Below are 56,988 nucleotides of genomic sequence, written 5' to 3'. Positions count from 1 at the left end.
GACGGGCGCGTCGAGGTCCGCGGCCTCCGGGTCGTCCGCGGCGGCATCGGCCGTGCCGGGCGCGAGCGCGGCGCGTAGCGCGTCGACCCGCGCCGCCGGGGCCAGCACCGCGACCCGGCCCTCCCCCACGGCCGCCCGCTCCTGCGCGACGAGCTCGGCCAGCACACCGTCGGCGCCGTCGAGCGACCCCGCGGCCACGGGGACGGCCCGCGGCGGGACGCCCGTGCTGCGCACCGACCGCGGCGGGGCCAGCGACGGCTCGATCTCGGCCAGCACGTCGTCGGCGATGTCGGCGATCTCGGCGGGCGTGCGGTAGTTGACGGTCAGCTGCTCGAGCCGCCACCGGTCGGCGACGAACGGGCGCAGCACCTCGCTCCACGACCGCGCACCGGACCGGTCGCCGGTCTGGGCGATGTCACCGACGATCGTCATCGACCGGCTCGGGACGCGGCGCATGATCAACCGCCACGCCATCGCCGACAGCTCCTGCGCCTCGTCGATGATCACGTGACCGTAGGTCCACTCGCGGTCGGCCTCGGCCCGGTCGGCCGTCGTGTCGTAACGCCGGACCTGCTGGCGCTCGGCGAGCCGGTCGGCGTCGACGATGTCGGTGGCGCGCAGCAGCTCCGGGTCGAGGTCCTCCTCCAGGTCGAGGACGTCCAGCACCCCCTGCGCGTACTCGACCTCCTCGCGCAACGCCGCGGCAGCGGCGGCCGCCGCCGCCGACCCGTCGTCACCGAGCAGCTCCGCGGCCTCGTCGAGCAGCGGCACGTCGGCGGGCGTCCAGCACTCGTCGGCCGGCAGGTCGTCGGGCGGGGCGGGGCGGTGGAGCAGGTCGCGGTCGGCCGGGGCCAACCGCCGCGCGACGGAGTTGAGCCGGCGCCGGTCGGCGAACAGGTCGGTCAGTAGCTGCTCGGCCGACAGCGTCGGCCACAGGGCGTCGAGCTCGCGCAGCAGCTCCGGGCTCTCCCCGAGCTCCTCGCGGATGTCCTCGAGGTCGGCCTTCCCGAGCAGGCCGCGGCCGCCGAGGGTCTGCATGACCTGCTGGGCCAGCAGCCGGATCGCCTCCGTCCGGAAGATCCGCTTGGCCTCGTTGTGCGGCTTGCGGGACCGGCGGGCGCGGGTGCGGGCCTGGTTGGCGATGTCACGGTCGAGCCGCACCGGCTGCTGCTCGACGACCAGGTCGATCGGCCTGCGCGGGACCTGCTGCCGGTCGCGCACCGCGGCGGCGACCACGGCCGCCATCTCGACGCTGCCCTTCAGCTCCGCGACCTCCGGCGCCTCCACCCGGCGCGCGTGCAGCCCCGGGTAGAGCCGGGCGACCGTCGCGAGCACCACGCTCGTCTCGCCCAGCGACGGCAGCACCTGCCCGATGTAGCGCAGGAACGTCGGGTTGGGCCCGACGACGAGCACGCCACGGCGGGCCAGCCGGTCGCGATGGGTGTAGAGCAGGTAGGCCGCCCGGTGCAGCGCGACGGCCGTCTTGCCCGTGCCGGGCCCGCCCTGCACCACCAGCACACCCGACGGCTTGGACCGGATGATGCGGTCCTGCTCGGCCTGGATCGTCGCGACGATGTCGCCCATCCGCCCGGTGCGCGCCTGCGACACCGCCGCCATCAACGCGGCCTCGCTCGTCAGCCCGGACTGGCCGGCGCCCACCGCGGCGTCGTTGAGGTCGAGGACCTCGTCGTCGATGGCGACGACGGTCCGCTTGCGCGTGCGCAGGTGCCGCCGCCTGCGCATACCTTCGGGCGACGCGGCCGTGGCGGTGTAGAACGGCTGGGCGGCCGGGGCCCGCCAGTCCATCAGCAGCGGCTCGTACTCGTTGTCCTCGTCGAGCAGCCCGAGCCTGCCGATGTAGCGGACCTCACCGGACTCCGCGTCGAGCCGGCCGAACGCGAGGCCGTGCTCGGCGGCCCGCAGCGCGGCGAGCCGGTCGGTGTACATCGCCGCCGCGGCGTCGCGCTCGGTCAGCGCCTGCGGGGTGCCGACGGTCTCCCCGTGCAGCACGTCCTGCAGGCGTCGGGCGGTGTCGGCGCGGCGGGCGTCGAGCCGCTGGTAGAGCATCTCGACGTAGGCTCGCTCGTGCGCGAGGGCGGCGTCGGGATCGGTGTCGGGGATCGCCGGCCGGTCCGGACCGGGTGCGGTGCTGTGGGGCGACACGCTGTGGGACACCAGGGCGACTACCTTCGCGGCGAGCAACGGGACTCCCTGCCGAACGACACGCTCCGGCCGGGCGACTGTCCAACGTACCAGCGCCCGCGTTTACCGCGGCAGCCGACGAGGGTAGGTCACGGCGTGCGCAGCCAGCCGCCGACAGGCCGTCGTGTCTGACCCTGCCGACCCCGCCGCCGCCGGGGATCCCGAGCCGGCGGGCGTGGCGGCGCCCGGCGGCCCACCGGGCCGCGCGGCGGGCCCCGGTGCCGAGGTGCCCGAGACCGGGAGCTCGACCTACGACCACCTCGCCCCCCTGTTCGACGAGCTCGCCGCCATGACCGCCGACGACCCACGCCGGACGACGCTGCGCGAGCGGCTCGTCACCGGGCACCTGCCCGTCGTCCGGCACATCGCGCGCCGGTTCGCGGGCCGCGGCGAACCCGTGGACGACCTGGAGCAGGCCGGCACCGTCGGGCTGATCAACGCCGTCGACCGCTTCGACCCCGCCCGCGGGGTGGACTTCCTGTCCTATGCCGTCCCGACGATCACCGGTGAGGTCCGCAGGCACTTCCGCGACCGCACCTGGTCGATGCGGGTGCCGCGGCGGCTCAAGGAACTGCAGAGCTCGATCAACTCCGCCGTCGGGGGCCTGGCCCAGGAGCTCGGCCGGGCGCCGCGCCCGTCGGAGATCGCCGACCGCATCGGGCGCGACGTCGACGAGGTGATCGAGGGCCTCGAGGCCCGCCAGGTCTACCGCTCCACCTCGCTCGACGAGCTCGTCGCCGACTCCGACGCCATGCTGTCGGAGACGCTCGGCATCGCCGACGCGGAGCTGGAGAAGGTCGACTACCGGCAGACCCTCGCGCCCCTGCTCGACGAGCTCCCCACCCGCGAACGCACCATCCTCGTCCTGCGGTTCTTCGCGGGCATGACCCAGACCCAGATCGCCGACGAGGTCGGGGTCTCCCAGATGCACGTCTCCCGGTTGCTGGCACGGACGCTGGCCCGGCTGCGCCGCCGGCTGGGCGCCGGCTGACCCGCGCCCCGCGGGTCAGCCGGGGTGCCGGCGCCGGGGGCTGCGGCCGTGGGGCTGCTCCACCGGCTCCGGCATGGGCACCGCCGGCATGTCCCGCACCACCGGCGCGTCGGCCAGCGCGAGCGGCTCGCCGTGGTGCCGCAGCCGCATCGGCGGCCCGCTGACCAGCCGGTACTCGACCTCGTCCGGCGTGATCGTCACCCGCAGCGACCGGCCCTGGTACTTCAGCCCGAACGAGATGCGCGACAGCGCCGACGGCAGCCGGGGCGCGAAGGAGATGCCGTCGCGGTCGGTGCGCATCCCGCCGAACCCGCTGGCCACCGCCGTCCACGTGCCGGCCATCGACGCGATGTGCATGCCGTGGTCGGTGTTGCCGGCCAGGTCGCCCAGGTCGACGAGCGCGGCCTCGGCGAAGTAGTCGAACGCCAGGTCCAGGTGCCCGGTCCAGGCCGCGACGACGGCCTGGGTCGCCGCCGACAGCGACGAGTCCCGGACGGTGATCGCCTCGTAGTACGCGAAGTTGCGAGCCATCTGCTCGGGTGTGAAGGCGTCGGGCTGCAGCTGCATCGCCAGCACGAGATCGGCCTGCTTGATCACCTGCTTGCGGTACAGGTCGAAGTACGGGTAGTGCAGCAGCAGCGGGTACTTCGACGCCGGGGTGCCCTCGAAGTCCCACATCTGGTGGTCGGTGAAACCCTCGGCCTGCGGGTGCACACCGAGGACCTCGTCGAACGGGATGCGCATCGACGACGCCGCGTCGCGCCAGCTCGCCATCTCCTCGGCGTTGACGCCCAGCCGGGCCGCGGGCCGCGGGTGCTTGGCCGCGACCTCCGCCGCGTGGCGCAGGTTCAGCTGCGCCATCAGGTTCGTGTAGACGTTGTTGTCGACGATCGCGGAGTACTCGTCGGGCCCGGTGACCCCGTCGATGCGGAACTCGCCCGCCGCGTCGTGGTGGCCCAGCGAGCGCCACAGCCGGGCCGTCTGCACCAGCAGCTCCAGCCCGACCTCGCGTTCGAACTCGATGTCGCCGGTCGCGGCGACGTGGCGGCGCACGGCGTCGGCGATGTCGGCGTTGATGTGGAACGCCGCCGTGCCCGCCGGCCAGTACCCGGAGCACTCGTGGCCGCGGATGGTCCGCCACGGGAACGCCGCCCCCGCGAGACCGAGCTGCTCGGCGCGCTCCATGGCCTGCGGCAGGATCGACCGCCGCCAGCGCAGCGCGTCGGCCGCGGCGTCCGGCGCCAGGTGCGAGAGCACCGGCAACGCGAACGTCTCCGTGTCCCAGAACGTGTGGCCGTCGTAGCCGTCGCCGGTGAGCCCCTTCGCGCCGATCGCGCGCCGCTCGGCACGGGCGCCTGCCTGCAGGACGTGGAACGTCGCGAGCCGGATCGCCTGCTGCAGCTCGGCGTCACCGTCGATCTCGACGTCGGCGGTGATCCAGAAGTCGTCGAGGTACTGGCGCTGCTCGGCGAGCAGCCCCTCCCAGCCGGTGAACCGGGCCGCGGCCAGCGCGGCGCGCACCTGGTCGTGCACCGCGGGCAACGACCGCCGCGACGACCAGCCGTAGGACAGGTACTTGACGATCCGCAGCGTCTCCCCCGGCACGATCCGGGCGATCACCGTGGTGCGGCCGATGTCCTCTGTCGCCTCCGACGACATCTTCGTCGACCCCGGGCCGTAGACCTCGTGGTCCATCGCCGCGGCCAGCCGCAGTCCGGACTGGCGCGTCTGGTGCACCAGCGTCGCGCCGGCCTCCTCGCTGCGGTGCTGCTCGGCGACGAGCGGCTCCGCGAGCGCGGCCTCCACGCGGGGATCGCCGTTCGCCCGCTGCGGGAGCTGCTCGTTGGCGACGAGCTCGGACTGGACGACGAGCGTCGTCGGTCCGTCGAGCACCTCCACCTCGTAGCAGATCGCGGCGATCGCGCGCTGGGTCAGCGACACCAGGCGCGTGCTGCGCACCCTGATGGCCCGGTCGGCGGGCGAGACCCACTCGACCTCGCGGGTCAGGGTGCCCGCCTGCAGGTCGAGCACCCGTTCGTGACGACGCAGCTGCCCGTAGCGCAGGTCGAACGGTTCGTCGTCGACCAGCAGCCGGATCAGCTTGCCGTTGGTGACGTTGATGATCGTCTGCCCGGACTCCGGGTAGCCGTACCCGCCCTCGGCGTAGGGCAGCGGGCGGCGCTCGTAGAGCGAGTTGAGGTAGGTACCGGGGATGGCGTGCGGCTCCCCCTCGTCGAGGTTGCCACGCATGCCGATGTGCCCGTTGGACAGCGCGAACACCGACTCCGTCTGCCCCATCGCCTCCAGGTGCAGCGCCGGTTCACGCACGCACCAGGGCTCGACGGTGAACGGGCGCCCGTTCTCGGCGGCGGTCATCGGCCGTCCTCGAGCAGCTCGGCCAGGTCGTCGACGACGACCGTGGCGCCGTGCTCGCGCAGGCCGTCGGCCTGGTCGAGCCGGTTCACCCCGACGACGGCGACGAACCCGCCCGCGCGACCGGCCGCCACGCCGGCCAGCGCGTCCTCGAACACGACGGCCTCGTCGACACCGACGCCCAGGTCGGCGGCCGCGGCGAGGAAGGTGTCCGGCTCCGGCTTGCCGGGCAGCGACCGCTCCTTCGCCGTGACGCCGTCGACCCGGTGGTCGATGTAGCGCGCCAGGTCGGCCACCTCGAGCACCTGCTCGGCGTTCGCCGACGACGACACCACCGCCGTCTTCATGCCGGCCGCCCGCACCGCCTCGAGGTAGCGCACCGAGCCGGGGTAGACGTCGACGCCCTGCGTGCGGATCTTCTCCTGCACCATGTCGTTCTTCCGCGACGCCAGCGCGTACACGGTCTCGGCCCCCGGGTCGTCGCCCGGGCCGCCCGCGGGCAGCTCGATGCCGCGCGACCGCAGGAACATCGCGGTGCCCTCCAGCCGGGGCCTGCCGTCGACGTACGGGCCGTAGTCCGCGGTCAGGTCGAACGGGCGGAACGGCTCACCCGTGCGCTGCGCGCGCGCTCGGAGATAGTCGTCGAACATCTGCTTCCACGCGGCGGCATGCACGCTGGCGGTGTCGGTGAGGACACCGTCCAGATCGAACAGGCACGCGCGCGCGGCGTCGGGCAACCCCAGCATGGAGCGCACGGTATCCCCCGATCATCACGGCTGCGCGTCGGCCGGTGAACAGCGGCGCATCACACCTGCGCCGGCGCGACCGGCACCGTCCAGCGCTGTGCCGTGGCCTCCTCGGCGACAGTGACGACGCACGTCGAGCCCTCCATCGCCGCGTGCACGCTGACGGCGCCGCCCCCGGGCCGCGGCTCGACGACCTCCTGCACCACGGACCGCACCCGGACCAGCACCGACAGCGGGACGACCGGCACGTCGTCGAGGCCCTCGTCGGTGGTGACCGAGGCGGTCAGCCGCTTGCCGAACCGGGCTCGCTCGAGCTCGAGGTAGGCGCGGACGGTGTCGAGCTCGTCGCGCAGCCCGATCGTCTCCTCGGCCGGCCGGTCGGCGGCCCGGGTCAGGTCCGCGAAGCCGAGAAGCAGGTCGCGCGCCCGGCCGGGGTCGGTGCGCACGAGCGAGGCGATCGTGTTGAGGGAGTTGTAGACGAAGTGCTGCTCGAGCCTGCGGGCGTGGACCCGGGCCTCCGACGGGAGCGCGGCGGGTGCGGCGCCCGCACCGGGTCCCGGCGGCGCCTGCTCCGCAGCGGTGCCCGCGCCGGTCCGGTCGCCCCTCTCCCGGTCCAGGTTCGCGCCGTCGCCGGTCGCGCCGTCGCCGGTCGCGCCGTCGCCGGTCGCGCCGTCGCCGTTCGCGCGCAGGTCGGTCGCACGGTCGGATTCCGGGCGGCCGCCGTTCGGGCGGTCGACAGGTGTGCGTGCGGTGGCTGCCCGGTCGGTGACTGCGCGGTCGGTGACTGCGCGGTCGCTGACTGCGCGGTCCGCGCCGGGGCCATCGGCGGCGGGGCGGTCGGCATCCGGGCCGTCGGCGGCGGGGCGGCCCGCGGCGGGGCCGTCGAGGTCCGGGCCGTCGTCCCACAGCGCGTCGTCGACCTCCTCCGGCGTGACCAGCCCGCGCCACACCGGCAGCCGCAGCCGGCCGCCCATCGTCCACTCGGTGAACTCGACGAGCCCCACCAGCCGCGGCACCACCCACATCGCGTCGCGGGCCACCGATGCCGGCACCTCCCCGACGAACGGCGACGAGTCGCTGTGCAGGTCCGGCACCAGCGCGGTGACGGCCGCCCGGTCGGTGCCCGCGCCGACCCCGGCCCGGCCGACGTAGCGCAGCCCCTCCGGACCCGGGACCCCGAGCAGCAGCGCGGCCACCGAGTCGGGCCGGTCGGCGCTCGCCGGGGTCCAGCCCCCGACGACGACCTGCCGGCTGCGCCGCAGCGGCACCCGCAGCCAGTTCCGGGAGCGGCGTCCGGGCTGGTAGGCGGAGTCGAGCCGCTTGGCGAACACGCCGTCGAGGCCGTACCGGCGGGCCGTGGCCAGCACGTGCCCCGCGTCGCCCGCGGGCCACGACGGCGACAGCACCACCGGCTGCTCGGCAAGCCCGAGGTCGTCGATCAGCTCGCGACGGCGCCGGTAGGGCAGGCTCGTCGTCGACTCGCCGTCGAGCCAGACGAGGTCGCTGACGAAGAAGCCGACCGGCACCTCCGCGACCAGCGCGGCACCGGGCCGCTGGGTCGCGGTGCGGCGCATGAGCATCCGTCTGCTCGGGATGCCCGCGTCGTCGAGCGCGACGACGGTCCCGTCGAGGATGACCCCCTGGCGCGGAGCCTTGGCGGCCAGCACGTGCAGCTCGGGGAAGGTCGAGCTGACCGACCGGTCGCGGGCCGTGAGCAGCCGGACCCGGCCGGGGCGCGCGTACGCGATGCAGCGCAGCCCGTCCCAGGCGAACTCGACCGCCCACCCGGGGCCCGTCGGCAGGTCACCGCTCGCGGCCAGCATGGGCGGCACCAGTTCGGGCATCCCGCCCGTGCCCGCCCGGACCATCACACTCGGCAGCGTAGTTCGCGCCGCAGCGCTCGCGTCCCGTCCGTCGGCCGTGCGGGCCACGTGGCAGGACGAACGGAGATCATCGGCGACTGCCGCGCGGCGAGCGGTCGGCAGGCCGCCACGTGCGGCCGCGGCGCTCGGCAGAGGGATCGTCGTGACCTGCGACGACGTGCCCAGCCCCGTCCACCGGAGCAGTGGCCGCTCACCCGCCCGGCGCAGCACCGGCCGCCGCCGACCCCGCCGCGACGGCCGGGCCCCCGCCGGGGGACGATCGGAGTCACCATGACCAGCACCCTCGCCGACCGGCTCCCCTCCCCCGACGACCCCGACGCCCTCGTCGAGACCTTCGCCGAGTGGGCGTTCGACGAGCAGGGGCTCTCGCTCTACCCCGCGCAGGAGGAGGCGCTGGTCGAGCTGGTCACGGGCGCCAACGTCATCCTGTCGACGCCGACGGGCTCCGGGAAGTCGCTGGTCGCGATCGCCGCGCACGCCGTGGCGCTGGCCCGCGACGAGCGGACGTTCTACACCGCACCGATCAAGGCGCTGGTCAGCGAGAAGTTCTTCGCGCTGTGCGCGGTGTTCGGGGCCGACAAGGTCGGCATGCTCACCGGCGACGCCGCGGTCAACGAGACCGCGCCCATCATCTGCTGCACGGCGGAGATCCTCGCCAACATCGCGCTGCGCGGCGGCCGGGGTGCGGACGTCGGCTCCGTCGTCATGGACGAGTTCCACTTCTACGCCGACCCCGACCGGGGCTGGGCGTGGCAGGTGCCGTTGATCGAGCTCCCGCAAGCGCAGTTCCTCCTGATGAGCGCCACGCTCGGCGACGTCTCGTTCTTCCGCGACGACCTGACCCGCCGCACAGGCCGGCCCACCGCGGTGATCACGTCGGTCGAGCGGCCGGTGCCGTTGAGCTACCGCTACGTCCTCACCCCGCTGCACGAGACCCTCGACGAGCTGCTGCAGACCCACGAGGCGCCCGTCTACGTCGTGCACTTCACGCAGGCCGCGGCCGTCGAACGGGCGCAGTCGCTGATGAGCGTCAACGTGTCGTCGAAGGAGGACAAGGCCGCGATCGCCGAGACGATCGGCGCGTTCCGGTTCACCGCGGGGTTCGGCCGGACCCTGTCCCGGCTGGTCCGCCACGGCATCGGCGTCCACCACGCCGGGATGCTGCCGCGCTACCGGCGGCTCGTGGAGACCCTGGCGCAGGCGGGCCTGCTCAAGGTCATCTGCGGCACCGACACCCTCGGCGTGGGGATCAACGTCCCGATCCGCACGGTGCTCTTCACCGCCCTCACCAAGTACGACGGCACCCGCGTCCGCGGTCTCAAGGCCCGCGAGTTCCACCAGATCGCGGGCCGCGCGGGCCGGGCCGGGTACGACACGGTCGGCACCGTCGTCGCCGAGGCGCCCGAGCACGAGGTCGAGAACGCTCGCCTGCTCGCCAAGGCGGGCGACGACCCGAAGAAGCGCCGCCGCGTCGTGCGCAAGCAGCCGCCGGACGGCTTCGTCGGCTGGAGCGAGAAGAGCTTCGAACGCCTCCAGGGCGCTCAGCCCGAGGCGCTGACCAGCCACTTCGTGGTCACTCACGCGATGTTGCTCAACGTCATCTCCCGGCCGGGCGACGCTTTCGCCGCCATGCGCCACCTGCTCGAGGACAACCACGAGCCGCGCGACCGCCAGCGCAAGCACATCCTGCGCGCGATCGCGATCTACCGGGCGCTGCGCACGGCAGGCGTCGTCGAGGAGCTGGCCGAGCCCGACGCCGAGGGCCGCCGGGTGCGCGTCGTCGGCGACCTGCAGCTCGACTTCGCGCTCAACCAGCCCCTGTCCCCGTTCGCGCTCGCCGCGATCGAGCTGCTCGACCGGGAGTCCCCGACCTACGCGCTCGACGTGTTGTCGGTCATCGAGGCCACGCTCGACGACCCGCGCCAGATCCTGCACGCGCAGGAGAACAAGGCCCGCGGCGAGGCCGTCGCGGCGATGAAGGCCGACGGCATCGAGTACGAGGAGCGCATGGCGTTGCTCGAGGACGTCAGCTACCCGAAGCCGATGGCGGAGATGCTCGACGCCGCGCTGGAGACCTACCGTCGCGGCCACCCCTGGGTCGCCGACGCCCGGCTCTCCCCGAAGTCCGTCGTGCGGGACATGTCCGAGCGGTCGATGACGTTCGTCGAGTACGTCGGGCACTACCAGCTCGCCCGCTCCGAGGGCCTCGTCCTGCGCTACCTCGCCGACGCCTACCGCGCCCTGCGCCAGACCGTCCCCGACGAGGCCAAGACCGAGGAGCTCACCGACCTCGTCGAGTGGCTGGGCGAGCTGGTCCGGCAGGTCGACTCCAGCCTGCTCGACGAGTGGGAGGCCCTCGCCGCCGGCGCCGGGACCGGCGAGGAGCCCACTCCCCCCTCGCTCGACCAGGGCCCGGCCGGGGTCACCCGCAACACCCGCGCGTTCCGGGTCCTGGTGCGCAACGCCATGTTCCGCCGGGTCGAGCTCGCCGCGTTGCACCGCTGGGACCTGCTCGGCGAGCTGGACAAGGACGCGGGCTGGGACGCCACGGCGTGGCGGGAGGCGTTCGACCCGTACTGGGACCTGCACGACGACATCGGCACCGGCCCGGACGCCCGCGGCCCGCAGCTGGTGACGATCGAGGTCGAGCCGGAACGCTGGCGCGTCCGCCAGGTGCTCGACGACCCCGCGGGCGACCGCGACTGGGCCATCACCGCCGAGATCGACCTCGCTGCCTCCGACGAGGCCGGCGAGGCCGTCGTGTGGATCACGGGCGTGTCGGACCGCCCGTGAGTGGCGGTGGTCGCCATGGCGACCACCGCCACTCACGGCGCTCGCCGTAGCCGTTCTTGTCGGCTGTGACCCCAGCCTGTGAGTTCGTCCTGCGGCGTGGCGTCCTTCGTCGTCCGCGTTGCGTCAATGTATGGTTTACATCGTGAAGTACGACGAGGCCCAGCGCTGGCTGGCCAAGGCAGGACCCTTTCCCGACTCCGGACAGCCGTCCATCGTCGAACAGCTCGACCGGCTCAAGGAGCTCGCGGCCCGCGACGCGTTGCCCCACAGCGGCATCGCGGTCTGGTACGCCCTGGTCCAGGAGATGCGACGGTTGGCCGACTACTACGAGCGCGACCTCATCCGCGGCCTGCGCTCCGAGGGGATGACCTGGGCGCAGGTGGCGCACGCCGTCGAGGCGCAGCTGAGCAGCCGGCAGGCCGCGCACGCGAAGTGGAAGCGACTCATCGACCCGGGGCGGCGGACCACGACCGGCGACATGCGTCGTGGCGGCCGGCCCAAGGACCCGCCCGCCCTCTCCCCCGGCGAGTGATTCGCCTCGCCCGGCCCGCGGCGTCGCCCGACGACCACGCCCGGCGTCGGGCGTGACGGCCGGTCCGGGTTCCGGACCGGCCGTTGCCGCACTCACCCGCGACGCGCGGCTCGGCCGGGGCGCCGGGGCGCCGGGGCGCGGCGCGAACGGCGACGCCGCACACGACGTGCCCCGGCTCCTCGCGCGACACCTCGGCTGACGCCCGGCCGGGGCCTCGACCTGGACCTTCCGGACGATCTCCCGGACGAGGCCGACGTATGAGGTATCGGATGGCAGGCGCGTCGGGCGTCGGGCAGTTGGGCGTCGGGCGGCGGGGAGATCGGCGTCGTGAGTCGGCGACACCGAGCCGGCGCCGTCGCGGTTGTCGGCGCCGGCCTGCTCCTCGGGGCTGCTCCTCGGGGGCGGCTGGTCGTGCGCGCGTTGCGTCAATGAATCGTTTACAAGAGAGACGACCTCAGTCGATGCGGTCGATGCGGCGGAGCCGGGCCGCCACGAACTCCACGACGCGCACGGCAGCGGGGAGATCGGCGTCGATGTCGTCGGGGTGGACCTCGCCACCGAGGTACTCGACCTCGTTGCGACGACGCCGCACCCGGTCGAAGGGGCGCAGCGCCTCGGCCCGCGCGTGCATCGCGACGACGGCGCGCTGCACGGCCAGGTGCCCTCCCCTGCTCGTCGCCCGCAACCCCTGCGCGGCCAGCAGCGCCGCGCACGCCTTGCGCATCGCGTCGTAGAGCGCGGTGTAGGCGAGGTCGGGATCGTCGTCGGCGAGAGTCCGCGCCGACTCGAGATGACGGCGCGCCGCCGCGACCGCCCGCCCCGCGGCCGCCGGATCGGGCGGGACACGTTCGAGCCTGCCCGTCGCGAGCAGCGCGTCCAGCTCACGCCGCCCGGACCGGTCCACCCGCCGAACCTACCGGCGCGACGACGCCGGGCCGGGCCGGACGCGCGGAACCGGCACGCGCGGCGAGGCGCGGACGCGGGTGACGAACCCGTCGGAGCCGGTCTCCCACCGTCCGGGGGCGACGACCGTCGCGTTCACCGGCAGGCCGATCCGCGCCTCGGCACGCGCGGCCGCGTCGTGCACGACGTCGCGGTCCGGGGTGCCGACGACGAGCACGTCGACGTCGGCGGGAGGCCCGCCGCGCTCGCCGCGGTGGCGGGCGGCCCACGAGCCGAACACCTCCACCGCGTCGACGTCCGCCACCTCCGCGAACTCCTCGGCCAGCACCTGCACCGGCCCGAAGCTCAGCGTCACGAGCTCGGTGAGCGGCGCGGTCGCGGGCGAGGCCGGGTCGGCGGAGACGAGGCGCGCGTTGCCTATGCGGCGCGACCGCAGCAGGCCGGCCTCCTCCAGCCTGCTGACCTCGCGCTGGACGGCGGCGAGCGACCCACCGGTGCGTTCGGCGATCGCGGTGAGGGTCAGCTCGGTCCCGGGCACGACGAGGAGGGCGGCCAGCAGGTCGCCCTGGAGCCTGCTGCGGAACACCGGCAGCAGGGGCGGCGCAGGAGCTACCACATCACACAATGTACCTTGCGGAATTCGGGAAGACCAATCTCACGCTCGTGAGTGGCGATGGTCGCTCCAGCGACTCCAGCGACTATCGCCACTCACAGCGGGCGCTCAGCCCAGCTCGCTGCGCGGCAGCAGCCGGTCCGCGATGATCTTGGACTGGATCTCGCTGGTCCCCTCGAAGATCGTCGTGAGGCGGGCGTCGCGCCAGTGGCGTTCGACCTGGTGCTCGGTCGTGTAGCCGTTGCCGCCGTGGAGCTGGATGCCGTCGCCGGTGACCTCCGCCGCCATCTCGGTCGCCAGCAGCTTCACCATCGCCGACTCGCGCTCGCACGGGACGCCGAGGTCGATCTGGTGCGCGACGTGCTGGTAGAACGCCCGCGCCTGGTCGACGCGCGCGGCCATGCGCGCCAGCGTGAACCGGACCGCCTGGAAGTCCCCGATCGGGTGCCCGAACTGGCGGCGCTGCTGCAGGTAGCCGATGCAGTCCTCCACCGCCGCCCGCGCCAGGCCGACGGCACGCGCCGCCGTGTGCACCCGGGCGATGGTCAGCCATCGCTGGGTCTCGGCGAACCCGCCCTCGGTGATCTCGTCCGCCACCGGCACCCGGAGCCCGTCGAACTCCAGCTCCCACGTCACGAAGCCGTGGTAGCCGATCTTGTCGATCGGCGAGCCCGTCAGTCCCTTCGGGAAGGCATCCCGCTCCTTCTCCACGAGCAGCGTCGCCAGCCCGGCCGACCGCTTCTCCCCCGGCCCGGGGTCGGCCGTGCGCACGAGCACCTGGATGAAGTCGGCCGCCTTCGCGTTGCCGATCCAGCGCTTGCGGCCGGTCAGGACGTACTCGTCGCCGTCACGCTCGGCCCGGGTGGAGACGGCCGCGAGGTCGGAACCCGCGTCCGGCTCGGACAGCGCGATCGCGCCGATCCACTCCCCCGACGCGCTGCGCCGCAGCAGCTCGCCCCGGCGCGCCGGGTCCGCGACGCCCGTCCCCGCACCCTGCGCGCGGGCGATGATGCTGCCGACGCTCATCCACGCCCTGGCCAGCTCCTCGGCCACCATGCAGTACTCGTAGGCGCCGAGGCCGAGGCCGCCGTGCTCGGTGTCGACGGTGATCCCGAAGAAGCCCAGCTCCCCCATCTCGGCGAGCAGGGAGCGCGGGATCTCCCCCTTCCTCGGGTCCAGCTCGTTGGCGACGGGCAGTACCCGCTCCATCGCGAACCGCCGTGCCGTCCGTTGCAGGGCGACGCGCTCGTCGGTGCTGTACTGCGGCGGCACCTCCGGCAACGGCGGCGGGAGGGGGTCGTCGTCGACCGGGGGCTGCGCGGGGACGTCCATCGGGTCGTTGTGCCACACCCGCCGCTGCCCCGCACCCCGGAGCGCGCGCGGCGCCCGGCCCTCAGAGGCGGCGCAGGCCGTCGAGGACGCGCGCCATCAGGTCCTGGTCGGGTCGGTCGCGCGCGCCGCCGTGCACGCTGACGAGGTCGAGCGCCGCGAGGTCGCCGATCAGCACGCGGGCCACCCCGAGCGGCACCCGTGTCGTCGCCGCGACCTCGGCCACCGAGCGGGCGACGTCGCAGCAGTCCAGCACGGCGCGGTGCGCGGGCGACGCCGCGGCGGCGGGATCGGTGCCGGGCCGCGTGCTGACGAGCGTCTCCAGCCCGAGCTCGACCGGCGGCCGGGTGCGCCCGCCGGTCAGGACGTAGGGCCGCACCGTGATACCGGCCTCGGCGACACCGAGGTCGAGCACGGCGCCGCGGCCCGCCGCCGCGTCGGCCTCGGCGGAGCCGGCGTCGGCAGGGACGACCGGGACCGGCTCGGTCGGGGCTGCGCCGGACAGGAGGGGGTCGGACATGCCGGGGTCGGGCGGCCCGGAGTCCGGGGGCGCGCCGTCGCGAGGGTGCCGGCGTCGCCGCGACGCTCCACCGAAGCGGGCACCCGTCCTCCCGACGACAGGTCCCCCGTCGTCGGAGTCCTCCGCCGCCACCGCACACCTCCTCGACCCCCGACCGACATCGGACGGGATGCTCGTTACCAACAGATGACCCGCGTGTTCCGCCACGGTGACACCTCGGGCGAGGGGGCCCAGTAGGTCGCGTCGCTCGCCGTCACACCCGTCACCGCCCGTGTTCGACAACGGCGTCCGGCGCACCGGGCCGGGAACTGCGCGCGAGGCCGCCGGGGCAGTAGTTTCGCCCGATGATCCGCATCTCGCCCGTCGGTCGCATCTGGTTCGGCGGCACGGCGGTCGTGGTGGCGGCTGCGGTCGTGCTGCAGGCCGTGCTCTCTGCCGACGGGCAGCCATACTCGGTGTTCGACACCGCCGGCGAGCGGCTGGCCAACCTGCTCGCCTACTTCACGATCCTGTCGAACGTCCTCGTCGGCCTGACCTTCGGCATTCTCGCGGTGCGGGCGGAGGCCTCGTCGCGGCTGCTGCGGGTCCTGCACCTCGACGCCGTGCTGGGCATCACCGTCACCGGGATCGTGTACAACCTCGTGCTGGCCCCGCTCGACGATCCCACCGGCGCGGCCTGGCTGGCCAACCTCCTGCTGCACATGGTCGTCCCCGCCATGGCCGTGCTGGGGTGGCTGCTGTTCGGGCCGCGCGGGGCCGTCGACACCCCGACGGTGCTGCTCTCGACGATCTACCCCCTGGCGTGGCTGGCGTTCACGCTGACCCGTGGCGCCCTCGTCGACTGGAGCCCGTTCCCCGCCTGGTACCCGTACCCGTTCGTCGACGTCGGCGCGCTCGGCTACGCGCGCGTCGCGCTGAACTGCGTCGTCATCGCCGTGCTGTTCCTGGGCCTGGCGTTCGGCGCCCGGGCGCTCGACCGGTTGCTGGTCCGCCGCTTCCATCCCGACGCGGTGGCCGCCGTCCGTCCGCGCGGGCGTGCCGTCGTGACCGCGGCGACCGCACCGGAGGCGGCCACCGCCACGACGGACGGGCGGCCCGCCCTGCGTGTCGGGGTGCAGCTGCAGCCCCAGCACGCCGACTACGGCCGCATCCGCGACGCGGTCGCGGAGGCCGAGGAGGCGGGCGTCGACATCGTCTTCAACTGGGACCATTTCTTCCCCCTGCGCGGTGCCGCCGACGGCAAGCACTTCGAGTGCTGGACCATGCTCGGGGCCTGGGCGGAGGCCACGTCGCGCGTCGAGATCGGCGCCCTGGTGACGTGCAACGGCTACCGCAACCCCGAGCTGCTGGCCGACATGGCCCGCACCGTCGACCACATCAGCGGCGGCCGGCTGATCCTCGGGATCGGTGCCGGCTGGTTCCGCCGCGACTTCGACGAGTACGGCTACGACTTCGGCACCGCGGGCTCGAGGCTGGCCGGGCTGGCCGACGCGCTGCCCCGGATCCGCTCGCGCTGGGAGCGGCTCAACCCGCCGCCGACGCGCGACATCCCGATCCTCGTCGGCGGCGGCGGTGAGAAGAAGACGCTGCGCTGCACGGCCGAGTACGCCGACATCTGGCACGGCTTCGGCGACGCCGAGACGATCGCGCACAAGAGCCGGGTGCTCGACGCCCACTGCACCGACGTCGGCCGCGACCCGCGCTCGATCGTCCGGTCCGCGGGCGTCCAGGCCGCCCCCGACGCCGTCGCCGACGACCTGCTCGCCGCCGGCGTCGGCCTGTTCACCATCGGCGTCGGCGGCCCGAGGTACGACCTCGGGCTGCTGAAGGACTGGATCGCCTGGCGCGACGAGCGCCGCGGCTGAGCCCGGCCGGGCTCAGCCCTTCGCCGCCGCCAGCAGGTCGGCGAGCGCGGCGAGGGCCCGGGCCCCGGCCGCGTCGGCGGACTCGACCAGCCCGATGAACGCCGCGTACCCGTGGATCAGCCCCGGCCCGGGCACGTGCGTCACCGGCACACCCGCGGCCCGCAGCTGCTCGACGTAGGCGTCGCCCTCGTCGCGCAGGGGGTCGAACTCCGCCGTCGCGACGACAGCGGGAGCGACGCCCGCGACGTCGGCGTGCTGCAGGTCGACGACCGGGTCGTCGGTGCCGCCGGGCACGTAGTGGTCGTAGAACCAGCGCATCGCGTCGGCGGTGAGGAAGTAGCCCTCGCCGTTGTCGCGCACCGACTTCGAGCTCTGGGTGGGGTCCGTCGAGGGATACCAGAGCAGCTGCGCGGCGAGCGGCAGCGACTCGTCGCGGGCCCGCAGCGCCGCGCCGGCGGCCAGGCTCGCCCCCGCGCTGTCCCCGGCCACCCCGAGCGGGCGGTCGGGATAGGTCTCGTGGGTCCAGCGCAGGCCCGCCATCGTGTCCTCGATGCCCGCGGGGTGCGGGTGCTCGGGGGCGAGGCGGTAGTCGACGGCGACGACGACCGCTCCGGTCTCTCCCGCGACCTTGCGGCACACCGGGTCGTGCGTGTCGAGGTCACCGACGACCCAGCCGCCGCCGTGCAGGTAGGTCACGACGCCGCCGCGGTCCTCCAGCGGGCGGTACACGCGGATCGGCAGCGGGCCGCCGGGTCCGTCGATCTCGTCGTCGGCCACGTCCGCGACGGGGAACGGCACGTAGTCGGCGCCGCGGCGCGACAGCGAGAGCGCCCGGTAGTGCTCACGGGTCTCGATCGCCGAGCCGCGCACCAGCGGCAGCGCGCCGTTGGCCTCCAGGGTGTCGAGCACGGTGCGGAACTGCGGATCGAGCGCCATCTCAACACACCCCCCGGACGGGCCGGTGGGTGATGCGGGATGAGCGGCGGGGAGCGCGCACGTCGTCGGTCACGCGATCACCGTATGCCGCAGCGGGCCCCTCTCGAAACCTCTCGGCGCGACGCGACCGCTCCGCGAGAGCGAGCACCACGGAACCCGCACGACTCCGGCGCGGGGGACGACCCACGGGCTCCGAGGCGGATCGCGCTCACCCGGCGCTCGATCAGGTCCCGGGCGATACTGCCGACGGGTTCGCGACGACGACGGAGGTGCGCGGATGACCGAGCCGGACGTCAGGACGATGGCCCGCGCCGAGCGCGCGGACCTCGCCGACTTCCTCGCCACCCTGACCCCCGAGGAGTGGGACGCCCCGACGCTGTGCGAGAGGTGGACGGTGCGCGACGTCGTCGCCCACATGTTCAGCTACGACGAGCTGAGCATGTTCGGGCTGGTCCGTCGCCTGGCCAACGGGCCGGGCAGGGCGAACGACATCGGCGTCGCCGCCTACCGCGACCGCAGTCCCGAACAGCTGGTCGCCCTGGTGCGCGACCACCTGGACCCGCGAGGGCTGCCTGCCGCGTTCGGCGGCCGGATCGCCCTGACCGACTGCACAATCCATCACCAGGACATCCGCCGCCCGCTCGGCCGGCCACGCGAGATCCCGCCGGACCGGCTGCGCGTCGCGCTCGACTATGCACTGTTCGCGCCGCCGATCAAGGCGAGGCCACGGGTCCGCGGGCTGACCCTGCAGGCCACCGACCTCGAGTGGCGCTCCGGCGCGGGCCCCCTCGTCGAGGGCCCTGCGGAGTCGCTGCTGATGGCGGCCGCCGGGCGGGCCGGCGTCACCGATGAGCTGTCCGGGCCCGGAGTGCCGACCCTCGCAGAACGCATCGCAGCCTGAGCCGAGCGCCGCTCCGCGGCCCGCGACGTCCCGGTCCCGGTGGATGTCCGCGCCGGCGTCGCCGAGCGGCTGCCCGTGGACGACGCATCCGTCGACGCCGTCGTGTTGTGCCTGGTGTTGTGCTCGCTGCCGGATCGGCCGGCAGCACTGAGCGAGGTCCGACGGGCGCCGCGCCCTGGCGGGGTGGTGCGGTTCCTCGAACACACCCGGGCCGAGACGCGTGTCCTGGCGAGCGTGCAGCGGCTCGCCGACGCGACGCTCGTCGTGACGAGCCGAGGGGCACCGATCCCGCGATTCACCTTTCCGGGGTGAGTGTCGGAGCACGGATCATCTGTGCAATCGGGCGTCCAGGCCGCGAAGGGAGCACCGATGACCAACACCCCGCCGGACGAGGAGACGATCAGGGTCATCGGGGTCGAGGGCTACACATACCTGTACCCGCTCGTCCTGATGGACGTGACGCGGCGGCAGCTCACCAACGTGCGCACGGTCCACGACGTCCCGATGCGGGCTCCCCGCGACACGTTCTTCCACGCGCCCGCCTTCCCCGCGGGTGACTTCCGCGCCGTCGTCCGGCCGAACTTCGACACGCTGTACTCGGCCGCGTTCCTCGACGTGCACGAGGAGCCGCGGATCGTCTCGCTCCCCGACGCCGGCGACAAGTACTACCTGCTGCCGCTCTACGACATGTGGGGCGAGGTGTTCAGCTGTCCCGGGACCCGCACCACGGGAAACGCGGCGATCGACGTCGCGGTCTGCCCGCCGGGCTGGAACGGGCAGCTGCCCGCCGGGGTCCGCCGCTACGAGGCGCCGACCCCGTGGGTATGGGTGATCGGCCGCACCGAGGCCAGCCCGGCCACCTACGCCGCGGTGCACGAGTTCCAGGCCGGTATGACGATCACCCCGCTGTCGGCGTGGGGCGGCGCGGCACCGACCGTCACCGGAGAGATCGATCCCTCCGTCGACGACGAGACGCCGCCGTTGCGGCAGGTCTTCGCGCTCGACGCCGCCGCCTTCTTCGGCCGCGCGGCCGAACTGATCGCCGAGCACCCGCCGCACCAGGCGGACTACCCGATTCTCGACCGGCTGGCCCGGATCGGCTTCGTCCCGGGCGAGCCGTTCGACCTCGCCGCAGCCGATCCCGCCGTCCGGGCGGCCCTGCAGGACGTGACCCCCGAGGCACGCAAGCGGATCAGCGACGAGCAGAGCCGGCTCGCGAAACCGGACGACGGCTGGGTCATTCTCCGGTCCGGCATGGGCACCTACGGCAGCGACTTCCTGCGACGGGCCTGCGTGGAGCTGATCGGGCTGGGCGCAAACCTCGCCGAGGACGCGATCTACCCGGTCACCTACGTCGACTCCGACGGGAACCCGTTCACCGGTGCCGAGCGATACGTGTGGCACTTCGAGAAGGACGCGATGCCGCCCGTACGCGCCTTCTGGTCGCTGACCCTCTACGACCCGGAGGGGTTCCAGGTACCCAACGAGCTCGACCGGTTCGCCATCGGCGACCGCGACGACCTGCGGTTCAACTCCGACGGGTCCCTCGATCTCGTCGTGTCGCACACCCGGCCCGAGGAAGGCACGTCGAACTGGCTGCCCGCTCCGGAGGGCGTGTTCAACCTCTGTGCCCGCTTCTACTACCCGGAGCAGGCGCTGCTCGACGGCCGCTGGACGCCGCCACCGGTCCGCCGGGTGTAGAACCTCGGCGTGAGCGCTCGACCACGCCCGCTCGGGCGTGCCATCAAAGCCGGTTGCGAAGGTTCGCCCGTCCGGTCGCCTGTCCCGTGAGTGGCGAGCGATGCTCCCGACGTCGATGACGGACCGCTCGTCGCAGCCGCCACGCCCCGGCAGCGCGGGAGAGTCTGCGCGCTCCTCGCTGCCCGGGTACCGGGGAGCGCCGCCTCCTGCCGCCCCTGCGGGCCCGCGCCGGCAACGCACGATGTCGACGCACGATGTCAGCGACGATGGCAGCGCACGATGGCAACGACGATGGCAGGCCGTGCGGGCCACCGGATTTCGCCGGACAGAGGCGCAACTACGTCTCAGTAGAAGGATTGACGCCTGAGTCGAGCGCCGCGTAGCGTGCACGACGACCGGTCGCTGGACGACCGGACCGACGACACCGCGCGTCGGATACCGGCGAGATCGCCTCCACAGGTCGGACCTGGCGGCGACCGCCGGTCCCCACCCGTCGACGAGCACTCACGGGAATCACATTCCCGTGCGAGGGAGCGTGTGATGGCAAGTGTGGAGCAGACCTTCGACCCGTTCGCCGTGGCCGAGGTCGAGACGGTGCGGCGCGACCTGGCCCGGGTCCGCGCCGGCGGTTGCCCCGTCACAGGGGTCGCCCCCGGCATCGGGTTCGTCGGCCACCACGGCCGGGCTCGCGAGGCGCTGCTGGCACACGAGGCGCTCAGCAACCACGGCAACTTCGTTCTCGAGGCACCGGGTGACGGGCCCGCGCCGCCGGACCTGATCACCCAGAGCGACCCGCCGCACCACACGACGCTGCGCGCCCTGCTGCGTCCGGGTTTCGCCCGCGCCGCGATCGTGGAGGCCGCGCCGTGGGTGCGCGAGTACGTCGACGAGCTGATCGACGCCCTCCCGGTCGGAGGCCCGGCCGACCTCGTGGGAGAGGTCGCGCTGCCGCTCACCGCCGGCGTGATCGCCCGGCTGGTCGGCGTCCCCGAAGCGGACGCGGACGCGCTGAGCCGGGACTCGCTGGCGATCACCGCGATCCTGCCGGCACCGTTCACCGGGACCGAGGAATGGGCCCGTCTCGAGCGGTACTTCACCGAGGCCGCACAGCACCGTCGCGCGGTGGCCGACCCGCCGGACGACCTGCTCACCCGGCTCGCACTCGGTGAGATCGACGGGCGCCGGCTGACCGAGCAGGAGGTCGCGTTCCACGCCTGGCAGCTGTTCGTCGCCGGACTCGAGAGCACGGCTTACACGATCGGGTCCACGGTTCACCAGCTCCTTCTCGACCGGTCCCGCTGGGAAGAGCTGCTCGCGGATCGCTCCTTGCTGGACAACACCCGTGAGGAGGGTCTGCGCCACGGTTCGGCCATCCGCTGGGTGCTGCGCACCGTGGCCGGTCCGTCGGAGCTGATCGGCACGGCGGTGCCGGAGAACGGACGCGTGATCGTCGGACTGGAGTCGGCGAACCTCGACGAGGAGGTCTTCGGCCCGGACGCCGGCGAGTTCGACATGCGCCGCCCGTCGGCGCGCCGGCATCTCTCGTTCGGCCACGGCATCCACCTCTGCCTGGGCGCGGAGCTGTCCCGCACGGAGATCTCGGTGGCGCTGGAGGCGCTGCTCGACCGCATGCCCGACCTCCGGCTCGCGCCCGGCTTCCGGTACACCGACGTCGCGAGCCCGATGTTCTGCGGACCCGCCCGGCTCGACGTCGTCTGGTAGCGCAGGCCCGCCCGACGAGTCGGCCTCGGGTCGCCGGGCGTACCGCGTACCGCGTGCTGTCCCCTGCGGCCCGCCTCGGCCGCAGGGGACACTGCGGCGCTCGGTGTACCGGAAGCCGGAGGACACCCGTGACTCAGGTCCGGGCCGCTCGGCCCAGCGACCCTCCCGTCACACTTTCGGGTGGGTTCGGCGCGGCGAACGCGACTCCGGCGGGCGAGATGGCCACGCTGGGCGCATGGGTTCGCGGACGCGCCGAGAAACGGATCACTCGGACGTGCAGGAGCGGGAACGGCCCGGTCCCGGTCGGGCGGCGGCCACGGTCGCGCTCGGCGCTCTCGTCGCGGCGCTGGCCGCGGGCTGGGTGTCGACGGCCGACCCGGCGATCGCCAACCGCGGCTGGGACGCCGGGCACACGTGGGAGTCGTCGCAGCTGACCTGAGCCGGTCGGTACCCCTCAGAGCTCCAGGCTGCCGTCGGCGAGCCTGCGGTAGACCTCGGCCGCGGCCCGGGAGAACCCGTCGGGCAGCCCCGCGGCGGCGACCGCGTCGCCCGCCTCGTCCATCTCCCCCGCCCAGCGCCATGCCCGGTCGCCCGCCCTGCCCCGCAGGGCCGACAGCTCGGCGTCGAGGTCACCGCCCGTCCGGGCCACCTCGCCGCGCAGGTCGTCGAGCACGCCGTAACGGTGCGCCGCCGCGGCCATCGTCGCCCAGATCGTGGGCAACGCCTTGGTACGCAACGCGAAGCACGCCTTCAGCGCGCTCGCGGCGCCGAGCCCGCCGTCGAGCACCCCCGTGGCGAAGGGTGACCCCGCGAACAGGTCGGCGACCGGCTGCGCGTGCTCCCCGGAGAGCCACAGCACCGACCGGCCCGCCTCCCACGCCGGCGGGCCGATCACGGCCCCGTCGACGACCCGCTCGCGCCCGAGCAGCTCGCCGATCTTCTCGACGGTCGCGGGCGAGACGGCATTGGCGTCGACGTAGAGCGGTGGGTCGGGGCGCCCCTCGACCGCCGCGGCGACCTGCCGGGCGACGTCGAGCGCCGCGTGCGGCGGGCAGATCGAGACGACCAGATGGCTGCGCCGCGCCAGCTCCGCGAGGTCCGGCACGCCGATCAGGTCGGCCAGCTCGGCCCGCTTCGACGTGGCCTGGCTGCGGCCCGCGGCCGCCCACACGACGCCGCTCGCGACCGGCTTGAGCGCCGAGCCGAGGGCTGCACCCATGGCTCCCGGGTGCAGGATCCCGATCACCGGGCGGGCGGGCAGGACGGTTCCGTCCCCGGGGACGGCGACATCGCTCACGCCCGCATCATCACCCATCCCCGCGGCCGGCGTCAGCCGGGCCCGCGGGCGGCGAGCAGGTCCCCGACCCGATCGCGCAGCTCCAGCGCCAACGCGCCCGCGCCCGGCACGACCAGCAGCACGAGGAGCACGACGGCGACGGCCAGACCAGGCGCCACCAGCACCGTCTCGACGCGCCCACCCGTGCGCAGCCGCACCGGCCGCGGGCCGCCGACCGGGTACCAGCGCCGGCCGCGGATCGGGATCGGCCACAGCAGCGGTGCCCCGGACTCGGTGACCGCGTCGCCCACGGCGTGCACGAGCACCCCGAGCGTGACGGCCGCGCCCAGCCACCCGGCCGTCCCGTCGACGCCTCCCGGCACCCAGCGGTCGACCGCGTAGGTCAGCCCGGCCGCGATCACCAGCGACGGCGGGCCGGGCACCAGCGCGTCGAGCCCTTTGATCGCGAGCGCGATGCACACGAACAGCGTCCCGAGCAGCACCGGAGCGCCCCAGCGCGCCGACGCCGCGTTGATCGCGAGGCCCGTCCCGACCGCGAACAGCGCGGTGTGGGTCAGCCCACGGTGCGTGCCGCGGCCGGTGTCGCGCCGGGCCCGGGTGAGCCGGTAGGCCAGCGCCGACAGCGGCCGGACCACACGCGACGCCGCCACCGACGCCCACGAGAACCGCGTCGTGGCCATCGAGGACGGATGGTCGAGGTCGGGCAGCAACGCCGCCCCCGCGCAGACCGCCGCGAAGGTCAGGATGCCGCCCGCGTCGACCGGCGCGGCGGCGACGTGCCCGGCGGCCCAGCCGGACACGACCCCGGCCCCCGCGACCCCCATGACCGCGAGCCCCACGGCCGCTCCCGACAGGGCATGACTGACCCCCAGCACGCGCGTCCCGCCACTTCCTCGCGACGCCGGGCCCCGCGCCCGGACGGCGCTCGAGCCTATGCGGCGCAGGTGTGCACGGATCGTCAGGCGCGCCGGGCGGCGCTGCGGCAGGCTGTCCGATCATGAGCGACGACACGGACCTCCGCGCCATCCTCGGTGCCGACGCCGTCGGCGGCTGGCTCCAGCTCCCGGGCACGGCGACCGCCGAGATCATCGGCTCGGCGGGGTTCGACGCGGTGTGCGTCGACACCCAGCACGGGCTCATCGGCGAGGACCTCGTCCTGCCGATGCTGCAGGCGCTCAGCGCGACGGGCGCCCCGGCGCTGGTGCGCGTCGCGTGGAACGACCCCGTCGCCATCACCGCTGCGCTCGACCGCGGCGCGCACGGCGTCGTCGTACCGATGGTGAACTCGGCGCAGGAGGCGGCCGCTGCGGCCTCCGCCTGCCGCTGGCCCCCGCACGGCACCCGCAGCTACGGCCCGACCCGACTGGGCATGATGACCGCCCCGCCGGCGGACCCGGTGTGCGTCGTCATGGTCGAGACGACCGAGGCGGTGGCCGCGGTCGACGACATCGTCGCCGTCGACGGGGTGGACGCCGTGTTCGTCGGACCCTCGGACCTCGCGCTGAGCATGGGCAAGGCGACGTCGGCGCAGAACGGCGACCCGGAGTACGACGCGATGCTCGAGACCGTCGTCAAGGCGTGCCGGGCGCGGGACCTGCCCGTCGGGATCTTCTGCGCGTCGGCGGGCCATCTGCACCGCTTCCGCGACCTGGGCTTCACCTACGGCTTCATCCGTGGCGACGGCTCCCTGCTCGCGGACAAGGCCGCGGAGGAGCTGGCCGCGAGCCGGCCCGGCAGCACCACGCCGCCGATCACCCCGGTCTGACGTCTCCGCGGGCGGGCCGGTCCCCGCGACGGCCCGTCCCGCCCGACGTCCGCGCGCCCCGGACACCTCCTCGACCCGGTCGCCCGGCGCCGGCTCCGACCGGTTTCGGCACGCCGCGACGCCGGGCCGCGAGGTGAGCGAGGGGCGCGCCGTGAGCGAGGGCCACTCACGGGGTCGGGTCGGGGTCGTCCTCGGCGGGCTCGCGGGCGGCGAGGGCACCCCGGCGGTCGTGCAGCCGGGCCGGCCACAGCGCCTGGATCGAGGCGTTGAGGTGCGCGCCGAGGACGATCGCGAACCCGATGAAGAACGCCGCCAGCAGGAACGCGATCGGCGCGGCGAGCGCACCGTAGGTGTAGCCGGTGCCGGTCACCCAGTTGATGTAGACGCGCAGGCCCGTGACGCCGGCCAGGAACACGACGGCGGCCAGCAACGCACCCGGCAGCCCGCGCCACCACGGCGGCTTCGCCGGCAGCGCGACCTTGTACAGCGTCGTCAGCGCGAGGACCAGGATGACGCCGATCACCGGGTAGTAGAGGTCGGCGATCAGCGTGATCGCGGCGGGCCGCCACGACTCCGGCAGGATCCCCGGCAGCCGGTCGGGGCCCAGCGCGAGCAGCGGGAGCGAGATGATCCCGCCGACGAGCGCGACGACGTAGAGCAGCAGGGCGAGGATGCGCTGCCAGACGGGGTTGCGGATGCCGTACTGGCCGTGCGCGCGGGTGATGGCGTCGACGAACGACGACATCGCCGACGAGCCCGACCACAGCGAGATGACGAAACCCAGTGAGACGAGCTCGCTGCGCCCCGTCGTCAGGATCTGCGAGACCGTCGGCGCGATGATCTGGTCGACGGCGTCGCGGGTGAAGATGCCGCTGGTCGCGGCGATGATCCGGGCCTCGACGATCTGCGCGGTGTTCGGGCCGAACCACTCGCCGATGTAGCCGAGCGAGCCGAGCAGTCCCAGCAGCAACGGCGGCAGGGACAGCGTCTGCCAGAACGCGGCCGAGGCCGACTCGGAGAAGATGTTGTCGTCCCAGGCGCCGACGATCGTGCGGACGGCCAGCTGCTTCGCCCCGCGCTTCGGCGCCGGCTCCTCGTTCCGGTCGGACTGCTGCGTCGGGGCGGGCTGTTGTTCGGGCTCCTGGTCCAGGACCTGGTCCGGCTGCTGTTCGGCCGCCGGCCGCGGCGCGGGGCCCGGCGGTGCGGCGGGCGCAACCTGGTCGTCGTCCGGCGCGTCGCCGGGAGCGGTGTGGTTGCGCCCGGTGTCGTGGTCGGGGGCGGGGTCGTCCGGCGCGGGCGCACCGCCCGACGGGGTGTGCGCGGCCCCTGAGCCGGGGCGTGACCGGTCGCCCGGCAGGGCCCCTCCCCCGCCGGTGCCCGCGTGCACGTCGGTCACGTCGTCCAGGATGCTCCACCGAGGCCTTCGGTGCGCGCTCCGACGCGCGGCCGTGACCTGCGACGACCCGAGGGTGACCGGCCGGTGACCCGTCCCGGTGGGTCAGGAGAGCGCCTCCAGCAGCGTGCGGGCGGCCAGGCTCGGCGGCATGTCCCCCGCCCTGACCTCCTTCTCCAACGCCGGCAGCGCCGCCTTCACGCCGGGGTCGGAGCGCAGCCGGTCCATCAGCTGGTCGCGCACCATCGCCCACATCCACTCGACCTGCTGGTCGGCGCGCCGGGCGGCCAGCTCCCCGCCGGCCTCGAGCGTCGCGCGGTGCTTCTCGACGGCCGACCACACGTCGTCGAGACCGGTGCCGGTCTGCGCGCTGCACGGCAGGACCGGCGGGCGCCACGACTCGCTCGACGGCGTCATCAACCGCAGCGCCGACCGCAGCTCGGCCGCGGCGGCGCGGGCCTCCTTCTCGTGCGGCCCGTCGGCCTTGTTGACCGCGACCACGTCGGCCAGCTCGAGGATGCCCTTCTTGATGCCCTGCAGCGAGTCGCCGGTCCGGGCGATCGTGAGCAGCAGGAACGTGTCGACCATCGCCGCGACGGCGACCTCGGACTGCCCGACGCCCACCGTCTCGACGAGCACGACGTCGTAGCCCGCGGCCTCCATCAGCACGATCGTCTCGCGGGTCGCGCGGGCGACCCCGCCGAGCGTGCCGGCGCTGGGCGAGGGCCGGACGAACGCGTTCTCGTCGACCGCGAGCGCGGCCATCCGCGTCTTGTCCCCGAGGATCGAGCCCTTCGTCCGGGTCGACGAGGGGTCGACGGCCAGCACCGCGACCCGGTGGCCGGCGCCGGTGAGCCGGGTGCCGAGGGCCTCGATGAACGTCGACTTGCCGACGCCGGGCACCCCGCTGATGCCGACCCGCACACCGGCACCCGCCCGCGGCTGCAACCGGGACAGCAGCTCCTGGGCGGCGACCCGGTGGTCGGGCCGGTTCGACTCGACCAGCGTGATGGCCCTGGCCAGCAGCGACCGCGAGCCGCCGAGCACACCGTCGGTCAGCGCGTCGACGTCGATCGACCGGGCGGGCATCTACGACGCGTCGCCGGAGTGCAGGGCCGCCGTGAGCTTGCCCAGCAGGTCGACCGCCGCCTCGGCGATGACCGTGCCCGGTCCGAACACCGCGACCGCGCCCATCTCGAGCAGCTCCGGGACGTCGGCGGGCGGGATGACGCCGCCGACGACGACCATGATGTCGGGCCGGTCGAGCTCGGCGAGCGCCCCGCGCAGCTCGGGGACCAGCGTCAGGTGCCCGGCGGCCAGCGAGCTCACCCCGATGACGTGCACGTCGGCCTCGACGGCCTGGCGCGCGACCTCGCCCGGGGTCTGGAACAGCGGGCCCACGTCGACGTCGAAGCCCAGGTCGGCGAACGCGGTGGCGATGACCTTCTGCCCGCGGTCGTGGCCGTCCTGGCCCATCTTCGCGACGAGGATGCGCGGCTGGCGGCCCTCCTCCTCGGCGAACTCGTCGACGAGCTCGCGGGCACGGGCGATCGCCGGGTTCTGCCCGGCCTCCTCGGAGTACACGCCGGAGATGATCCTGATCTGTCCGGAGTGCCGCCCGAAGACCTTCTCCAGCGCGTCGGAGATCTCCCCGACGGTGGCCTTCGCCCGGGCGGCGTCGACGGCGAGGGCCAGCAGGTTCTGTCCGGCGTCGCGCTCGGTGCCCTCGGCGATGGCCGCGGCGGCGCCGGTGAGCTTCTCCAGCGCCGCGTCGACGTCGCGGGAGTCGCGCTCGCGACGCAGCCGCTCCAGCTTGTCGAGCTGCTCGCGGCGCACGCCGGCGTTGTCGACCTTGAGCACGTCGATCTGCTCGTCGGAGCCCGTGACGAACTTGTTGACGCCGATGACCGGCTGCCGGCCGGAGTCGATGCGCGCCTGGGTGCGCGCCGCGGCCTCCTCGACGCGCAGCTTCGGGATGCCGGCGTCGATGGCCTGGGCCATGCCCCCGGCCTTCTCGACCTCCGTGATGTGCGCCCACGCGCGGCGGGCGAGGTCGTAGGTGAGCCGTTCGACGTAGTAGCTGCCGCCCCACGGGTCGATGACGTTCGTCGTGCCCGACTCCTGCTGCAGCAGCAGCTGGGTGTTGCGGGCGATGCGGGCGGAGAAGTCCGTCGGCAGGGCGAGCGCCTCGTCGAGGGCGTTGGTGTGCAGCGACTGGGTGTGGCCCTGGGTCGCGGCCATCGCCTCGACGCAGGTGCGCACGACGTTGTTGTAGACGTCCTGGGCCGTCAGCGACCACCCGGAGGTCTGCGAGTGGGTGCGCAGCGACAGCGACTTGGAGTTCTTCGGGTCGAACTGCTGCACGAGCTTCGCCCACAGCAGGCGCGCGGCCCGCATCTTGGCGACCTCCATGAAGAAGTTCATGCCGATCGCCCAGAAGAAGGACAGCCGCGGCGCGAACCTGTCGACGTCGAGCCCCGCGTCGATCCCGGCCCGCAGGTACTCCACACCGTCGGCCAGCGTGTAGGCGAGCTCGAGGTCGTTGGTGGCCCCGGCCTCCTGGATGTGGTAGCCGGAGATGGAGATCGAGTTGAACTTCGGCATCTTCTCCGACGTGAAGCGGAAGATGTCGGAGATGATCTGCATCGAGGGCTGCGGCGGGTAGATGTAGGTGTTGCGGACCATGAACTCCTTGAGGATGTCGTTCTGGATGGTCCCCGTGAGCTTCTCGGGCGCGACGCCCTGTTCCTCAGCCGCCAGGATGTAGAGGGCGAGGACGGGCAGCACCGCGCCGTTCATGGTCATCGACACCGACATCCGGTCGAGCGGGATGCCGTCGAAGAGCTGGCGCATGTCGTAGATCGAGTCGATCGCCACGCCCGCCATGCCGACGTCGCCCGCCACCCGCGGGTGGTCGGAGTCGTAGCCGCGGTGGGTGGCGAGGTCGAACGCGATCGACAGGCCCTTCTGCCCGGCCGCGAGGTTGCGCCGGTAGAAGGCGTTGGACTCGGCGGCCGTGGAGAACCCGGCGTACTGCCGGACCGTCCACGGCTGCGTGACGTACATCGTCGGGTACGGGCCGCGCAGGAAGGGCGCGACGCCCGGGTAGGTGCCGAGGAAGTCGACGTCGGCGAGGTCGTCGGCGGTGTAGAGCGCCTTGACGGGGATACCCTCCGGCGACTCCCACGGCTCGGGCTGCTCGCCCACGGGGGTCGACGCGGGCGCCGCGGCGCCGTCGAGGTCGATCCGGGTGAAGTCGGGGACGGTCATCGCGCGTCCTCTCCGTTCGCCGCGTCGAGTGCGGCGTACACGTCGTCGATGACGGCCAGCGCGTCGCAGCCCGCGTGCAGGGTCGCGTCGACACCGTCGACCTCGGCCCGGCCCGCGAGCAGGATGCGGGTCGCCCCCGCCTCGCGCAGGGCGGCGGCGGTCGCGGCGGCACTCTCGGCGTAGGCCTCGTCGGTGCCGCAGAGGACGGCGACCGGTGTCGCCGCCTCGCCGAACGCGGCGACGATCTCGTCGGTGGACGCGGTGGCGCCCGCGTCGGGGGTGGCGATGCCGCCCGCGCCGAGCAGGTTGCGCGCGAACCCGGCGCGAGCGCTGTGCGCGGCGACGGTGCCCAGCGTCGCGAGGAACGCGGCGGGCCGGGCGCCGGTGGCGGCGAGGACGGCGTCGGAGCGGTCGCGCCGCTCCTCGAACGCGCCGGCCAGGCGGTAGACCGGCAGGCCCCCGGCCGCGGCGGGCGCGGGGTGCGGCGCACGTTCGACGGGCCGCTCGTCGAGGTCGGGGAACTCGCTGACGCCGGTGATGGGCGTGCGCCGGGTGGCGACGTCGCGCTCGCGGCGCTCCCGTACCGGCGCGACCCGCTCGGCGACGAAGCCGGAGTCGAGCGCGGCCACCGCGCCGCCGGCGCCCTCGACCTCCTGGAAGAACGTCCACGCCGCACGGGCGAGCTCGTCGGTACGGCTCTCCACGTACCAGGACCCGCCCGCGGGGTCGACGACCCGGGCGAGGTGCGCCTCCATGATCAGCAGCGACTGCGTGTTGCGGGCGATACGCCGGGAGAACGGCTCGGCGACGCCGATGGCCTCGTCGAACGGGGCGACGGTCACGGCGTCCGCGCCGCCGACGCCCGCGGCGAAGCCGGCGACCGTGCCGCGCAGCATGTTCACCCAGGGGTCGCGGCGGGTCGTCGTCATCGGGGAGGTGACGGCGTGCTGGACCTGGCCGGGGGCGTCGGGGGCGCCGCACGCCTCCAGCACCCGCGCCCAGAGCCGCCGCGCGGCGCGCAGCAGGGCGATCGTCGCGAACTGGTCGCCGGTGACGCCGAAGCGGAACTCCAGCAGCCGGGCGGCGGTCGCGACGTCGAGCCCTGCCCCGGTCAGCGCCCGCAGGTAGGCGACCCCGGCCGCGAGCGACCAGCCGAGCTGCTGGGCGTCGGACGCCCCGGCGCCGTGCACCGGCAGCGCGTCGACGACGATCGCGCGCATGGCCGGGAAGTCGTCGGCCACGCGGCGCGCGAGCGGCAGCACGGACTCGACGTCGGGGCCCTCGCCGGTGGCGGCTCGCAGACCGACCGGGTCGAGCCCGAGGTTCCCGCCGACCTGCGCGGGATCGACGTCGGACGCCGTGACGTGGGCGAGGAAGGCCTCGGCGGCGGCGATCGCGTCGGCCCCGGCGTCGAGCACGACGGGCGCGAGGTCGAGCAGGACGCCTTCGAGCGCGGCGGGCAGGTCGGCGACGGCGACACCGTGCGTCCCCACCCCCAGCCACAGGGAGGTCACGCCGTTGTCGAGGTCCTCGGCGACGGCGGCGGCGACCGCGGCGGGGTCGGCGGAGGTGTGCCGGGCGCGGATGTCCCAGCCGTCGGGCACGTACCCGCCGGCGCGGCTGCCCCGGACGTACGGGGCGGCGCCGGGGACGCCGGTCGCGGCGAGGTCGGGTACGTCGTCGGCGGTGTAGAGCGGCCGGACCCGCAGGCCGTCGAGGGTCTCGCGGACGAGCACGTCCACACCGGACCCGGCCGGCGCGTCCGCGGGCAGCCGGCCCGCCTTGCGCAGCACCCCGTCGACGAGGGCGGCCCACTCCTCCCGCGTCGCGGCCGGGAACTCTGCGGCGAGCGCGAGGTCGTCGGGTTCCTCCGGAGCCCCGCGCTCCAGCGCGTCGGGATCCACCTGCGGGGTGGTCATCGCACTTCCTCCCTGCGTCCGGCGGCCGCCGTGGCCGTGCCGGGGTTTCGCGGAGTCTAGGTGGGTTGTGCGGTACCCGGCACGGTCTGTGTCACCGGGCTCACCCGCTGATCACGGTGTCTCGCAGCACACCGGCCACCGCACTACTTCTACGTGCGGTAGAACTACTACAGCGTGTAGAAATTCCGAACGGAGGACGGCATGACCGCACTCGACCTGGCCCGCTGGCAGTTCGGGATCACGACCGTCTACCACTTCCTGTTCGTGCCGCTGACGATCGGACTGTCCGCGATCGTGGCGATCCTGCAGACGGCGTGGCACCGGACCGGAAAGGTCGAGTACCTGCGGGCGACCCGCTTCCTCGGCAAGCTCTTCCTGATCAACTTCGCGATGGGCGTCGTGACCGGGATCGTCCAGGAGTTCCAGTTCGGGATGAACTGGAGCAGCTACTCGACGTTCGTCGGCGACGTGTTCGGCGCGCCGCTGGCGATGGAGGCGCTGCTCGCGTTCTTCCTGGAGTCGACGTTCATCGGCCTGTGGATCTTCGGCTGGGACCGGCTCCCGCGGCGCGTGCACCTGGCGTGCATCTGGGTCGTCGCGGTCGGCACGAACCTCTCGGCGTACTTCATCATCGCGGCCAACGCGTGGATGCGCCATCCGGTCGGTTTCGCCGTCGACCCCGCGACCGGCCGCGCGCGGCTCACCGACATCTGGGCCGTCCTCACCAACGACCAGGCCTGGTCGACCTATCTGCACGTCGTGTCCGGCGCGTTCATCGCGGCCGGCCTGTTCGTCGTCGCGGTCAGCGCCTACAAGATCCAGCGGGCCCGGTGGCCCCGCCGCGGTGACACGGCGCCGCACCCCTCGGAGGGCGGGCTGTTCCGCAAGACCCTGCGGCTCGGGTTCGCCGTCACCGCGATCGCCGGCGCGCTCGTCGTCTTCTCCGGCGACCACCAGGCCAAGCTCATGGCCCAGTACGAGCCGATGAAGCTCGCCGGCGCGGAGGCGCTGTGGGAGGACGAGCAGGGCGCCGGGTTCTCGCTGTTCGCCGTCGGCGACATCCGCGAGGGCCGCAACCACGTCAACGTCCAGGTCCCGAACGTCCTGTCGTTCCTGGCCACCGGCCACCTCGACGGCGACGTGCAGGGCATCAACGACGTCCAGCAGCGGCTCGAGCAGCAGTACGGCCCCGGCGACTACCGGCCGGACATCGCCGTCCTCTACTGGTCGTTCCGGCTGATGATGGGCCTGGGCATGGCCGGCGTCGGGATCGGGGTCCTCGGGCTGTGGCTGACCCGGCGCGGCCGGCTGCCCGACCGCCGCTGGATGTACCGCGTCGCCGTCCTCGGGCTGCCCGCGGCGCTGGCCGCGAACGTGTTCGGGTGGCTGCTCACCGAGATGGGCCGCCAGCCGTGGACCGTCGTCGGCGAGCTGCTCACCGCCGCGAGCGTCTCACCGGGGGTGAGCCTCACCGAGGTCGCGATCTCGCTGTCGGCGTTCACGCTGATCTACGCCGTGCTCGCCGTGATCGAGGCGAGGCTGCTGTTCCGCTACGTCGTCGCCGGTCCGGGTGCGGTCATGCCCTATCCCACGGACCCCGCCGACGGCGACACCGGCACCGCCGCGGCCCGGCCCGATCCCGCCGACGAACGCGTCCCCGCGTTCGTCTACTGAAGGGGCCCGCCATGGACCTGACCACCATCTGGTTCCTCGCCATCGCCGTGCTGTGGACCGGCTACTTCGTCCTGGAGGGCTTCGACTTCGGCGTCGGCATGCTGTTGCCCGTCGTCGGCCGCGACGACACCGACCGCCGCGTCATGATCAACGCGATCGGCCCGGTCTGGGACGGCAACGAGGTCTGGCTGATCACCGCGATCGGGGCCACCTTCGCGGCCTTCCCCGCCTGGTACGGCTCGATGCTCAGCGGGTTCTACCTGCCCCTGCTCGCCGTCCTGCTCGCGCTGATCGCGCGCGGCGTGGCGTTCGAGTACCGCGGCAAGGTCGACGACCCGCGCTGGCGGCGCCGCTGGGACGTGGCGATCGTCGTCGGCAGCACGGTGCCCGCGCTGGTGTGGGGCCTGCTGTTCGCGAACCTGGTCCACGGGCTGCCGATGGACGCGGGCCACGTCGTGCGCGCCGGGCTCGGCGACCTGCGCCACCCCTACGCTCTGCTCGGCGCACTGACCACCGCCACGGTGTTCCTGCTGCACGGCGCGGTGTTCCTGGCGCTCAAGACGGACGGCCCGGTCCGCGTGCTGGCCCGCACGGTGGCCCTGCGCACCGCGCTGGTCGCGGTTCCCGCGCTCGTCGGGTTCCTCGGCTGGACGCTCGCGCAGCGGCCCACCGGCTGGACGCTGCCCGTCGGGGTCGTCGCCGTGCTGGCGCTGGTGGCCGGCACCGGGCTGACCGCACGCGGCCGCGAGGGTCGCGGGTTCGCGGCGACGGCGCTCGCGATCGTCGCGACGACCGTCGTGCTGTTCGGGTCGATGTTCCCGGTGCTGGTCCCGTCGACGACCGACCCGGCGTTCTCGCTGACCGTCGCCGGCGCGGCGTCGGGCGGTTACACGCTGCAGGTCATGAGCTGGATCGCGCTCGTCATGCTGCCGCTGGTGATCGGCTACCAGGCCTGGTCCTACTGGGTGTTCCGGCGCCGCGTGACCCGCGCCCACATCGCGCCCGCCCACTGAGGGGCCGTGCCGTGAAACCACTCGACCCCCGGCTGCTGCGGGCGGCCCGCGCGGTCCGCACCCACCTCGCGGTCACCGCGGTCTGCGGCGTGGCCCTGACCGGGCTGATCCTCGTGCAGGCCTGGCTCGTCGCGCACATCGTCGGCGGGGTCGCCGACGGTCGCGGGCTCGCCGAGCTCGGCCCGCTCGTCGCCGGGGTCGCGGTCGTCGCCGTCGGGCGCGCGCTGCTCGCGCACGGCGCCGAGACCGCAGCGGTGCGCAGTGCCGCGAGCGCGAAGTCGCAGCTGCGGCGGCGCATCGTCGCCCACGTGACCGACGGTCCGGCGCGCGGCCCGGCCACCGCGGGCGAGCTCGCGACCCTGACCACCCGCGGGCTCGACGCACTCGACGACTACCTCGCCCGCTACCTGCCCCAGCTCGTGCTCGCCGCGCTCGTCCCACTCGCCGTGCTGGCCGTCGTCGCGTCGGCCGACTGGGTGTCGGCGCTGGTCATCGCGCTGACCCTGCCGCTGGTGCCGCTGTTCATGGCGCTCGTCGGCATGCACACCCAGGCACGCACCCGACGGCAGTGGACGCTGCTGCAGCGCCTCGGCGGGCACTTCCTCGACGTCGTCGAGGGGCTGCCGACGCTCGCGCTGTTCCGCCGCGCGAAGGCCGAGGCCGCGCTCGTCCGCCGGGTCACCGACGACCACCGCCAGGCGACGATGGGCACGCTGCGGATCGCGTTCCTCTCGGCGCTCGTGCTCGAGCTGCTCGCCACGCTCGCGGTCGCGCTCGTCGCCGTCGAGGTCGGGTTCCGGCTGCTCTACGGCGAGCTGTCGCTGACGACGGCGCTGCTCGTGCTCGTGCTGGCCCCGGAGGCGTACCTGCCGCTGCGCGAGGTCGGCGCCCGCTTCCACGCGAGCATGGAGGGGGTCGCGGCGGCCGAGTCGGCGTTCGCCGTGCTGGAGTCGCCGCGCCCGGTCGTGCCCGGCTCGCGGCCGACGGCCCGGCGCGGGACGGTCGCCCTCGACATCGACGACGTCGGCTTCGCGTGGCCCGGCCGCGACGCCCCGGTCCTCGACGGTCTCACGCTCGCCGTCGGCGAGGGCCGCAGCGTTCTCGTCACCGGACGCAGCGGCGCCGGGAAGTCCACGCTGCTCGCGCTGCTGCTGCGCTTCGCCGAGCCCGACACCGGCACGATCCGCGCCGACGGGGTGCCCTTGCGCGACCTCGACGCCGCGGCGTGGCGCGCGCGGGTGGCGTGGGTCCCGCAGCACCCGCACCTGTTCGACGACACCCTCGCCGGCAACGTCCGGCTCGGAGCCCCCGACGCCACCGACGCCCAGGTCGACGCGGCGCTGGCGGCGGCGGGCCTCACCGACGTCGTCGCCGCCCTGCCCGAGGGCACCGCCACCCGGCTCGGCGAGGGCGGGGCGCGGCTGTCGGCCGGGCAGCGGCAGCGGGTGGCGATCGCCCGCGCGTTCGTCCGCGACCCCGACCTCGTCCTGCTCGACGAGCCGACCGCCCACCTCGACCCCGACAACGCCGCCCTCGTGCGCGCCGCCACCGCGCGGCTGCTGGAGGGCCGCACGGGGATCGTCGTCGCGCACGACGCGGGCTGGCGCGAGACCGTCGACGAGACGGTCGTGCTCACCGACGGCCGGCTCGCCGAGCGCGCGCCCGCGGCGCTCGTGAGCGGCGATGGTCGCTATGGCGACCATCGCCACCCACAGGGGGTGGCGTCGTGAGGGACCCACTGCGCCGCATGCTCTCCCTCGCCCGGCCGCGGGGCACCCGGTTCGCGCTGGGGGTGCTCGCCGGTGCCGTGGCGACGGCGTCGGGGGCCGGCCTGCTCAGCCTCGCCGCCTGGCTCATCGCCACCGCGGCCACGCACCCGCCGGTCACGGCGCTGTCGGTCGCGGTCGTGCTGACCCGCGCCCTCGGCGTCACCCGCGGCCTCACCCGCTACCTGGAGCGGCTGGTCACCCACGACGCCGCGCTGCGGACCCTCGCCGACGTCCGGGTGCGGGTCTACGAGCGACTCGCCCGCACCGAGCCGGTCCGCCGGTTCCGGTCCCCCGACCTCGTCACCCGGCTGGTCAGCGACACCGACGCGACCCAGGACCTGCTCGTCCGTGGCCTGACGCCGCCGCTGGCGGCGTTGCTGACCGGCGCCGGCGCCGTGGCGCTCGCGACGGCGCTGCTCGTCCCGGGCGGGCTCGTGCTCGCCGCCGGCCTGGTGCTCGGGGGCCTCGTCGTGCCGGTCGTCGCGGCGGCGCTGGGCCGGGCCACCGGCGCCCGGCAGGCCGCGGCCCGCGCCGAGCTGACGACGGCACTCGTCGACGCCCTGCACGGTGCCCCCGACCTCGCCGCGAACGGCGCGACGGCCCGCGCCGTCGCCCGGGTCGAGGCCGCCGACGCGGCGCTCACCGCGGCCGCCCGCCGGGACGCGGGCCTGCTCGGGCTCGGCGCGGGCGCATCGGCGCTGGTCGCCGGGCTCACGCTGTGGGCGACGCTGCTGTTGGGCGTGGTCGCGGTCGAGCACGGATCGCTCGGACCGATCCCCATGGCGGTGCTGGCGCTCACGGCGCTCGCCGCGTTCGAGATCGTCGCGCCGCTGCCTGCCGCGGCGGCCCGCCTCGGTGCGGTGCGCGCGTCGGGCGCGCGCCTCTTCGACGTCCTGGACACCCCACCCGCGGTGCGCGACCCCGGGGGTGCGGGGCGGCTCGTGCCGGGGGCGTTGCGGATCCGCGACCTGCGGGTCCGCTACGCCCCCGACGCGACCTGGGCCCTCGACGGTCTCGACCTCGACGTCGCGCCGGGCGAGAAGGTCGCGGTCGTCGGGCCGAGCGGGTCGGGCAAGAGCACCCTGGCCGCGGTGCTGTTCCGGTTCCTCGACCCGGACGCCGGGACCGTCGAGATCGGCGGCACGTCGCTGACGTCGGTCGCCGCCGACGCGGCGCGGACCGTCGTGAGCGGGGTGCCGCAGCACCCGCACCTGTTCACCGGCAGCGTGCGGGCGAACCTGCTGCTCGCCCGGCCCGACGCCACCGACGAGGCGCTGTGGGACGTGCTGCGCCGGGTCCGGCTCGACGGCGACGTGGCCGCGATGCCCGGCGGGCTCGACGCCGACGTCGGCGAGCACGGCGAACGGCTCTCGGGCGGCATGCGCCAGCGGCTCGCCCTGGGCAGGGCGCTGCTCACCGACGCCACGCTGCTGGTGCTGGACGAACCGACCGCACACCTGGACCCCGACACCCGCGACGCCGTACTCGCCGACCTGCTCGACGCCGCGGGCGAGCGCGCCGTCCTGCTCGTCACGCACGACCTCGAGCGGCTGGACCGGATGGACACCGTGCACGTCGTCGTCGACGGCCGGGTGGTGCAGCGCGGCCGACCGGCCGACCTGCTGGCCCGCGACGGCTGGTACCGCCGCGCCCACCGGCTGCCCGCGCCGGTGTGACCCGCGGCCGCCACCCGGCCGGCGCGGACCTCAGCGGGGTGCCGAGCGGCGCTGCTCGCGCAGTTCCCGGGTCCGCGCCGACACCGTGGCGCCGAGCAGCCCCGCCGCGGCGTCGACCAGCTGGCTGACGAAGAGCCGATGGTCGTCGCGACCGGACCGGGCGCGCTGCGCGACCTCGACCGCGACGAACCGGATCGCGAGGAAGCGCCGGTGCAGCTCGAGCGCCTCGGGCTCCAGCAGCGGCTCGAGCAACGCCCGCCACCGGGCCGTGCTCGCGCCGGGCCGGTCGAGCGCGAGCGGCGCGGTCGAGGGCACCGGGCGGGTGAGCAGGTCGGCGACGGTGCGCAGGTAACCCGCGCCCGGCGCCCCCTCGTCGAGCTTCGCGGCCAGCGGCTCGACGAGGGCGGCGGCCAACGCGTGCACCGCCTCGTCCGCGCCCGGACCCCCGGCGACGGCCGCCGCGTGCGGGCCGGCCTCGAACGCGTCGAGCATGGCGTGCCGGCGTTGCTCGATGTCGGCGAGATGGCGGTCGAGCAACGCCTGCACGAGGCCGTCGCGGTCGGTGAACCAGTACTGCGCGGCGATGACGTTGCGCGCGCCCGCGGCCCGGCCGATCTCGCGCAGCGAGACGGCCTCGCTGCCACGCTCGGCGAACAGCTCCTCCGCGGCGCGCAGCAACCGCGTCCGGGTGTCAGCGCCCTCGTCGGTCGCGCGGCTCATCGGCGCAGGCTACCGGCCCGGCCGCGGCCCGATCACGCCTTCGGACCGCCCGCGACGTAGATGACCTGCCCGGAGACGAACCCCGCCCCCTCGCTGACGAGGAACGAGACGGTGTGCGCGATGTCCTCGACCTGCCCGGCGCGGGCCACCGGGATCTGCGCGGCACGAGCGGCCACGTAGGTGTCCCAGTCCTCGCCGATCCGCTCGGCCGTCGCCCTCGTCATGTCGCTGACGATGAAGCCGGGCGCGATGCAGTTGGCGGTGATCCCGAACTTGCCCAGCTCGATGGCGAGCGTCTTGGTGAAGCCCTGCAGCCCGGCCTTCGCGGTCGAGTAGTTGCTCTGGCCGCGGTTGCCCAGCGCCGACGTGCTCGACAGGTTGACGATGCGGCCGTACTTCGCGTCGACCATGTGCTTCTGCACCGCGCGCGTCATCAGGAACGAGCCGCGCAGGTGCACGTTCATGACCGTGTCCCAGTCGTCGGTGGTCATCTTGAACAGCAGGTTGTCGCGGGTCACGCCGGCGTTGTTGACCAGCACCGTCGGCGCCCCGAGATCGGCCGCGACCCGCTCGACGGCCGCGGCGACGGCGGCCTCGTCGGCGACGTCCGCGCCCACGGCGAGCGCCCGGCCGCCGGCGGACTCGATGCCGTCGACGGTCGCCTTGCAGGCGGCCTCGTCGAGGTCCAGCACGGCGACGGCGAACCCGTCCGCGGCCAGCCGGGCGGCCGTGGCGGCCCCGATCCCCCTCGCGGCCCCCGTGACGATCGCGACGCGCCCCTGAGTCATGCCCGGAATCCCTTCGCCCGCCGCGACGCCGTGCCGGTCGCGACCCTGCCCGGGCATCGTCGCATTTCCGGACGGGAGCGCACGGGGAGTCCCCGGACGCGACACGGCGCCGCCGGCTCACGAGGTGGAGCCGACGGCGCCGGTTGGGGTGATCCAGTCCGAGTGGCCGGGCCGATCGAGGTCTGGTGGTTGCAGTGCGGGTGGCTGCGTCGCGGGCCTGGTGGGCCGCTGTCCGGGAAGGCTCCGTGTCGGAGCTGTCATCGCGGGACGCTACCTCGTGACCCAGGTCACGTCAACGGGCCGATCGGCTCCGTCCTCGGCGTCGTCGCAGGCAGTCGCGGTCCCCGACCGACGGGTCAGTCGAGCAGGACCGTCCGCAGGTCCAGCCGGCGCAGGACCCGGTCGACCGCCTCCGGATCGACACCGGGCTCCCGGCGCGCCGCGAGCACCTCGGCCCGCGCCGCGGCCAGCGCGTCGGCCTGGATGGCGTCGAGGGTCTGCTTGCGCGCCCGCAGCGCCGCGAGGCGCTCCCGGTCCTCGTCGGTGACGGTGTCGCCGCGCAGGATCGCCTCGAGCCTGCCGATGCGCTGGTGCAGCGCCGCCGACACCTCCTCGGGCAGGTCCGCCGCCCGCTCCTGCTCGACGAGGCGGTCCAGTGCGGCCTTCCAGGCCCGGCGGGCGACGACCGTCTCCGCGGCGTGCTCGGCCTCGGCGTTCTCGGCGATCCCCAGCATCCGCACGAGCAGCGGCAGCGTGAACCCCGGCAGCAGCAGCGTCACGACCAGCACCGAGCAGGCCACCACGACGATCTCGGCGCGCGCCGGGAACGGGGCGCCGGTCGAGGTGACGGCCGGCAGCGCGAGGGCCAACGCGAGCGTCGCGAGCCCGCGCATCCCGCACCAGGCGAGCACGACGGCCTCCCGGCCGGTGCGGGGCGCCGCCGACGGGTCGCCGCCCCGGCGCAGGTTGACCGTCGCCACGGTCATCCAGACCGCCCGCAGCCCCACCACCGCCGCGCACACGATCAGCGCGTGGACCAGCATCCGCGGCAGGTCCGCGCCCGCGTCGGACACGACCTGGCGCAGGTCGAGCCCGATCAGGCCGAAGGCCACCCCGGTGACCAGCAGTTCGACGACGTCCCAGAAGGAGCGCTGCACCAGCCGCTCGGCCGCCTCGTCGGCGTCGGCGTGCACCCGCAGCTGCAGCGCGACGACGACGACCGCGACCACGCCCGACGCGTGCACCTCCTCGGCCAGCAGGTAGACGGCGAAGGGCAGCACCACGGTCAGTGCGCTGCGGCCCGTCGTGCTGGCGACCCGGTCCGACAGCCACCGGGCGACCCGTGCCACGACGACCCCGATGACGACGGCCGCCACCACACCCAGGACGAACCGCCACAGCAGCTCGGTCACGCGCAGCTCGGCGCCGCTCACCGTCGCGAAGACCGCGGTCTGGAAGATCACCAGGGCGGTCGCGTCGTTGAACAGACCTTCGCTCTGCAGCACCGCGAGCAGCCGCCGCGGCATCCGCACGGATCCGGCGACGGCCTCGACGGCCACCGGGTCGGGCGGGGCCACCATGGCACCGAGCGCGACGGCGGCCGAGAGCCCGATGCCCGGGATCAGCGCCGTCGCGGTGCCCGCCACGACCGCCACCGTGACGGCCACGAGCGCCACCGCCAGCGTGACGATGCTGCGCCACCGCGCCCGGAACAGCGCCCACGAGGTGCGCTGGGCCGTCGCGAACAGCAGCGGTGGCAGGAACAGCGGGAGGATCAGGTCGGGCTCGATCTCGAACGCGTCGGGCAGCCCCGGCACGAACGCGACCACGGCACCGAGGACCACCATCAGCGCGGGCCAGGGCAGGTGCAGGCGGTCGCCGATCCCGACGAGCACCACCGCGGCCAGCATCAGCGCGACGATCAGCAGCAGCAGCTCCACGTCCGACAGCGTGCCGTACGACGGCGGCGGCGGCGCCCACCCCGGCGGTGCCCGCTGCGGATCACCACCCGAGGTGGTTACGGTGACCCCGACCGCCGATCCGGCCGACCCACCCACGACGGCGCCCGCATCGCGGTGGGCGCTCGACCACGAGGGAGAACCCATGGCGCACAACCCTTACGACGACCTCCCGCAGGTGCCGACGTTCGAGGTCACCAGCACCGAGATCACCGACGGCGGCACCCTGCCGATGCCGCAGGTCAGCGGGATCTTCGGCGCGGGCGGCGAGGACCGCTCCCCGCAGCTGTCGTGGAGCGGCGCCCCCGAGGGCACCCAGTCCTACGTGGTCACCTGCTTCGACCCCGACGCCCCGACCGGGTCGGGCTTCTGGCACTGGGCCCTCGTCGACATCCCCGCGTCGGTGACGTCGCTGGAGTCCGGTGCCGCCGACGGCGAGCTGCCCGAGGGCGCCTTCCAGCTCGCCAACGACGCCGGCCTGAAGAACTACCTGGGCGCCGCGCCGCCCGCGGGACACGGGCCGCACCGCTACTTCTTCGTCGTGCACGCGGTCGACGTGCCGTCGCTGGGGATCCCCGCCGAGGCCAGCAACGCCTTCCTCGGCTTCAACCTGTTCTCCCACACCCTCGCCCGGGCGACGATCACCCCGGTCTACGAGATCAAGGAGTAGCCGCGGGCCGAGCGGCCCGGTCCCGACCGGTTGCGGGCCGACCGGTTCGCGGGCCGACCGGCTAGGGACGAGCGGTGGCCAGGGCGAGCGCGTTGAGCGCCGCCCAGCCACCGGCGACCGCGACGGTCCTGCGGGCCGCGTCGCGGTCGGAGATCGCCGTGCCGAGCGTGACGGCGTCCCCGACGTCGGCGGCGACCCGCACGGCGAGTGCGAGCTGCAGGGCCCGGCCCCGGGGCGCCAGCGCCACCGCGAGCCCCGACACCGCGTCACGCACGCCGACCGCGCGCACCAGGGTCGCGACCGGCGGCGACGGGTCGCCCCCGCGCGGGCCGAGCCCGGTCGGGCCGGTGAGGACGGCCGGGCGCACGATCGTCGCGACGCCGTATGCGGTGGTCAGCGCGCCGAGCACGCGGGCGAAGGTGGACACGGGTCTCCTGACTCTCGGGGGAGGGAGCACTCACCGGACGGCAGCACTCTCGGGGACGGCAGGACCGGTTCAGCCGGCGGCGAGCCGCCGGGTGCGCACGGTGACCCCACCGACGGGACGGCCGCCCGCGCGCCGGGTGATCCGCAGCAGCACCTCGGTCCAGAGGTTCAGCTGGATCTCCTTGGCGGCGCGGAACGTGTCGTAGAGGACGCGCGAGACGGCGTCGCCCGGGCGCGCCCACGACTCGATGCCCATCACCAGGCCGCCGTCGTCCTCGTCGTGGGCGCGGAACTCGATCTGGCCCGCCTCGAGGTGCCCGCGCAGCGTCGCGAACCGGAAGCTCGTGTCGTCGGCCGCGACGACCCGCACGGGCCCGTCCCACGGGCCGGGCAGCCGGATCAGGAACTCGTCGCCGTCGCGGATCGCGCCGGGGTGCCCGCGGGTGCGCCGGAACACCGCGACGCCGCTGGGGAACCAGCCGTTGAGGTCCCGGACGAGGTCGGCCATCAGCTCGCGCGCGTCGAGCGCGGAGCCGCCGATGCGCACGGTGTAGCGCCGGTGCAGCAGGTCGCCGTGGCCGTCGGCGACCTCCTGGACCCGGTCGTCGCGATGGCGTTCGGGAAGCGCGGGCGCCTCGTCGGAGTCGTCCCCCTCCACCTCGCTGCGGTGCAGCGGCACCGTCCGCCACATGTAGCGCCAGCTCACCGCGGCCAGCCCGACGGGCCAGCGCACGAGAGCGGCGACCCGGCGGTGTCGACGGGACCCGGTCGCGGCCTTCCGACTCAGCACGGCCATGTCCGCATGAGAACACGGCTCCCGGGGAACGTGCTCGTCGTGACCGTCGGACGACTGCTCCACCGCATGGGGATCCGGGCCCTGCACCTGCAGACGACCTCGCTCGGGTCGATCGCGCTGTGCATCGGGCTGTGGCTGCGCGCGAAGACCGTCGACCAGGACGAGCGCGGCAACGCCGAGCGCCGCGCGCTGTTCGTCGGGCTCTGGCCACCCATGTTCTGGCTGATCGGGGAGTCGGTGCGCCGGCACGAGGAGCGGACACCGCTCCGCGGGCGCCGGGCATGAACGCCCGCGGCCTGGTCACCGAGCTCGACCGGCTCGCGGAGCTGGCGGTCAACTACGACGAGTCCGAGGCCCCCCGTGGCCCCGACGACCCGGACTGGCACGTCGACGTCGCCTCCGCGCAGCTGGGCACCGAACCCCCGGGCGACCCGGTGCCGGGCGGGATCTTCGAATCGGCCTGCGTGCTGGTGCGCGACTACGAGTTCTCCGACCACCGGCTTATCCGCGGGGTGTTCCGGCCCGCCGACGAGCTCCTCGGCCGGAACATGCTGCTCGAGGGCCGGTTCCTGTTCCTGCGGTTCTACCTGGGGGTGCGGGTCACGGCGGTCGTCGACGGCACCCGCGAGTGCCCCGACGGCCCGCAGCGGGTGTGGGGCTGGACCTACCAGACCCTCGACGGCCACCTCGAGCAGGGCAAGCTGACCTACGAGGTCGTCAAGGACCTGACGACGGGCGTCGTCTGCTTCCGCCTCGACGCCTACTCGCGCCGCGCACCGATCGAGAACCCGGTGCTGCGCACGGGGTTCCAGGTGTTCGGCCGGCGTACGCAGCTCGACTTCTACCGCCGCGTCGGGCAGCGGATGCACGACCTGCTCGCCGCCCACGAGGCCGGTGCGCCGCTCCCCCACCCCGCCCGGCTCGCGGGCGACGTCGTGCTCGCGCCCTCGGCGAGCCGGATGCGGCCGTGGGACCCCTTCGCGCTGCCGCTGCGCCACCCCGGCGTGCACGTGGCACGGCGGGCCCGGAAAGGACGGACGTGACCGTCTCGTCAGGACGCGCCCGTGATTCCCGCGTAGCGTCCCGACCGTGCCCGACATCACCGAACTGATACTCGACGACCACGAGTGGTTCCGTCGCCAGTTCGCCGCGCTCGACGAGCTGCGCAGGTCGACCCCCGTCGATCCCACCGCCCTACGCGACGTGTGGCAGCCGCTGGCCGACCACCTCGACGTCCACGCCGTCGCCGAGGAGGAGATCTTCTACCCGCAGCTGCTGCGCCGCGGCGGCAACGACGCCGAGGACGAGACGCTCGACGCCATCGGCGACCACAACGACATCCGCGACGGGGTGCACGCCGCCGCCCGCCACCCGATCGGCACCGACGCGTGGTGGGACGCCGTCCAGCAGGCACGCGACGCCAACGACGAGCACATGGCCGAGGAGGAGAACGAGGGGCTCCCCGACTTCCGGCTGCACGCCGCCCCCGGCCTGCGCGACGCGCTGGGCCGGCAGTTCAGGGCGTTCATCCAGCGCCACCGCGACGCACGCGGGATCGACGTCGGCGACAAGGACCCCGCCACCTACGTCGAACAGGTCGAGGATCGCAATAGGATCAGCGCCGGAGACGCCGACGAGACCGCACGGCTCGACGGCTCGCTCGGCATCGGCAGCCTGAAGGGGAAGTGAGCCGTCCATGACGACACCCGCCGACCACCTCCTGCGGGGGCACGCCCCCATCCCCGCCGAGGCGTGGTCCCAGATCGACGACGAGGCCCGCGAGCGGCTCACCCCGCTGCTCGCCGGCCGCAGGTTGGCCGACTTCGAGGGCCCCGGCGGCTGGAAGCACTCCGCCGTCGGCCTCGGGCGCACCGAGGACCTGCTCGGCCCGCCCGAGGGCGTCGCGCCCGACGGCGTGCGCACCCGCCGCCGCCGCGTGCTGCCCCTCGCCGAGGTGCGCGTGCCGTTCACCGTCTCGCGCGCCGAGATCGACGACATCCAGCGCGGCGCCGCGGACCCCGAGTTCGACGACCTCGACCGGGCCGCCCGGCTCGCGGCCGAGATCGAGAACCGGACGATCCTGCACGGCTGGGCCGCGGCGGGCATCGCGGGGATCAGCGAAGCCTCCCCCTACCCGGCGATGACCCTCGGCGAGGACTGCAACGCCTACCCCGGCATCGTCGCCCGCGCCGTCGACACCTTGCGCCGCAACGGCATCGAGGGCCCGTACTCGCTGGTGATCGGTCCGGAGGGCTACACCCGCATCGTCGAGACCACCGAGCACGGCGGCTACCTGCTCTTCGACCACCTGGCGCGCATCCTCGGCGGGTCGATCGTGTGGGCGCCGGGGGTGGCCGGGGCGATCGTCGCCAGCACCCGCGGCGGCGACTTCCTGCTCGACGTCGGCCAGGACCTCTCGATCGGATACAGCCATCACGACGCCGACACCGTGAGCCTCTACCTCGAGGAGAGCTTCACCTTCCGCGTCGTCGAGCCCGACGCCGCACTCGCCCTGGCCTGACGGCCCCGGACGGCCGGCACGGCGCGTCCCCCGCTCGCTGCGAGCGGGGGACGCGCCGTGTCACGGGCGGCGCCGGCGGTCAGAACGACAGCAGGCGGTCGAAGAACGTGCGGTAGCGGCCCAGCGCCAGGCGCAGGTCCTCGGTGGACGCCGCGTCGTCGTGCAGGTCGCGCTCCAGCTCGCCGCGCTGCTGGCGGAACATCGCCTCGATGTCGTCGAGCACCTCGCCGACGAGCTCGTTCGCGCCGCGGACCGCGGTGCGCGGCTCGTCGACGAAGTGGGCCTTGAGCGACTCCCAGCGCTGCTGGTAGTCGGCGGCACGCCGGGCGGGCACGAGCCGGTTGGGGTCGTCGTCCCCGACGTCGCGGCGGGTGAGTCCGCCGCCGGCTCCCGCGGGGGCTCCCCCGGGCGCGCCGCGGTCGTGGCCGGCCGGAACGCCGTCCGGCTCGCCCTGGCCGTACCCGGCCCCGCCGTAGCCGTCCCCGCCGTAGCCGTCCCTCTGAGGCCCGTCCGCGCCGTGGTGCTCCCGGGCGTCGCTCCGCATCGCCTCGGCGCGGCTGCCTCCCGCGGTCGTGTCCCGGGTTCCGTCGTGCTCGGCCGGCGGTGTGCCCCAGCCGTCGCGGGTCGCCCCGGGATCCTCGCTGCGGGTTCCGTCACCCCAGGTCCCGCCGTCGCGGTCGGTACCGGCCCGGTCGTCGACGGGGTCGCCACGGTCGGCGTGCCGGTCGTCGACCCGGTCCTGCATGCCGTCCGCCATGCGGTCCTGCATGCGCCCGTCGTGCCGGGCGTCGGCACGGTCGTCGGTGCGGTGCTCCATGTCGTCCTCCCCGTGGGTCGCGTGCCGCGCGTCGTGCTCGTCGGCGCGGGTCATCGGGTCGTCTCCTCGGTCCGGCGGTCCCCAGCCCGGTGGCCGTCGACCCCGTGGCCGTCGACCCGGTGGCCGTCGGTCCGGTGGCCGTCGACGCGGTCGCCGGCCTCCGCGGCGCGGTTCCCGCGGTCGCCGTTGCGACCGGCGCCACGGCGGCCGTCATCGCTCTCGTCGAGCAGCGCCTCGACCAGCGCGCGGTAGGACGTCACTGCCCGGCGCAGCTCCTCCGTGTCGACGCCGCCGCGGGCGTTGCGCCTCGAGATCTCGCGGGCCTCGCGGTAGCGCTGGACGACGATCGGGTGCTCGACCGAGACGTCCTCGGCGCGGCGGTCGAAGTCGGCGACGGGGTAGCCGCGCGCGCTCATGACCTCGGTGACGAAACCGTCGGCGCGCTCGACCGCGCGGTCCGGGTCGTCGACGAACCCGCTCTGCACCCCGAGCCAGCGGTTCTGGAACTCGGCGCGCTCGTGCTCGCCGAGCGGGCGCAGGTCGAGGCTGCGGTGCCGCTTCTCGCGCTCGGCGAGGCGCCGCTCGGCCGCCTTCGGGTCGTCGGTCTCGGCGAGGGTGCGCTCGTACTCCGGTCCGAAGTGCTCACGCAACCGTGCGCTGCGCCGCCGGGCGCCGACCAGGTAGGCCGCCACGCCGATCGCGACGAGGACCACCACCACGACGATGATCACTACGATGAGGGTCGTGTCCATGCGTCCGAGTGCCCGGACGCTGCCCGTCACAACCCGTTCATACGGTTCGATGCTGTGATGTCTGTCACACTCGATGGTACCTGGAGGCGCGCAGTGCTCCAGCTGGATGCACCACAATGAGCAACGAGGACCCCGATCGGGTGGAAGCCGCGGCCGAGGAGCTGTACGGCGTCCCACCGGACGACTTCGTCCCGGTCCGCGACGAGCTCGTCGCCGCGGCACGCGAGGCCGGCGACCGCGAGGCCGCGAAGGCGATCGGCAGGCTGCGCCGGCCCACCCAGGCCGCGTGGCTGGCGAACCTGCTCGCCCGCGAGCGCGCCCAGCAGCTCGACGGGCTCCTCTCGCTCGCCTCCGACCTCACCGACGCCCAGCGCACGCTCGACGGGGCCGCGCTGCGGACGTTGTCGGCGCAGCGCGGCAAGCTCGTCGCCGCGATGGCCAGGGAGGCCAGGGCGCTGGCCGGTCGCGACGGGCACCGCGTGGCCGAGAGCACCGAGCGCGACCTGCGCGGCATCCTCGACGCGGCCCTCGCCGACCCCGGTATCGCCGACCAGGTCCGGTCCGGGCGGCTGCACCGCACCGTCAGCTACTCGGGGTTCGGGCCCGACGCCCTCGCCGGCGCCGAACCACGGCCGGCACCGCGTCGCCCCGCACCGGCCGACGAACCGGCGCCGGCCGACGGCGACGAGGCCGGGCAGGACGAGGTCGCGCGCGACGAGCAGGCCGAACGCCGGGCCCGCGAGCTCGCCGACGCGCGGCGCTCCCTCGACGACGCCGTCGCCGCCGAGTCGGAGGCCCGCGAACGCGAGCAGGTCGACCGCGACGAGCACGACGACGCGGCCCGTCGCCTCACCGAGGCCAAGGACCGCGTCGCCGACCTGGTCGCCGAGCTGGAGCAGGCCCGCGCCGCGCAGCGCGACGCCACCGAGGCCGAACGGTCCGCGGCGGCGACGCTGCGCGACTCGTCGAGCCGGCTGCGGACCGCGGCGGCCGAGGTCGAACGCGCCCGCGCCCGCGTCGAGGACCTGTCCGGCTGACGCGGTCCTCGTCGCCGCGGCGGATCCGGTGCCGGCGACGACGCAGGCGTCGGCGGCACTTGATCCGGGGACCGCCGGTCAGCTCGGGGACGGGTCGAGCAGGGTGTGGCCGTCGCGGAAGACGACGCCGTTGCCGCACCGGACCTCGACCTTCCCGTCGGCGAACTGCTCGGTGTAGAGCCGCGCGTAGAGGCCACCGCGCGCGAGGAGGTCCTCGTGCGTCCCGCGCTCGACGATCTCCCCACCGTCGACGACGAGGATCTGGTCGGCACCCAGGATCGTCGAGAGCCGGTGGGCGATCGCGATCGTGGTGCGGGCCTGCGTCGCGGTCTCCAGCGCCTGCTGCACGAGCCGCTCGCTCGCGGTGTCCAGTGCGCTGGTGGCCTCGTCGAGGATCAGCACGGGCGGGTCCTTCAGCAGCACCCGGGCGATGGCGAGGCGCTGCTGCTCGCCGCCGGAGAGCCGGTAGCCACGCTCGCCGACGACGGTGTCGTAGCCGTCGGGGAAGCTCGCGATCCGGTCGTGGATGTTGGCGGCGCGGGCGGCGGCCTCGAGCTCGGCGTCGGTCGCGTCCGGCGCGGCATAGCGCAGGTTCGCGGCGATCGTCGCGTGCAGCAGATGGGTGTCCTGGGTGACCATGCCGACGGCCGCGCGCACCGACGCCTGGGTCAGCTCCCGGACGTCCTGGCCGTCGAGCAGCACCGCGCCGCGGTCGACGTCGTAGAGCCGCGGGATCAGGTACGACATCGTCGTCTTGCCCGAGCCGCTGGGTCCGACGATCGCGGTGAGCGTGCCCGGTGCCAGCTGCGCGCTGACCCCGCGCAGCGCCCACGGCCGCACCGGGGTCCCGGGCGGCGTGGGGTCGTCGCGGTCGGCGAGCGGGTAGCTGAACCAGACGTCGCGCAGCGTCACCGCACCCCGCACCGCCGTCGGGTCGAGGACCCGCGCGCCGGGGGCGTCGACGATCCGCGGCCGCAGGTCCAGGTAGGAGAAGATGCGCCCGAACAGCGCGAGCGAGGTCTGCACGTCCAGCGACACCCGCAGCAGGTTGACCGTCGGGAAGAGCAGCCGGGTCTGCAACGTCGTGAACGCGACGACGGTGCCCGCGCTCAGCCCGCCGCCCGCGGCGATCAGCAGGCCCGTGACCAGGTAGACCAGCGCGGGCGTGACGCCGAGGAACGTCTGCACGACCGCGAAGAACGTCTGTCCCGTCATGGCCTGGCGTACCTGCAGCCCGACCTGGTTGGCGTTCTCCTCGCGGTAGCGGCGCACCTCGTCGGCCTGCCGGTTGAACACCTTGGCCAGCAGGACCCCCGACACCGACAGCGCCTCCTCGGTGATCGCCGTCATGTCCGAGAGCGACTCCTGGGTCCGGCCGGCCAGCCTGCGGCGGACCCGTCCGACGCGGACCTGCAGCAGCACGAAGACCGGCACCAGCGCGACCGCGACCAGCGTCAGCTGCCAGCTCAGCAGCAGCATCGCCACCAGTGCCGCGACGACGGTGACGACGTTGCCCAGGATCGACGTCGCCGTCTCGGTGAGCACGCTCTGCACGCCGCCGACGTCGTTGGCCAGCCGGGACTGGATCGCGCCCGTCCGGGTGGCGGTGAAGAACGCGAGGTCCATGCGCTGCAGGTGCTCGAAGAGCCGGCCGCGCAGGTCGGCCATGACGCGGTTGCCGAGCAGCGTCGTCTGCCACGTCTGCCACACCCCGATCAGCGCGGAGACGACCGGGATCGCGACCATCCCGGCCACCAGCCACCCGAGCAGGGGGATGTCGACGACGTGGTCCGGCGGGAACAGGGCCTTGTCGAACGTCGCCTGCGTCAGGAACGGCGTGACGATGCCCAGCCCGCTCGAGACGAGCACCGCCGTGAGGATTCCCGCGAGCGCCCACCGGTGCGGCCCGAACAGCGCCCACACCCGGCGCCCGATCCGGTCGCCCGCGGGGCTCGTCCCCACCGTCACGCCTGCGTCGTTCGCCCCGGTCACATCGCGCCCCCTCGGTGAAACCGGCCACACGCCGACCGGCCGGCCCAGCCTGCCAGGCGCCACAGCGGGTCGCGCGTGACAGGGTCGGTGCGTGGGATCGGTCTGTCCGGAGGAAGCGGCCCGGGCCGCGGCGCCGCCCCGGCCGGCGCTCGGGGCGCGGGTGCGCGCGGTGGCGTGGCGGCGCTGGGCGCTGATCGTCGGCCTCACCGTCCCGGTCACCGTCGGGCTCGGCGCGGTGTCGGTGCCCTCGCCCGCGCTGTTCGCGGGCCTGCTCGTCGGGACGGTGCTGGCGCTGCTGGGGCGGGCCCCGCGGGCGGTCCCGCAGCCCGCGACGACGGGCGCGCAGGCCGTCATCGGCGTGGTGATCGGGTTGATCGCCCAGAGCGACACGCTGGCCGCGGTCGCGCGCGACTGGCTGCCGGTCCTCGGCATCGGCCTCGCGACGCTGCTCGCGAGCATGGGCGCCGGGTTGCTGCTGGGCGTGCAGCGCGGGGTGTCGCCGCTGACCGGGATGCTTGCGCTCACGGCGGGCGGGGCGTCGGGCCTGGTCGCGATCAGCCGTGAGCTGGGCGGCGACGAGCGGGTCGTCGCCGTCGTGCAGTACCTGCGGGTGGGGCTGGTGACGGCGACGATGCCGGTCGTCGCGGCGCTCGCGTTCGGCGCCCGGCACGGCGCTCCCGGCGGCGACACCGCCGCGTCGGCGCCCTGGTACGTCGGGCTCGGCGTGCTCGCGTTCTGCTGCGCGGTGGGCGTCCCGCTCGGGGTGCTCACCCGGGTCCCGGCGGGCGCGCTGCTGGGGCCGATGGTCGTCGCGCTGGTGCTCGCGCTGACCGGCTGGTCGTTCGGGTCGACCCCACCGTCGCTGGTCGTCGACGTGGCCTATGCCGTGATCGGCTGGCAGGCGGGCGTCCGCTTCACCCGGGAGAGCCTGCGCACGGTCGCGCGGGTGTTGCCGCTCGCGATCGGGTTGATCGTCGTGATCATCGGAGCGTGCGCGGCGCTGGGCGTCGTGCTCGCGCACCTCACCGGCGCGACGCTGCTCGAGGGCTATCTCGCGACGACGCCCGGCGGGATCTACGCCGTCCTCGCGACGGCGATCTCGGCGGGCACCAACGTCACGTTCGTGGTGGCGATGCAGGTGCTGCGGGTGGTGCTGATGCTGCTCATCGCGCCCTTCCTGGCCCGGCTCGCGGGTCGGCGCTGGGGCACTACCGGACGCGACTGACCCGCCCCGGCGGCGGCTCGGGGACCGCCCCGGGGTGCAGGACCGCCGCGAGCGCCTCGATGCCGTCGACGAGCCGCGGCCCGCCGCGCACGACGTAGGACGCCGAGTCGATCGCCACGACCGGTCCCGGCGGCAGCGTCTCGAGTACGTCGTGGGCCTGGGCGATCGCGTCGTCGAGCCCGTAGCCACAGGGCGCGACGACGGTCAGGTCCGCACCGAGCCCGTCGATCTCGTCCCAGGTGACGGCCACGCTGCGGGCACCCTCGGCGCCGCCGGCGGCGAGTCCCCCGGCGCGGCGCACCAGCTCGGGCACCCAGTGGCCCGGCAGGTACGGCGGATCGGTCCACTCCAGCACCAGGACCCGCGGCCGTGCGCGCCCGGCGACGGCGGCCGCGACCGCGTCCAGCCGCGCCCGCAGCCCCGCCACCAGCGCCGACGCCGCCCGTGGGTGCCCGGCCCGGACGCCGACCTCGGTGACCGCGGCCAGCACCTCCTCGACGGTGTGCGGGTCGACCCGCACCACGTCCGCGTCGGACCCGAGCACCGCCAGGGCGTGCACCACGTCGTCCGACGGCAGGGCACACACCCGGCACAGGTCCTGGGTGAGGATGAGGTCGGGCGCCGCCGCGGCCAGGGCCGCGCGATCGAGCGCGTACATCGGCAGCCCGCGCGCGGCCCGGTCGCGGACCACGGCGTCGACCCCGGCGGGATCGAGCCCCGCCGGCAACGCCGTGTCGACGACGACGGCGCAGCGGTCCCGGACGCCCGCGGGCTCGTCGCACTCGTAGGTGACCGCGACCAGGTCGTCGGCGAGACCGAGCGCGCCGACGATCTCGGTCGCCGCGGGCAGCAGCGAGGCGATCCTCATCGGACCATCCGGAAGAAGGTCCGGACCTCGTCGACGAACACCTCCGGCTGCTCCAGCGAGGCGAAGTGCCCGCCCGCCTCCGGATGGTTGAGCATCCGCAGGTCGGTGAACCGGCGCTCCAGCCAGCTGCGCGGCAACCGGCGCATCTCCTGCGGGAAGACGGTCGCACCCGTCGGCACCTCGACCGGGTCGAAGCGCGTCTTGCCGTAGCTCTCCCAGTACAGCCGCGCCGACGACGCCGCGCTCCCGGTGAGCCAGTACGTCATGACGTTGTCGAGCAGTCGGTCGCGCGGGATCGTGTTCTCGGGATGGCCCGCGCAGTCGGTCCAGTCCCAGAACTTCTCGACGATCCAGGCGCACTGCCCGGCGGGCGAGTCGGTGAGCCCGTAGCCGAGTGTCTGCGGCCGGGTCGCCTGGATCGCCGAGTAACCGGCGCCGAAGCGGTTGAACCGCTTCGAGTCCAGTACGGCCCGCTTCTCCTCCGGCGTGAGCCGGCCGCGCTCCTCCGGCGGCGGCACGTCGGCGAGCGGCATGGTCAGGTGGATGCCGACGACGTTCTCCGGGGCCCCGGTGCCGAGCGTCGCGGTGATGATCGAGCCCCAGTCGCCACCCTGGGCGCCGTAGCGCTCGTAGCCCAGCCGGTCCATGAGTTGGGCCCATGCCGTCGCGATACGTTCGACGCCCCAGCCCGGGACCCGCGGCTTGCCGCTGAACCCGAAGCCGGGCAGCGAGGGCACGACGACGTGGAAGGCGTCGGCCGGGTCGGGCGGGTCGACCAGGGCGTCGATCACGCCGAGGTACTCGACGATCGAGCCCGGCCAGCCGTGGGTGAGGATCAGCGGCAGGGCGCCCTCGTGGCGCGACCGCGCGTGCAGGGCGTGCACGTCGACCACGTCGTCGGCGCCGCCGTCGAGCACGGTCCGGATCTGCGGCCACGAGTTGATCTCGGCCTCGCAGCGCCGCCAGTCGTACCCGTCGGCCCAGTACGCGCACAGCTCCTGCACGTAGTCCAGCGGGACGCCCTGCGTCCAGCCGTCGACGGTCGCCGGGTCGGGCCAGCGGGTGCGACGCAGCCGGTCGCGGAGGTCGTCGAGGTCGGCCTGGGGCGTCTCGATGCGGTACTCGCGCACGTCCTTACAGTTGCACGCCGCGCGTCAGTGCACCGTCAACGACGAGGTTCGTGCCGCTGATCCGGCTCGCCAGCGGGCTCGCCAGCATGACGACGGCATAGGCCACCTCCTCGGGCGTGCCCATCCGGCCGGTCGGGTTGAGCCCGAGCGCGGTCGACCAGAGCTCGGGGTTGCCCTGCTCGATGCCCTGCCACACCCCGCCGTCGAAGTAGGTGTTGCCCGGGGAGACGGCGTTGGCCCGGATCCCCTTGGGCGCCAGGTCGAGCGCGAGCCCGGAGACGTAGTGCACGAGCGCGGCCTTCATGACGCCGTAGGACCCGTCGGCGAAGTCGATCTCGCGGCCGGACACGCTGGACACCGCGATGACCGACGCGGCGTCCGACGCCTCCAGGTGCGGCATCGCCGCCTCGACCATGCGCACCGTGTGCATCAGGTCGACCTCGAAGCTGGCCTTCCAGTTCTCCTCGCCGGGGCCGATGGCCAGCGCGCTGACGTTCGCGACGACGATGTCGATCCCACCGGCCTCCGCCGCCTCGTCGGCCACCCAGGCGGCGAGCGCCTCCCCGTCGCCGACGTCGAGCGCCCGGCCCGCGACGTCGTAGCCCTTGCCGCCCAGCAGGTCCACCCGGGCGAGGATCTCCTCCTCGGAGCGCGCGCAGAACGCGACGCGCACGCCCTCGGCGGCGAGCATCTCGACGATCGCGGCGCCGATGCCGCGCGTCCCGCCGGTGACGAGCGCCTTGCGACCGGTCAGCTGCAGGTCCATTCGATCTCCCTAGAGGGGTCGGTCGGCGGGCCGCGTCACAGCGTCGCGGCCTGCTCGCGCAGGTGGGTGTGCATGCCGTTGTACGCGCGACCCGCCGGCAGCAGTGCCTTCGGGACCTTCGTGACGGCCGAGTAGTTGGTGTCGACGACGTTGGCCAGCGGTGACTCGCTGATCTGGGTGAGCAGCTGGTAGGCGTCGAGCCGGTCCAGACCGTACAGCTCGCCGAGCCAGCCGATCATGCCGACCTGGCTGGCCCGCCAGGCGTCCTCCAGCGGCCGCGACGACCCGACCACGACGTAGTGGGTGTCGGACTCGATCCGCGGCCACAGCGGCGCGGGCGCGCCCTTGATCAGCTCGACGAGCAGCGTCACGTCCATCGCGCCCTCGACGGCGGTGCCACAGCTCTCGCCCTCGCCCTGCCGGTAGTGCCCGTCGCCGACCGAGAACAGCGCGCCCTCGACGTTGACCTGCAGGTAGCAGGTGACGCCCGGCTTCATCTCGGGCGTGTCCATGTTCCCGCCGAACATGTCGGGCACCAGGCTCGAGCGCACCTCGCGCCCGGCGGGCGCGACGCCGACCGTGCCGAGCATCGGGTTGCAGGGCAACTCGAGGCGCACGTCGGCACTCGTGGCCTCGAACAGCACGGTGCCGGCGGCCCGGTCGAGCTGGTAGATCCAGGTCCGCTCGGGCAGCGGGTCGTGCAGCAGGGCGGTGCGGTCGGTCGTCGACAGCGCGCCGAAGAACGGGATCGTCGACGACGCCCCCCAGTCGCGGGCCGGGGTGAGGTCGACGATGTGCAGGGCCAGCGTGTCGCCGGGCTCGGCGCCCTCGACGTAGAACGGGCCGGTCTGCGGGTTGACCTCGGTCATGTCCAGCACGTCGCCCGGCCGGTCGGTGACCCGGGTCAGCCGCCCGGAGAAGGCGTCCTCGGTCCACAGCCGCAGCAGCGTCCCCGGGGTGATCCGGTGACTCGGCGCGACGCCGCCGAAGGTCCACACGTACTGGTCACGTTCGGGTCGGTACTCGACGACGTCCACCCGGGTGATCGTCGACCGTCCGCGGTGCCCGCCGCAAGAGCCGATCTTCCGAACTCCCCCGGCCGCCGGCCCCGCCGGTGACTCAGGGCCGCCGGTGCACCGACACCGCGTAGTCGCCGCCCGCGTACGGGTCGCGCGTCCAGGTCGACCAGCGCGCGTCGAGGACCAGCCCCGCCGCGGCACACCAGCCGTCGTAGTCGGCGACCGACGGCCAGCCCGGCCGCAGCGTGAACCCGGCCACCAGCAGCCCGCCCGTGCGCAGCGCCCGTGCGCACGCCGCGACGGCACCCGGCCGGTCGGCCGGGTCGGCGTAGGGCACGACGTTGCCGGCGAGCAGCACGAGACCGAACCGGCTCTCGTCGGCGAGGTCCTGCAGACCCTCCTGGCGCCACGTCAGCTCCGGAGCCTTGCCGCGCGCCAGCGCGATCATGTCGCCGTCGGGGTCGAGGCCCTCCACGTCGACGCCGCGGCGGGCCAGCTCGACCGCCACCCGGCCCGTGCCGCACCCGCCGTCGAGCACGGGCGCACCCGTGCGGCCCGCCAGCAGCGCGACGACCAGGTCGGCCTCGCCGTGCGGGTTGCCCCCCTCGGCTTCGATCCGCGCCCACCGGGCCTCGTACTCGTCGAGGTCGACGGCCCGGCGCCACCGCCGCCAGTCGTCGGGGAGCGCGTCGGACATGCCGGGAAGCCTAGTGGTCGGGCAGGATCGGGCGGGTGGAACGGACCGCGTCGCCCGGCGCCGTGCACCAGTCGCTCACCGACGGCATCGGGGCCACCCCGCTGGTCCGGCTCGACCGCGTCGTGGCCGGCATCGCCGCCGAGGTCCACGTCAAGGCCGAGTACGCCAACCCCGGTGGCAGCGTGAAGGACCGCGCGGCGTTCGCGATGGTCACCGCGGCCGAACGCGACGGCCGGCTGCGGTCCGGCGGGACCGTCGTCGAGGGCACGTCGGGCAACACCGGGATCGGCCTCGCGATGGTCGCCGCGCGCCGTGGGTACCGCTGCGTGCTGGTCGTGCCCGACCGCACGGCCGCCGAGAAGATCGCGCTCCTGCGCGCGTACGGCGCCGAGGTCGTCCTCACCCCCGGCACGGTCCCGCAGCACGACCCCCGGCACGTCCGGCGCCTCGCCGAACGGATCGCCGCCGAGACCCCCGGCGGGTGGCTCGCCGACCAGTACACCAACCCCGCCAACCCGCTCGTCCACCAGCGGACGACCGGCCCCGAGATCTGGGCCCAGACCGGCGGGCGGATCACCCACCTCGTCGCGGGCGTCGGCACCGGCGGGACGATCACCGGCACGGCCCGGCACCTGCGCGAGGTCGCGGGCGGCCGGGTGCGGATCGTGGCCGCCGACCCGGCGACGTCGCGCTACTCCGGCGGCGACGGCAGCCCGTACACCGTCGAGGCCGTCGGGCACTACCTGCACCCCGACACCGTCGACGACGAGTGGCCCGAGACCTACGACCCGACGGTCGTCGACGAGTTCGTGCGGGTCGCCGACGGCGACGCGGTCCGGCTGGTGCGCCGCGTCGCCCGCGAGGAGGGCCTGCTGCTCGGCGGCTCGGCGGGCACCGCGCTGGTCGCGGCGCTGCAGGTCGCGGCGGACCTCGGGGCCGGCGACGTCGTCGTCGCGATCGCGCCCGACTCCGGTCGCGCCTACCTCAGCAAGTACTTCGACGACGACTGGTGCGCGCGGC

The 56,988-nt window shown here is 74.5% G+C and carries 49 protein-coding genes and 2 pseudogenes (2 of these 51 only partly in view); 23 read left to right on the top strand and 28 right to left on the bottom strand.

Features of this window, described 5'->3' with window-relative positions:
• On the bottom strand, nucleotides 1–2,163 hold the 5' portion of the coding sequence (locus tag PSED_RS15860; protein ID WP_488656643.1) for a HelD family protein. 195 nt of this gene lie to the left of the window's left edge; the window shows 2,163 of its 2,358 coding nt (coding positions 1–2,163); its start codon is at nucleotides 2,161–2,163; the stop codon falls past the left edge of the window.
• A 163-nt stretch (nucleotides 2,164–2,326) separates the two neighbouring features.
• Between PSED_RS15860 and PSED_RS15855 the strand changes: the two genes are divergently transcribed.
• Entirely contained in the window at nucleotides 2,327–3,193 is an 867-nt protein-coding gene (locus PSED_RS15855; protein WP_013675264.1) for a SigB/SigF/SigG family RNA polymerase sigma factor, read from the top strand.
• A 15-nt stretch (nucleotides 3,194–3,208) separates the two neighbouring features.
• Here the strand turns inward: PSED_RS15855 and PSED_RS15850 are convergent, their stop codons facing one another.
• From PSED_RS15850 to PSED_RS15840, 3 genes are read right to left on the bottom strand one after another with little or no spacing between them, the layout of a single operon-like run.
• Nucleotides 3,209–5,569: a glycoside hydrolase family 65 protein gene (locus PSED_RS15850; RefSeq protein ID WP_013675263.1), complete on the bottom strand. Its 2,361-nt coding sequence runs from the start codon at nucleotides 5,567–5,569 to the stop codon at nucleotides 3,209–3,211.
• Nucleotides 5,566–6,312 (bottom strand): beta-phosphoglucomutase family hydrolase, encoded by a 747-nt coding sequence (locus PSED_RS15845; protein WP_013675262.1) that lies wholly within the window; start codon nucleotides 6,310–6,312, stop codon nucleotides 5,566–5,568. Before PSED_RS15845 ends, PSED_RS15850 begins: the two co-directional genes overlap by 4 nt.
• 59 nt (nucleotides 6,313–6,371) lie before the next feature.
• A complete protein-coding gene (locus tag PSED_RS15840) occupies nucleotides 6,372–8,180 on the bottom strand; it encodes an ATP-dependent DNA ligase (RefSeq protein ID WP_013675261.1) in 1,809 nt (602 codons plus the stop codon).
• A 285-nt stretch (nucleotides 8,181–8,465) separates the two neighbouring features.
• On the opposite strand from PSED_RS15840, the gene PSED_RS15835 reads away from it, so the two are divergent.
• Both PSED_RS15835 and PSED_RS15830 read left to right on the top strand, forming a co-directional pair.
• Complete coding sequence (locus PSED_RS15835; protein ID WP_013675260.1) at nucleotides 8,466–10,988, top strand: DEAD/DEAH box helicase; 2,523 nt, start codon at nucleotides 8,466–8,468, stop codon at nucleotides 10,986–10,988.
• 142 nt (nucleotides 10,989–11,130) lie between these two features.
• Nucleotides 11,131–11,520 carry a hypothetical protein gene (locus PSED_RS15830; protein WP_103384511.1) on the top strand — a complete coding sequence of 130 codons (390 nt, stop codon included), beginning with the start codon at nucleotides 11,131–11,133 and terminating at the stop codon, nucleotides 11,518–11,520.
• Nucleotides 11,521–11,974: 454 nt separating this feature from the next.
• Here the strand turns inward: PSED_RS15830 and PSED_RS15825 are convergent, their stop codons facing one another.
• The 4 genes from PSED_RS15825 to PSED_RS15810 form a co-directional block, all read right to left on the bottom strand.
• On the bottom strand, nucleotides 11,975–12,424 hold the full coding sequence (locus PSED_RS15825) for a hypothetical protein (protein WP_013675258.1): 450 nt from the start codon (nucleotides 12,422–12,424) through the stop codon (nucleotides 11,975–11,977).
• A gap of 9 nt (nucleotides 12,425–12,433) precedes the next feature.
• Entirely contained in the window at nucleotides 12,434–13,039 is a 606-nt protein-coding gene (locus PSED_RS15820; protein WP_013675257.1) for a winged helix-turn-helix domain-containing protein, read from the bottom strand.
• A gap of 105 nt (nucleotides 13,040–13,144) precedes the next feature.
• Complete coding sequence (locus PSED_RS15815) at nucleotides 13,145–14,368, bottom strand: acyl-CoA dehydrogenase family protein (RefSeq protein WP_041759710.1); 1,224 nt, start codon at nucleotides 14,366–14,368, stop codon at nucleotides 13,145–13,147.
• A gap of 61 nt (nucleotides 14,369–14,429) precedes the next feature.
• Nucleotides 14,430–14,885 carry a DUF742 domain-containing protein gene (locus PSED_RS15810; protein ID WP_049803421.1) on the bottom strand — a complete coding sequence of 152 codons (456 nt, stop codon included), beginning with the start codon at nucleotides 14,883–14,885 and terminating at the stop codon, nucleotides 14,430–14,432.
• Between the two features lie 344 nt (nucleotides 14,886–15,229).
• Here PSED_RS15810 and PSED_RS15805 point away from each other — a divergent pair.
• Nucleotides 15,230–15,853 (top strand): annotated as a pseudogene (locus tag PSED_RS15805) (Pr6Pr family membrane protein); the annotation flags it as partial.
• A gap of 75 nt (nucleotides 15,854–15,928) precedes the next feature.
• Entirely contained in the window at nucleotides 15,929–16,750 is an 822-nt protein-coding gene (locus tag PSED_RS15800; protein ID WP_049803688.1) for an LLM class F420-dependent oxidoreductase, read from the top strand.
• A gap of 12 nt (nucleotides 16,751–16,762) precedes the next feature.
• Here PSED_RS15800 and PSED_RS15795 read toward each other — a convergent pair whose 3' ends face one another.
• On the bottom strand, nucleotides 16,763–17,686 hold the full coding sequence (locus tag PSED_RS15795) for an alpha/beta hydrolase (RefSeq protein WP_013675253.1): 924 nt from the start codon (nucleotides 17,684–17,686) through the stop codon (nucleotides 16,763–16,765).
• A 277-nt stretch (nucleotides 17,687–17,963) separates the two neighbouring features.
• Between PSED_RS15795 and PSED_RS15790 the strand changes: the two genes are divergently transcribed.
• The 5 genes and pseudogenes from PSED_RS15790 (at nucleotide 17,964) to PSED_RS15770 (ending at nucleotide 22,449) form a co-directional block, all read left to right on the top strand.
• Nucleotides 17,964–18,587: a maleylpyruvate isomerase family mycothiol-dependent enzyme gene (locus PSED_RS15790; protein WP_013675252.1), complete on the top strand. Its 624-nt coding sequence runs from the start codon at nucleotides 17,964–17,966 to the stop codon at nucleotides 18,585–18,587.
• 21 nt (nucleotides 18,588–18,608) lie between these two features.
• Nucleotides 18,609–18,899, top strand: a pseudogene (locus PSED_RS15785) (class I SAM-dependent methyltransferase); the annotation flags it as partial.
• Nucleotides 18,900–18,956: 57 nt separating this feature from the next.
• A complete protein-coding gene (locus tag PSED_RS15780; RefSeq protein WP_013675251.1) occupies nucleotides 18,957–20,288 on the top strand; it encodes a DUF1254 domain-containing protein in 1,332 nt (443 codons plus the stop codon).
• 540 nt (nucleotides 20,289–20,828) lie between these two features.
• A complete protein-coding gene (locus tag PSED_RS15775) occupies nucleotides 20,829–22,010 on the top strand; it encodes a cytochrome P450 (RefSeq protein WP_013675250.1) in 1,182 nt (393 codons plus the stop codon).
• A 274-nt stretch (nucleotides 22,011–22,284) separates the two neighbouring features.
• Entirely contained in the window at nucleotides 22,285–22,449 is a 165-nt protein-coding gene (locus PSED_RS15770; protein WP_013675249.1) for a hypothetical protein, read from the top strand.
• A gap of 15 nt (nucleotides 22,450–22,464) precedes the next feature.
• Here PSED_RS15770 and PSED_RS15765 read toward each other — a convergent pair whose 3' ends face one another.
• Both PSED_RS15765 and PSED_RS15760 read right to left on the bottom strand, forming a co-directional pair.
• Entirely contained in the window at nucleotides 22,465–23,307 is an 843-nt protein-coding gene (locus PSED_RS15765) for an NAD(P)-dependent oxidoreductase (protein ID WP_233899410.1), read from the bottom strand.
• 32 nt (nucleotides 23,308–23,339) lie between these two features.
• Nucleotides 23,340–24,182, bottom strand: a complete 843-nt coding sequence (locus tag PSED_RS15760) for a metal-dependent hydrolase (RefSeq protein WP_013675247.1) — start codon at nucleotides 24,180–24,182, stop codon at nucleotides 23,340–23,342.
• A gap of 122 nt (nucleotides 24,183–24,304) precedes the next feature.
• Between PSED_RS15760 and PSED_RS15755 the strand changes: the two genes are divergently transcribed.
• Nucleotides 24,305–25,072, top strand: coding sequence for an HpcH/HpaI aldolase family protein (locus tag PSED_RS15755; RefSeq protein ID WP_013675246.1), 768 nt, complete (start codon nucleotides 24,305–24,307; stop codon nucleotides 25,070–25,072).
• A 166-nt stretch (nucleotides 25,073–25,238) separates the two neighbouring features.
• Here PSED_RS15755 and PSED_RS15750 read toward each other — a convergent pair whose 3' ends face one another.
• The 4 genes from PSED_RS15750 to PSED_RS15735 all read right to left on the bottom strand — a co-directional run bounded on the left by PSED_RS15750 (nucleotide 25,239) and on the right by PSED_RS15735 (nucleotide 31,654).
• Nucleotides 25,239–26,468 (bottom strand): YihY/virulence factor BrkB family protein, encoded by a 1,230-nt coding sequence (locus tag PSED_RS15750; protein ID WP_013675245.1) that lies wholly within the window; start codon nucleotides 26,466–26,468, stop codon nucleotides 25,239–25,241.
• A 102-nt stretch (nucleotides 26,469–26,570) separates the two neighbouring features.
• Nucleotides 26,571–27,554: a methylmalonyl Co-A mutase-associated GTPase MeaB gene (meaB, locus tag PSED_RS15745; RefSeq protein ID WP_013675244.1), complete on the bottom strand. Its 984-nt coding sequence runs from the start codon at nucleotides 27,552–27,554 to the stop codon at nucleotides 26,571–26,573.
• Nucleotides 27,555–29,735, bottom strand: a complete 2,181-nt coding sequence (gene scpA, locus PSED_RS15740) for a methylmalonyl-CoA mutase (RefSeq protein WP_013675243.1) — start codon at nucleotides 29,733–29,735, stop codon at nucleotides 27,555–27,557.
• Entirely contained in the window at nucleotides 29,732–31,654 is a 1,923-nt protein-coding gene (locus PSED_RS15735; protein ID WP_013675242.1) for a methylmalonyl-CoA mutase family protein, read from the bottom strand. The genes scpA and PSED_RS15735 overlap by 4 nt, the downstream gene beginning before the upstream one ends.
• A gap of 201 nt (nucleotides 31,655–31,855) precedes the next feature.
• Here PSED_RS15735 and PSED_RS15730 point away from each other — a divergent pair, with 201 nt between their 5' ends.
• From PSED_RS15730 to cydC, 4 genes are read left to right on the top strand one after another with little or no spacing between them, the layout of a single operon-like run.
• Entirely contained in the window at nucleotides 31,856–33,328 is a 1,473-nt protein-coding gene (locus PSED_RS15730; protein ID WP_013675241.1) for a cytochrome ubiquinol oxidase subunit I, read from the top strand.
• Between the two features lie 11 nt (nucleotides 33,329–33,339).
• Nucleotides 33,340–34,341: a cytochrome d ubiquinol oxidase subunit II gene (gene cydB, locus PSED_RS15725; protein ID WP_013675240.1), complete on the top strand. Its 1,002-nt coding sequence runs from the start codon at nucleotides 33,340–33,342 to the stop codon at nucleotides 34,339–34,341.
• 11 nt (nucleotides 34,342–34,352) lie between these two features.
• Complete coding sequence (gene cydD / locus PSED_RS15720; protein ID WP_013675239.1) at nucleotides 34,353–36,071, top strand: thiol reductant ABC exporter subunit CydD; 1,719 nt, start codon at nucleotides 34,353–34,355, stop codon at nucleotides 36,069–36,071.
• The gene (gene cydC / locus PSED_RS15715; RefSeq protein ID WP_013675238.1) at nucleotides 36,068–37,786 is read left to right on the top strand and encodes a thiol reductant ABC exporter subunit CydC; all 1,719 of its coding nucleotides are present in this window, start codon (nucleotides 36,068–36,070) and stop codon (nucleotides 37,784–37,786) included. The genes cydD and cydC overlap by 4 nt, the downstream gene beginning before the upstream one ends.
• A 30-nt stretch (nucleotides 37,787–37,816) precedes the next feature.
• Here the strand turns inward: cydC and PSED_RS15710 are convergent, their stop codons facing one another.
• The 3 genes from PSED_RS15710 to PSED_RS15700 form a co-directional block, all read right to left on the bottom strand.
• Nucleotides 37,817–38,506, bottom strand: coding sequence for a TetR/AcrR family transcriptional regulator (locus PSED_RS15710; RefSeq protein ID WP_013675237.1), 690 nt, complete (start codon nucleotides 38,504–38,506; stop codon nucleotides 37,817–37,819).
• Between the two features lie 32 nt (nucleotides 38,507–38,538).
• Nucleotides 38,539–39,294, bottom strand: coding sequence for a 3-oxoacyl-ACP reductase FabG (gene fabG / locus PSED_RS15705; RefSeq protein ID WP_041761339.1), 756 nt, complete (start codon nucleotides 39,292–39,294; stop codon nucleotides 38,539–38,541).
• A 356-nt stretch (nucleotides 39,295–39,650) separates the two neighbouring features.
• A complete protein-coding gene (locus PSED_RS15700) occupies nucleotides 39,651–41,234 on the bottom strand; it encodes a Na+/H+ antiporter (protein WP_013675235.1) in 1,584 nt (527 codons plus the stop codon).
• A 163-nt stretch (nucleotides 41,235–41,397) separates the two neighbouring features.
• Between PSED_RS15700 and PSED_RS15695 the strand changes: the two genes are divergently transcribed.
• A complete protein-coding gene (locus PSED_RS15695) occupies nucleotides 41,398–41,922 on the top strand; it encodes a YbhB/YbcL family Raf kinase inhibitor-like protein (RefSeq protein WP_013675234.1) in 525 nt (174 codons plus the stop codon).
• A 61-nt stretch (nucleotides 41,923–41,983) separates the two neighbouring features.
• On the opposite strand, the gene PSED_RS15690 is transcribed toward PSED_RS15695, so the two are convergent.
• Both PSED_RS15690 and PSED_RS15685 read right to left on the bottom strand, forming a co-directional pair.
• Nucleotides 41,984–42,349 (bottom strand): hypothetical protein, encoded by a 366-nt coding sequence (locus tag PSED_RS15690; RefSeq protein ID WP_013675233.1) that lies wholly within the window; start codon nucleotides 42,347–42,349, stop codon nucleotides 41,984–41,986.
• Nucleotides 42,350–42,418: 69 nt separating this feature from the next.
• Entirely contained in the window at nucleotides 42,419–43,144 is a 726-nt protein-coding gene (locus PSED_RS15685; protein WP_013675232.1) for a DUF1990 family protein, read from the bottom strand.
• 6 nt (nucleotides 43,145–43,150) lie between these two features.
• Between PSED_RS15685 and PSED_RS15680 the strand changes: the two genes are divergently transcribed.
• The 4 genes from PSED_RS15680 to PSED_RS15665 are packed head-to-tail and all read left to right on the top strand — an operon-like array spanning nucleotide 43,151 to nucleotide 45,665.
• Nucleotides 43,151–43,429, top strand: coding sequence for a hypothetical protein (locus tag PSED_RS15680; protein ID WP_013675231.1), 279 nt, complete (start codon nucleotides 43,151–43,153; stop codon nucleotides 43,427–43,429).
• Nucleotides 43,426–44,187 (top strand): DUF1990 domain-containing protein, encoded by a 762-nt coding sequence (locus PSED_RS15675; protein ID WP_013675230.1) that lies wholly within the window; start codon nucleotides 43,426–43,428, stop codon nucleotides 44,185–44,187. Before PSED_RS15680 ends, PSED_RS15675 begins: the two co-directional genes overlap by 4 nt.
• Nucleotides 44,188–44,233: 46 nt before the next feature.
• On the top strand, nucleotides 44,234–44,833 hold the full coding sequence (locus PSED_RS15670; RefSeq protein ID WP_013675229.1) for a hemerythrin domain-containing protein: 600 nt from the start codon (nucleotides 44,234–44,236) through the stop codon (nucleotides 44,831–44,833).
• Nucleotides 44,834–44,840: 7 nt separating this feature from the next.
• On the top strand, nucleotides 44,841–45,665 hold the full coding sequence (locus tag PSED_RS15665; RefSeq protein ID WP_013675228.1) for a family 1 encapsulin nanocompartment shell protein: 825 nt from the start codon (nucleotides 44,841–44,843) through the stop codon (nucleotides 45,663–45,665).
• Between the two features lie 79 nt (nucleotides 45,666–45,744).
• Here the strand turns inward: PSED_RS15665 and PSED_RS15660 are convergent, their stop codons facing one another.
• Both PSED_RS15660 and PSED_RS15655 read right to left on the bottom strand, forming a co-directional pair.
• A complete protein-coding gene (locus tag PSED_RS15660) occupies nucleotides 45,745–46,536 on the bottom strand; it encodes a hypothetical protein (protein WP_013675227.1) in 792 nt (263 codons plus the stop codon).
• On the bottom strand, nucleotides 46,533–47,234 hold the full coding sequence (locus PSED_RS15655; RefSeq protein WP_013675226.1) for a hypothetical protein: 702 nt from the start codon (nucleotides 47,232–47,234) through the stop codon (nucleotides 46,533–46,535). Before PSED_RS15655 ends, PSED_RS15660 begins: the two co-directional genes overlap by 4 nt.
• A gap of 116 nt (nucleotides 47,235–47,350) precedes the next feature.
• Here PSED_RS15655 and PSED_RS15650 point away from each other — a divergent pair, with 116 nt between their 5' ends.
• On the top strand, nucleotides 47,351–48,271 hold the full coding sequence (locus tag PSED_RS15650) for a hypothetical protein (RefSeq protein ID WP_013675225.1): 921 nt from the start codon (nucleotides 47,351–47,353) through the stop codon (nucleotides 48,269–48,271).
• 78 nt (nucleotides 48,272–48,349) lie between these two features.
• On the opposite strand, the gene PSED_RS15645 is transcribed toward PSED_RS15650, so the two are convergent.
• A complete protein-coding gene (locus tag PSED_RS15645) occupies nucleotides 48,350–50,239 on the bottom strand; it encodes an ABC transporter ATP-binding protein (RefSeq protein WP_041759707.1) in 1,890 nt (629 codons plus the stop codon).
• Nucleotides 50,240–50,354: 115 nt separating this feature from the next.
• Between PSED_RS15645 and PSED_RS15640 the strand changes: the two genes are divergently transcribed.
• Entirely contained in the window at nucleotides 50,355–51,488 is a 1,134-nt protein-coding gene (locus PSED_RS15640; RefSeq protein ID WP_013675223.1) for an AbrB family transcriptional regulator, read from the top strand.
• Here PSED_RS15640 and PSED_RS15635 read toward each other — a convergent pair.
• From PSED_RS15635 to PSED_RS15615, 5 genes are all read right to left on the bottom strand, one after another.
• On the bottom strand, nucleotides 51,472–52,356 hold the full coding sequence (locus PSED_RS15635) for an ABC transporter substrate-binding protein (protein WP_013675222.1): 885 nt from the start codon (nucleotides 52,354–52,356) through the stop codon (nucleotides 51,472–51,474). The genes PSED_RS15640 and PSED_RS15635 overlap by 17 nt on opposite strands.
• Nucleotides 52,353–53,486 carry an epoxide hydrolase family protein gene (locus PSED_RS15630; protein WP_013675221.1) on the bottom strand — a complete coding sequence of 378 codons (1,134 nt, stop codon included), beginning with the start codon at nucleotides 53,484–53,486 and terminating at the stop codon, nucleotides 52,353–52,355. Before PSED_RS15630 ends, PSED_RS15635 begins: the two co-directional genes overlap by 4 nt.
• Nucleotides 53,487–53,490: 4 nt before the next feature.
• The gene (locus tag PSED_RS15625) at nucleotides 53,491–54,252 is read right to left on the bottom strand and encodes an SDR family NAD(P)-dependent oxidoreductase (RefSeq protein ID WP_013675220.1); all 762 of its coding nucleotides are present in this window, start codon (nucleotides 54,250–54,252) and stop codon (nucleotides 53,491–53,493) included.
• A 35-nt stretch (nucleotides 54,253–54,287) separates the two neighbouring features.
• The gene (locus PSED_RS15620) at nucleotides 54,288–55,289 is read right to left on the bottom strand and encodes an acetamidase/formamidase family protein (protein WP_013675219.1); all 1,002 of its coding nucleotides are present in this window, start codon (nucleotides 55,287–55,289) and stop codon (nucleotides 54,288–54,290) included.
• 82 nt (nucleotides 55,290–55,371) lie between these two features.
• Complete coding sequence (locus tag PSED_RS15615; RefSeq protein WP_013675218.1) at nucleotides 55,372–55,968, bottom strand: class I SAM-dependent methyltransferase; 597 nt, start codon at nucleotides 55,966–55,968, stop codon at nucleotides 55,372–55,374.
• 35 nt (nucleotides 55,969–56,003) lie between these two features.
• Here PSED_RS15615 and PSED_RS15610 point away from each other — a divergent pair, with 35 nt between their 5' ends.
• Nucleotides 56,004–56,988: the 5' portion of a PLP-dependent cysteine synthase family protein gene (locus PSED_RS15610; RefSeq protein WP_013675217.1), read on the top strand. 407 nt of this gene lie beyond the right edge of the window; 985 of the gene's 1,392 nt are visible here — the first part of the coding sequence; its start codon is at nucleotides 56,004–56,006; its stop codon lies off the right edge, out of view.

It is taken from the genome of Pseudonocardia benzenivorans CB1190 (genome assembly GCF_000196675.2).
In the GTDB taxonomy this organism is placed as follows: domain Bacteria; phylum Actinomycetota; class Actinomycetes; order Mycobacteriales; family Pseudonocardiaceae; genus Pseudonocardia; species Pseudonocardia benzenivorans.
The sequence above is the reverse complement of the archived record's forward strand: the minus strand, read 5'-3'. Positions and strand labels throughout refer to the sequence as shown.

Excerpts from the sequence above, each read along its gene's own strand:
- PSED_RS15850 (WP_013675263.1), bottom strand. The coding sequence starts at position 5,569 with ATGACCGCCGCCGAGAACGGGCGCCCGTTCACCGTCGAGCCCTGGTGC.
- PSED_RS15845 (WP_013675262.1), bottom strand. The coding sequence starts at position 6,312 with ATGCTGGGGTTGCCCGACGCCGCGCGCGCGTGCCTGTTCGATCTGGAC.
- PSED_RS15840 (WP_013675261.1), bottom strand. The coding sequence starts at position 8,180 with ATGGTCCGGGCGGGCACGGGCGGGATGCCCGAACTGGTGCCGCCCATG.
- PSED_RS15835 (WP_013675260.1), top strand. The coding sequence starts at position 8,466 with ATGACCAGCACCCTCGCCGACCGGCTCCCCTCCCCCGACGACCCCGAC.
- PSED_RS15815 (WP_041759710.1), bottom strand. The coding sequence starts at position 14,368 with ATGGACGTCCCCGCGCAGCCCCCGGTCGACGACGACCCCCTCCCGCCG.
- PSED_RS15810 (WP_049803421.1), bottom strand. The coding sequence starts at position 14,885 with ATGTCCGACCCCCTCCTGTCCGGCGCAGCCCCGACCGAGCCGGTCCCG.
- PSED_RS15795 (WP_013675253.1), bottom strand. The coding sequence starts at position 17,686 with ATGGCGCTCGATCCGCAGTTCCGCACCGTGCTCGACACCCTGGAGGCC.
- PSED_RS15790 (WP_013675252.1), top strand. The coding sequence starts at position 17,964 with ATGACCGAGCCGGACGTCAGGACGATGGCCCGCGCCGAGCGCGCGGAC.
- PSED_RS15780 (WP_013675251.1), top strand. The coding sequence starts at position 18,957 with ATGACCAACACCCCGCCGGACGAGGAGACGATCAGGGTCATCGGGGTC.
- PSED_RS15775 (WP_013675250.1), top strand. The coding sequence starts at position 20,829 with ATGGCAAGTGTGGAGCAGACCTTCGACCCGTTCGCCGTGGCCGAGGTC.
- PSED_RS15755 (WP_013675246.1), top strand. The coding sequence starts at position 24,305 with ATGAGCGACGACACGGACCTCCGCGCCATCCTCGGTGCCGACGCCGTC.
- meaB (WP_013675244.1), bottom strand. The coding sequence starts at position 27,554 with ATGCCCGCCCGGTCGATCGACGTCGACGCGCTGACCGACGGTGTGCTC.
- scpA (WP_013675243.1), bottom strand. The coding sequence starts at position 29,735 with ATGACCGTCCCCGACTTCACCCGGATCGACCTCGACGGCGCCGCGGCG.
- PSED_RS15735 (WP_013675242.1), bottom strand. The coding sequence starts at position 31,654 with ATGACCACCCCGCAGGTGGATCCCGACGCGCTGGAGCGCGGGGCTCCG.
- PSED_RS15730 (WP_013675241.1), top strand. The coding sequence starts at position 31,856 with ATGACCGCACTCGACCTGGCCCGCTGGCAGTTCGGGATCACGACCGTC.
- cydB (WP_013675240.1), top strand. The coding sequence starts at position 33,340 with ATGGACCTGACCACCATCTGGTTCCTCGCCATCGCCGTGCTGTGGACC.
- PSED_RS15710 (WP_013675237.1), bottom strand. The coding sequence starts at position 38,506 with ATGAGCCGCGCGACCGACGAGGGCGCTGACACCCGGACGCGGTTGCTG.
- fabG (WP_041761339.1), bottom strand. The coding sequence starts at position 39,294 with ATGACTCAGGGGCGCGTCGCGATCGTCACGGGGGCCGCGAGGGGGATC.
- PSED_RS15695 (WP_013675234.1), top strand. The coding sequence starts at position 41,398 with ATGGCGCACAACCCTTACGACGACCTCCCGCAGGTGCCGACGTTCGAG.
- PSED_RS15685 (WP_013675232.1), bottom strand. The coding sequence starts at position 43,144 with ATGGCCGTGCTGAGTCGGAAGGCCGCGACCGGGTCCCGTCGACACCGC.
- PSED_RS15680 (WP_013675231.1), top strand. The coding sequence starts at position 43,151 with ATGAGAACACGGCTCCCGGGGAACGTGCTCGTCGTGACCGTCGGACGA.
- PSED_RS15675 (WP_013675230.1), top strand. The coding sequence starts at position 43,426 with ATGAACGCCCGCGGCCTGGTCACCGAGCTCGACCGGCTCGCGGAGCTG.
- PSED_RS15665 (WP_013675228.1), top strand. The coding sequence starts at position 44,841 with ATGACGACACCCGCCGACCACCTCCTGCGGGGGCACGCCCCCATCCCC.
- PSED_RS15660 (WP_013675227.1), bottom strand. The coding sequence starts at position 46,536 with ATGACCCGCGCCGACGAGCACGACGCGCGGCACGCGACCCACGGGGAG.
- PSED_RS15655 (WP_013675226.1), bottom strand. The coding sequence starts at position 47,234 with ATGGACACGACCCTCATCGTAGTGATCATCGTCGTGGTGGTGGTCCTC.
- PSED_RS15650 (WP_013675225.1), top strand. The coding sequence starts at position 47,351 with ATGAGCAACGAGGACCCCGATCGGGTGGAAGCCGCGGCCGAGGAGCTG.
- PSED_RS15635 (WP_013675222.1), bottom strand. The coding sequence starts at position 52,356 with ATGAGGATCGCCTCGCTGCTGCCCGCGGCGACCGAGATCGTCGGCGCG.
- PSED_RS15625 (WP_013675220.1), bottom strand. The coding sequence starts at position 54,252 with ATGGACCTGCAGCTGACCGGTCGCAAGGCGCTCGTCACCGGCGGGACG.
- PSED_RS15615 (WP_013675218.1), bottom strand. The coding sequence starts at position 55,968 with ATGTCCGACGCGCTCCCCGACGACTGGCGGCGGTGGCGCCGGGCCGTC.